This is a genomic window from Streptomyces sp. YGL11-2, from assembly GCF_050054615.1.
Taxonomy (GTDB): domain Bacteria; phylum Actinomycetota; class Actinomycetes; order Streptomycetales; family Streptomycetaceae; genus Streptomyces.
On record NZ_JBNHIN010000003.1, the window covers coordinates 147,666 to 205,001 of the forward strand.

Genomic DNA, 57,336 nt, shown 5'->3' on the forward strand with positions numbered 1-57,336 from the left:
ACTGCTGCTTGCCGCCCGGGAAGTAGCGGTAGACCAGCGGTCGGGAGACCTCGGCGGCGGTGGCGACGTCGTCCAGCGACACGTCCTCGGGCGCCCGCTGGGCGAACAGACCGAGCGCCGCGGCCAGCAGCTGGCTGCGGCGCTGCTCCACGCTCAGCCGGCGGTAGGCGGGTCGGGGTACTGCTGGGGCGGTGCCGCTGCCGTTCATGAACAGCAGCGTAACCGCAGAGGGTTTCGGATCGCACAGCTGCTCGGGACGTATGGGGGCAATCGGGCCCTTCACGCCAACAGGCCCGAGCTGCGCCACAACCGGCGGCCGGCGCCGCGCAGAACGCCGATCTCGTCGAGGAAGTCGGTCAGCCGCCGGGCGCCGTTCTGCATCACCTCGCGGCGGTGGCCGCTGGCCCTGACCTGGGCTATCGCCGCGCGCCGGTCCAGGCCGACGTTCGCGTAGACGTCCGGGTTGACGAAGGCGACCGAGAAGACCCGGGCCGCCTCGCCGGAGCTGATCCGGGTCAACTCCCGCTCCCAGCGCGGCGCGGTGACCATCTGGCGGCGCAGCTCCTCGCGGGCGTAGCGGACGTGCCGGGCCTCCTCGACGACATGGATTCGGGTCACCCCGCGCACCAGCGTCTGCACCCGCTCGTCCGGGAACGTCAGGCGCTGCATCCAGTCCAGGATCTCCTCGCCGAGCAGGGTGCAGGCGAACGAACCGGGCGTGGTGGAGACGGTCTTGAGGATCCGGGCGAGGTTGTGGTTGAGCCGGGTGACCGGGTACGTCGGCGCCCCGGCCTTCTGGATCATGCGGGCGAACATCTTGGAGTGCCGGCACTCGTCGGCGATCTCGGTGAGCGCGTAGCGGACATGGGCGCTGGTGACCGGCTTGTCGTAGATGTGCCGCACCAGCAGCTGCATCAGGATGATCTCGAACCAGATGCCCAGGGAGGCGAGCGAGGCGGCCTCGTGCCGGGAGAGGTCCTGCTGCTGCTCCGGCGACATCCGCTGCCACATCGGGGTGCCGTAGAGCGAGACCAGCTCCGGCGGCCAGAACCACTTGCCCTCTTCGAGGGGCGCGTCCCAGTCGAGTTCGGTGTCGGGGTCGAAGGAGTGCCGGGCGGAGGAGTCGAGCAGGCGCTCGGCGACCTGCTCCCGGTCCTTCAGTAGCCCGAGGGTGTCCCGCAGGACTTCGGTATCCGTCAGGGTCATGGGGGTGGGCGCACTCGTCATGGCTCCGGCTACACCTCGCTCGTGGGTTACCCGCGGTCACATGCGGTCGCCCCTTATGAGACTCCGTGTCAGCAAGGACGTCAATCCCTCCCGCGCGACTTATTGACCCATGGGTAAGAAGCGTGTGAGCCTGCCAACCATGCGCCCGTGACACGGTGTTCGGCGGGGTGGGAGGAGATCGCGGTGTCGAGCCGAGAGCTGTACACGCAGGACCCAGGAGACTCCCTGTGGAGCGTGCCCGCCGCCGGTGCGGCGCGGTTGAGCTGGGAGTACGACGAGGGCCGCGACCGGCTGCTCGCCCTGTACCAGAAGGGCAAGGACAAGCAGTGGGACGCCACCCTGCGGATCGACTGGGACCTGGAGGTCGACCCCAAGGATCCGCTCGGCACCCCCGACGAGGCCATGTCGCTGTACGGCACCAAGTACTGGGACCGGATGACGGAGAAGGACCGCGGCGATCTCCGCCAGCACTACACCGCCTGGCAGTTCAGCCAGTTCCTGCACGGCGAGCAGGGCGCGATGGTGTGCGCCGCGCGGATCGTGGAATCCGTCCCGGACCTCGACGCGAAGTTCTACTCCGCGACCCAGACCATGGACGAGGCCCGGCACGCCGAGATATACAGCCGCTTCCTCCACGAGAAGATCGGGATGCTCTACCCGATCAACGACAACCTCCAGGCACTGCTCGCCGACACCCTCGGGGACTCCCGCTGGGACATGCCCTACCTGGGCATGCAGGTACTGATCGAGGGGCTGGCGCTGGCCGCCTTCGGCGTGATCCGCGACACCACCGACAAACCGCTGCCGAAGCAGATCCTGGCCTACGTCATGCAGGACGAGGCGCGCCATGTCGCCTTCGGACGGATGGCGCTGCGCGACTACTACCGGCAGCTCACCGACGCCGAACTCCGCGAGCGCGAGGAATTCGTCATCGAGGGCTGCTACTTGATGCGCGACCGGCTGCGCGGTGTGGAGGTCCTGGAGAACTACGGCATCCCGCGCAAGGAGGCCGCCGAGTTCACCGAGCGCTCCGAATTCCTGCACCTCTTCCGGAAGCTGCTGTTCAGCCGCATCGTGCCGTGCGTCAAGGACATCGGCCTGTGGGGCGAACGCCTCCAGCGCGCGTACCTGGACATGGGCGTCTTCGAGATGGGCGACGCCAACCTCGATCTGCTGATGGCCCAGGACGAGGAGGTGGCGGAGAAGCTGGACGCGGAACGGTTCGCCGCCGAGGAGGCGGCCCGTAAGGCGGAGGTCGCGGACGCCATAGCCCAGGGCGCGTCCGCGATGGGGGTCCCCCCTGCTCCTTGAGAGCTGGGGGAGAGCCGGCGGCTCACTCCGCCAGGAAGCCGGTGACGAGGCGGCCGAGCTCCGCCACCTCGCTCTCCGGCATCGCGTGGTGCCCGACCCCCGCCAGGGTCTCGATCCGTGCGCCGGCCAGCGTCCGCTCCGCCTCCCCGGCGACCCGCAGCGGATCGTGCGCCCTGCTCCGTCCCGCCAGCAACACCAGCGCGGGCGGGGCGGCGCTGCCCAGCCGCGCCACGTCGGGACGCGGCCCGGTGACCGTCCTCGCGCGCCGGAAGTCCCGGGCGCCCAGCCCCATCAGCCGTACCAGCTCGGGCGCGAGAGGCCGGCCGCCCCGGGTCTCCCACGCCAGGAACCGCCGGGTGCTCGCCTCGCCGGGCCGCAGGAACAGCGGCGCGGCCCGCAGCAGATACGACGCCCGGTAGCCCGCGAAGCACCGCGTCGGGTCGAGCAGCACCAGCCGCGCCACCCGCTCCGGTGCGTGCACCGCGTACCGCAGCGCGATCCAGCCCCCGTACGAATGCCCCAGCAGCGCCGTGGCGTTGAGCCCGAGGCCGTCCAGCACGGTGTCCAGCCAGGCCGTCAGGTCGTCCGGGGTGCGCAGCGCCCGCCCCGCGGGCACGCTCAGCCCCGGCGCGCCCATCAGGTCCACGGCGTACACCCGGTGCGCCCGCCCGAAGCCGGCGGCATGCGCGTACCAGGCGGCCGAGGTGACGCCGCCGCCGGAGAGCAGCACCAGCGGCGGTGCGCCGGCCGGCCCGCAGGCGTTGACGCGGGTGGTGCCGAACTCCCCGGCCAGTTCCAGCCGTTCGACCGGGACCGGCCAGAGTGCCATGGCCTGCCCGTAGGCGGCACGGAACGCGGAAGTGGCGGTGGACGTCGCTGTCATTGGTGGCCCCCGTGGCGAGAAGAGAGAATGTGGTCGCGCCGGTAGGTATCCTGCCGGACCGCACCGGCGGCGCCACCGCAACCCCCTGGAATCCATGGGCCCTTCAACGGGGGCAGGGCCGAGAAGGTCCTAGGGGCTGTCCCATGGGGCAGGGCCGAGAAGGTCCTAGGGGCTGTCCCATGGGGCAGGGCCGAGAAGGTCCTGGTTCCGGCCCGACCGTGCCAGCCGGCGCCCCTCGTGCCGGGACACCTCGATCGGCCGCCCGAAGCAGGCCGTCATCCGCTCACCGGTCAGCACCTCCGCGACCGGGCCGCGCGCCTGCACCCGCCCCTCGCGCGGCAGTACGGCGCGGTCGATGGCGGGGCAGCTATCCGTGCGGGCTTCCGGTGGGTGGAATCCGGCCCCGACACCCCTTGGTGACCGCCGGCGGGTGACGTCCGGCGGCGGTTCACGCCAGGCCCAACAGGGCCCGTACCCGGGCGTACTTGGCGGTCAGCCGCTCCCGGGTCGGCGCGTCCAGGACGGCCAGCCGGGCCGGATCGGCGTTGTGGGCCAGATCGGCCTCTTTGACCAGCAGCGCGCCCGGCGTGGCCAGGATCCGGGCGGTGTACTCCTCGACCGGCTCGCCCGCCCGCTTGGTGACGGCCCGCACCATAGCCCTGGTCGCCGGGCTGAGCGCCGCCTGATCGAGCCACGCCTCGCTCAGCGCGGCGTCCTCGACCGCGTCGTGCAGCCAGGCCGCCGCGATCTGCTCGGCGCTGCCGCCGCGCTCCCGCACGCCCGCCGCGACCGCGGCCAGGTGCTCGGTGTACGGGCGGCCGGCCTTGTCGGTCTGCCCCGCGTGCGCGCGCCGGGCCACCGCCTCGACCTCGGCGAGCGACAGCGGCGGGTGCGCCGCGGGGGACGCGGACGGGATCTCCTGGGAAGCCATACGGCCATTGTGGCCGGGGAGCCGGGGAGCCGGGGAGCCGGGGAGCCGGGCAGTCGGGGAGTCGGGCGGCTGTACGTCCGGACTCCGGTCGTCGCCCCCACCGCCGCCCCTCACCGCAGCCCGGCCGCCATCACCGCCCGCGCGATCGGCCCGGCGCTGCCGCCCCCGCTGATGTCCTCGCGCTCGGCCTCCGCGTCCTCCACGACCACCGCGACCGCCGCCACCGGCTCGTGGTTGTCCTTGTTGCGCACCCACGAGACGAACCAGGCATACGGCATGCCCTCGTTGCGCTCCCCGTGCTGCGCGGTCCCCGTCTTGCCGCCCACCGTGAACCCGTCGATCGCCGCCGACCGGCCACTGCCGTGTGCCACGACCTCGGTCATCATCTCCTGTAGCTGTTCGGCGGTGGCCGGGTTCATCACCTCCTGGGTGGGGCGGCGCTCTCCGGGGGCGACCAGCACCCCGCCCGCGTCGGTCACCTTGTCGACGAGGTGCGGCGGCGTCAGCTGGCCGTCGTTGGCGACCGCCGCCGCGACCATCGCCATCTGGAGCGGGGTGGCGGCGGTGTCGTACTGCCCGATGGAGGAGAGCGCCAACTGCGCCGGATCCATCCGGGTGTCGAACGTGCTCCGCACCACCAGGGAAGGGATCCGCAGCCCGCGGTCGTTGAACCCGAACCGCTCCGCCGTGCCGGCCATCTCCCGCAGCCCGACGTCCACGCCCAGCCGCGCGAAGACGGTGTTGCAGGAGAGCCGGAACGCCTCCTTGAGGCTCGCGTGCTCGCAGCCCGGCGCCGGATTGCCGAGGGAGGTGCGGGTGCCCGGCAGGGTGTAGGGGTCGGGGAGGTCCAGCGGGGCGTCGATGTCCCGCACCCGGCCGCTCTCCAGCGCGGCCGTCGCGGTGACGACCTTGAAGACGGAGCCGGGCGGATAGGTCTGCCGCAGCGCCCTGTTGAGCATCGGCTGCCGTTCCGACCGGTTCAGCCGCCGCCAGGCGTCGGAGACCGAAGCCCCGTTGCCGGACAGCTCGTTGGGGTCGTACGAGGGGCTGCTCACCAGCGCCAGCACCCGCCCGGTCCGCGGCTCGACCGCCGCCACGGCGCCCTTCCTGCCGTCCAGCCCGCGGTACGCCGCGCGCTGCATCGCCGGGTTGATGGTGGTCTCGACCCGGCCGCCCGGCCGGAGCGCCCCGGTCAGCCGGCCCCACCCGGGAAAGAGCGCGAGCCGGCCGTCGGTGCCGGCGAGGATGCCGTCCTCGGCGTGCTCGATCAGCGAGGTGCCGTAGAGCTGCGAGGAGAAGCCGGTGACCGGCGCGTACAGCGGCCCCTCGGTGTAGGTGCGCTCGTACCGCAGCCGCCCGCCGCTGTCCCGGGAGCCGGTGACCGGGCTGCCGCCGACGTCCACGGTGCCCCGCGGCTGGGCGTAACGGACGATGCTGGCCCGCCGGTTGGCCGGGTTGGCGTTGTAGCCGGCCGCTTCGATGAGCTGCACCCGGACGGCGTTGACCAGCAGCGCCACCAGCAGCAGGAAGGAGAAGGCGGCGGTGTGCCGGATGGCGCGGGTCACCGGGCCCCTCCCGGGGCGGTGGGCGCCGCCGGGTCCGGGGCCGGCCGCGGTGCCCGCGCCCGGTCGCTGATCCGCACCAGCAGCGCGACGATGATCCAGTTGGTCACCACGGACGACCCGCCCTGCGCCAGGAACGGCAGCGCCATCCCCGTCAGCGGGATCAGCCCGGTCACCCCGCCCGCGATCACGAAGACCTGGAGGGCGGGCAGCGCCGCGAGCCCGACGGCCAGCAGACTGCCGAACGGATCGCGGAGCCCGTGCGCCGCCTGGTACCCGCGGCCCACCAGCAGCGCGTACAGCACCAGCAGCGCGGTGAGCCCGGCCAGTCCCAACTCCTCGCCCCAGGTCGCCAGGATGAAGTCCGACTTCTGCGCGAACCCGATCAGATACGAATGCCCCTGCCCGAGGCCGGTCCCGAACATCCCGCCCGCGGCGAACGCGAACAGCGACTGCGCCAGCTGCCCCGGCCCGCGGCCCGCCGCGATCCCGGCGAACGGATGCAGCCAGTCCTGTACGCGCCCGTGCACATGCGGCTCCAGCGTGCCGACGGCCGCCGAGCCCGCCGCGGCCAGCAGCACCCCGAACACGATCCACCCGGTCCGCCCGGTGGCGACGTACAGCAGCACCACGAAAATGCCGAAGAAAAGCAGCGAGGTGCCCAAATCCCGTTCCAGTACCAGCACCCCGACACTGATCAGCCAAATCGTGACCACCGGTCCCAGTACCTGCCCGGCCGGCAGCCGCAATCGCCCCACGGGCTGCCCGGTGTGCGCCAGCGCATTACGGTTCGCCGCGAGATATGCCGCGAAGAAAACCGTGATCAACACCTTGGCGAACTCGCCGGGCTGAATGGAAAATCCGGCGGCCCGGATCCAGATCCGGGCGCCGTTGACCGCGGGAAAGAAAATAGGCACCACCATCAGCAGCAGCGCCAGCGCCGCGCACCTGTCGGCGTACCGCTGGAGCGTGCGGTGGTCGCGCAGCAGCACCACCACCGCGATGAACAGCCCGACGCCGACGGTGGACCAGACGAGCTGCGCGGGCGCGGCCGGGTCGGCGGGCGTCTCCAGATCGAGCCGGAAGATCAGCACCAGGCCGAGTCCGTTGAGCAGGACGGCGGTCGGCAGCAGCAGCGGATCGGCGTACGGGGCGCGCAGCCGCACCGCCAGGTGTGCCAGTAGCGCCAGCCCGCCGAGCCCCGCCCCGTAGCCGGCCGCCCCACTCGGCACCGGATGCGCCCGGGCGAAGCCGACGACCACATATCCGCAGGCGCTGAGGAGTACGGCGCCCATGAGGAGGGCCAGTTCGATGCCCCGCCTTTTGGGGAGCAGTGGCGAGGGTGGGGGAGTGCCCTCGGGGTGTGCGCCGGCCGCCCTTTTCGCCGCGGGCGCCGTCATATCTGCCATATCCGGCAACGTAGCAAGCAGGAGCCCATATTTCCGTTATGTCGCATACGGCGTTCCGGGCGGAGGCCGGTGCGCGCACGGAACTCGGCCGGGGCGCGGAGCCGGGTGGGCAACCCGTCGCGCTCCGACCCGCGTCCCAGGGGGAGGGTCGGCGCCCCGCGGAGGTAACCCAGGGTTGTTCGGTGAACGAGGTCAATGGCAGTTTGTAAACTCGGTCGGAACGAATAGCAGAAGGCCGAGCTCGTCACGCTGACGCGGACGACCGAACGCACCGGTCGACGTCATGGACCTGCGCCATGGCGCCGCACGCGAGGGGCTATGGCGTATGTCACATCCGTGCACGCCGAGTGGAGGTCCCGCGCCGTTTCGGCCCCCGGGGGCGGCCGAGCGTGGGCGACCGTCCCCCGCGACGAAAGGCAGTATGAGCGTCATGACGACCCTCCGTTCCCGGATCATTGCCTGGGCCGGCCGTATGTATCTGGTGAGAACGAGGAAGAAGGGCTTCGACCTGTCTCGAATGTCTTTCTTGCCCGAATCTGTCCTGATGCCGTTGCGGCGCGAGGGCCTCGACCCGGTGAGCGAACTGGCGGCCGTCCGCGAAAAGGAGCCCATCAGCAAGCTCCCGGTGCCGATCGCCGCCAATGTCTGGCTCGTCACCGGCTATGACGAGGTCAAGGCCGTACTGGGCAAGGCCAATGCCTTCAGCTCCGACTTCACCAACCTCGTCGGCAGCGCCGGCGCCGGCGCCGAACAGAATCCCGGCGGCCTGGGATTCGCCGATCCGCCCGTCCACACCCGCCTCCGCCGCCTGCTCACCCCCGAATTCACCATGCGCCGGCTGAGCCGGCTCACCCCCCGTATCCACGAAATCGTCGAAGAACGCCTCGACGCCATGGAAGCGGCCGGCCGGGACGGCACACCGGTCGATATCGTCCACTCCTTCGCGCTGCCCATTCCCTCCCTGGTCATCTGCGAACTCCTCGGCGTCCCTTACGAGGACCGGGCCGATTTCGAGCGGCTGAGCGCCGCCCGTTTCGACCTCTTCAGCGGTGCGAACGCGTCATTCGGCGCCATATCCGAATCCCTTTCCTACTTCCGGGACATCGTCAAGAAGCAGCGCGAAAACCCCGGTGACGGACTGCTCGGCATGATCGTGAAGGAGCACGGCGACACGGTCTCCGACGAGGAACTGGCCGGCCTCGCCGACGGCGTGCTGACCGGCGGCTTCGAGACCACCGCCAGCATGCTGGCCCTCGGCGCCCTGGTCCTCCTCCAGGACCCGAAGCACTTCGCCGCCCTCAAGGACGGCGACGAGGCGGTCGACCGCTATGTCGAGGAACTCCTCCGCTACCTCACCGTCGTCCAGGTCGCCTTCCCCCGCTTCGCCCGCGAGGACATGGAGATCGGCGGCGTGCGGATCGCCACCGGCGACGTCGTCCTCTGCTCCCTCAGCGGCGCCGACCGGGACGGCGAACTCGGGCCCGAAATGGAGCAGTTCGACCCGGACCGCAACGTCCCCTCCCACCTCGCCTTCGGCTACGGGATCCACCGCTGCGTAGGCGCCGAACTCGCCCGCATGGAACTCCGCGCCGCCTACCCCGCCCTCGTCCGCCGCTTCCCCACCATGCGCCTCGCCGCCGCCCCCGAGGAACTCGCCTTCCGCAAGCTCTCCATCGTGTACGGCATCGAATCGCTGCCGGTGCGGCTCGACGGCTGATTCCGGCCCCACCGCCGGCGCCGTACGCACCTCCGCCGCCGGCTGGCACAATCCGCCCGTGACCATTCGCCTACTGATCGCCGATGACCAGGAGATGGTCCGCCGGGGCATGCGGCGCATCCTGGAGCACCAGCCCGACATGGAGGTCGTCGCCGAGGCGGCCGACGGTGTGGCCGCGGTGGACGCGGCACGGCGGCTGCTGCCGGACGTGGCGCTGGTGGACATCCGGATGCCGCGCCGGGACGGCCTGGAGGTGACCCGGCTGCTGGCCGGCCCCGAGGCGACGCATCCCGTGCGGGTGGTGGTCGTCACCACCTTCGACCTCGATGAATACGTCTATCCCGCACTGCGGTTCGGCGCCTCCGGCTTCCTGCTGAAGCGGTCGGGGCCGGCGCTGCTGGTCGAGGCGGTCCGGGCGGCGATGGCCGGCGACAGCCTGATCAGCCCGTCGATCACCGTCCGGCTGCTCCGGCACGTCACCGGGGACCCGGCCACAGCTCCGCGGCGCAACCGGCAGCGGCGGCGCGACGAGGTGCTGACGGAACGGGAGATCGAGATCGCCGGGAAGGTCGCGGAGGGCAGGACGAACGCCGATATCGCCGGTGAGCTGTTCATCTCTCCTGGCACGGTGAAGACCCATGTCGCCAGCATCCAGCGGAAGCTGGGCGTCCGTAACCGCGTCGGCATCGCGGTCCGGGCCTGGGAACTGGGGTACGCGACGGGGCGGATGCCCTAGGACGCCGACGCGGATGCGGATGCGGATGCTGACGCCGACCCGGCCCCCACCCATCGGCGAGGTCCTAGCCTCTTCCGTATGGATCACGGAGCTGCGTTACGGCGTCCGCGGCGCCGCCGGTGGTGGTGCGGTGCGGCCGCACTGTCGATGCTCGCCCCGGCCGTCGTGGCGCCGCCGGCCGGCTCGGTGCCCGCGGTCATGGCCGCGCTCGCCCTCGTCGCCGCGATCGCGGCCTGGCCGACGGGCCGGGTCTCGCTGGCGCAGGCGGCGGGCGGCACCGCACTCGCCTCCCTGGCCGCGGACCTGGCCTACGGGGGCACGCCGGGGCTGGTCCTCCTGTGGGCGCCCTTCGAGTCGGTCGCACTGCTCGTCCTCCTCTACCGGGCGATTCGGCGGCTGCCGCGTCCCCGGGCAGCCTTCCTCGTGGGGGCGGCGGCGGTCGCGCTCCCGCTGCGCTTCACCCTGCACGCGGCGCAGACCGGGCCGAAGGAATCGGTCGTCATGGCGGCACTGGCCCTCTTCCCCGCCGCGGGCGCGGCCGGCACCGGGCTCTATCTCCGGTCGCTGGACACCCGGCGTGCGCACGCCGTCGCGCTGGCCCGGCGTGAGCAGCGCCTGGAACTCGCCCGGGACCTCCATGACTTCGTCGCCCACGAGGTGACCGGGATCGTGCTGGAGGCGCAGGCGGCCAAACTGGACGGCGGCGACGCCGGTGGCGACCCCGCCCTCCTGGAACGGATCGAGCAGGCGGGGCAGCGGGCGCTCGATTCCATGGACCGCACCGTGCAGACCCTGCGCGCGGCCGGCGACCGCGCACCGCTGGAGCCGCCGCCCACCCGCCACCACGGCCTGGCCGACCTCCCCGAACTCGTCGCGCGGTTCGCCGCGATGACCCCGGCGCGGGTGGACGTGCGGATCGGGGCGAGGGAGGAGACGGAGCCGGCCGGCGACCTGTCGCGGGAGGCCGAGGACACCGCGTACCGGGTCGTCCTGGAGGCCCTGACCAATGTGCGGCGGCATGCGCCGGCGGCGACGCGGGTGGCGGTGACGGCGGGCCGCTCCCCGGACGGCGGGCTGCGGATCCGTGTGGTCGACAACGCCGTTGGACCGCACGGGACGCCCGCGGCCACCCGGGAGGGCGGCGGCACCGGCCTGGCCGCCCTGACCGAGCGCGTCACCGCCCTCGGCGGCGTACTGGAGGCGGGCCCGGTGGACGAGGAGGAGGGTGCAGGACCGGCACCAGGACCGGGACTGGGACTGGGACCGGGACTGGGACCAGGTCCGGGTCCGGGCTGGCGGGTGAGCTGCCTTCTGCCGCCGGCCGCACGCCGGTAGGCCGCCCTGGCATCGAACTGGTCGCGCGGTAGCCGAGGTCCCCAAGGAATTCCAGACCCCCCGAGGAGAACCGGACCCTCAGGAAACCGGACCCTCAGGAAACCGGACCCTCAGGAAACCGGACCCTCAGGGAAACCGGGGCCCAGGGAAACCGGGGCTCCAGGCAAACCGGGGCCCCCATATCTGCCGATCGGCAGATGTGCCCGCCACCCCCGCCCCGGAATCCTTTCCGGCGTCAGCCGCCGGGCGCCGCCGCGCCTGCCGACACCACGCTTCAGGAGACCCCGATGCCCCGCCCTTCCCGGCCCGCCCGCCGCCGCACCCGCCGCTCCACCGCCCTCGTCGTGGCGCTCGCCGCCGCGGCCGTCCTGCCGGCCACCGCCTGCTCCGTGGACGCCGCCAAGGCCACCCCCGTCACCAAGACCTTCCCCTCTACGGGCAGGACGCTGAAGCTCACCACCCACGAGGTCGCCACCCGGCTGATCGCCACCGACCGGCACGACATCAAGGTCACCCGCTGGTTCGACGCGGCGGCCGGCACCGAGCACCTCACCTGGGTACTGAAGGGCGACACCCTCGACATCGATGCCGGGTGCAGCGGTATCGCCCTCTGCGACGCCAGGTTCCAGGTCGAGGTCCCGCGCGGTATCGCCGTCACCAAGGACGGCAGGCCGACCTCCCTCACCGGCACCGCCGCTCCCACCGGGAAGCGCGGCTGACATGCTCGACCTCCGCGCCGTCACCAAGCGCTACAAAGGCCGCACACATCCCGCCGTCGATGACCTGACGCTCCGCCTCACGCCCGGCCTGTGCGGCCTCCTCGGCCCCAACGGGGCAGGAAAGTCCACCCTCTTGAGGATCGCCGCCACCGTCACCCGCCCGACCTCCGGCACCGTCCTCTTCCACGGCGCCGACGCGGTCACCCGGCCGCAGCCGCTGCGCCGGGCGCTCGGATACCTCCCGCAGGACTTCGGCGTCTACCCGAACCTCACCGCACGCGAGTTCCTGCGCTACCTGGCCGCCGCCAAGGGCGTACCGCGCGGGGTGGCCGCAGCCCGTATCGACGACCTCCTGGAACTCGTCAACCTCACCGACGCCGTCAGGCGCCCCCTCGGCACCTACTCGGGCGGCATGCTGCGCCGGATCGGCATCGCGCAAGTCCTGCTCGCCGACCCGCAGGTGATCGTCGTCGACGAGCCGACGGCCGGCCTCGACCCCGAGGAGCGGGTCCGGTTCCGCAACCTGCTCAGCGATCTGGCGGCGGAGCGGGTGGTGCTGCTCTCCACCCACATCGTCTCCGACATCGAGTCGGTCGCCACCGACATCGCGGTCCTCGCCGCCGGCCGCCTCCGGGCCCGCGGTACCCCCGAAGATCTGCTGCGTACAGTCGCCGGCCAGGTCTGGGAAGTCCTCGTCGACCCCGCCTCCGTCCCGGCGGTGCAGGCCCGCTACACCGTCAGCCGCCTGGCCCGCACCCCTGAGGGCGTGCGCATCCGCCTGCTGTCGCCGCACCGGCCGTACGAGGGCGCGGTGCAGCTACCCCCCGACCTGGAGGACGCCTACCTCTCCCTCGTCCACGGCACACCCGCCCCCCGCCCCGCCAAGGCAGCGTGACCCCAGTGCACCCCCAACCCTCGCTCTCCCCACGGGAATTGACGCGGGGCATCACCGCTCCCGCCCTCGCCGACTTCCGGGACCGGGTCCGCCGACCCGCCTACCTCGTCACCCTGGCCGCGGCGGTGCTGCTCGGCTACGTGGCCGTTCCCGACTCCGGCGCCCGCTGGGCGATCCTCCAGATCGGCGACTACCGGGGCCGTTACGACAGTGCCTACGTCGGCACGGCCACGGCCCTGGCCGGCGGCCTGTGGATCAGCCTCGGCGGCTTCTACCTCACCCGCAACTCCCTCGAACGCGACCGGAGTTCCGGTGTGGGCCGGCTGATCGCCGCGACCCCGCTCCGCACCCCCGCGTACCTGGCCGGCAAGTTCCTCGGCAACCTCCTGCTGCTCGCCTCCATGCTGGCCGTCCTCGCTGCCACCGCGCTCGTCATGCAACTCGCCCGAGGCGAGTCCACCACCGTCGACCTCCTCGCGCTCTGCCGCCCCCATGTCCTCATGGCGCTGCCCCTGGTCGCGCTGACCGCCGCCCTCGCGCTGCTCTTCGAGGCCCTGCCGCTGCTACGGACGGGCCTGGGCAACATCGTCTGGTTCGGCATCTGGCTGGCCCTGGCCACCGGCGGCCAGGGCCCCGGTCTGCCCCTCGGCGGCACCGGAGTCAACGCCGTGGCCGGGTCCCTGCGCGACGCGGCTATCGCCCAGCACCTCCGCCTCACAGGCGAGTTCAGCCTCGGGCTGACCTATCTCGACAAGCCGCTGACCCCGTTTCCCTGGCAAGGGTTCACCCCCACCCCCGCCTACACCCTCGGCCGCTTGGCCATGCTCCTCATCGCCCTCGCCCTCGCCGTCCTCCCCGCCCTCTGGTTCCCCCGCTTCGACCCGGCCCGCCAACAACCAGAACCGACCGGAGCGAATACCCACAGAACCCCACCTGCCCCCCAACCGCTCATGCCACGACCAACTTTGACGCTACGTCAGCAGTCACCGCACGGTCAGCGACGGCGGTGGCCCGGACCGTCGCCCCAGCCGCCGTCCGCAACCGGCCTCCCGCCGCTCCGCCGGCTCTACGAGGGTGAACTCCGCATCCTCCTCCAGGGAACCCCCTGGTGGTGGTACGCCGGTGCCGCCCTCATCGCCCTCGCCGGGTTCGCCGCACCGCTGCCCGGCACCCTGCGTGTGCTGCTCCCGCTGGCCTGGCTCTGGCCGATCCTGCTGTGGTCCCGGCTCGGCACCCAGGGCCACGAACACCGCGCGGACGCCCTGCTCGCCGCCTGCCCGGCCCCCGGCCTGCGGCTGCTCGCCGAGTGGGCCGCGGGCGCGACGCTCGCCGCCCTCACCGGCGCGGCCCCGCTCGTCCGCATGCTCGCCGCCGCCGACCTGCCCGGCGCCGCCGCCTGGACCGCCGGAGCCCTCTTCATCCCCTCCCTGGCCCTGGCGCTGGGCACGCTGAGCCGTACCCACCGCCTCTTCCAGGCGCTCTACCTGCCCCTCTGGTACACCGTCGCGACGGGCCTCCCCCTCTTCGACTACATGGGCGCGCTACACACCCCCACCCACTTCCCGGGCCCGCACCCGACCGCGACGCTCGCGGCCGCGGCAGCGCTGCTGGGGGTGGCGGCGGCGGTGCGCCGCCGACCGTAGCCACAGAGGTCCCAGAAGTCCCAGAAGTCCAGAAGTCCCAGAAGCCCCCGAAGCGGCCCACGGCCCTCACCCCTCACCCGCCAGCCCCCACCCCTCACCTACACCGAAGGGCCGGCCCCGGTCTCCCCGGGCCCGGCCCTTCTCTGCGAGCAGAGCAGCCTCAGCAAGGACTCCCACACCGCCTCACAAACTCACTCGGCGACTGACTCCATGACCCGGTTACCCGGTAACCACGAACACTCGGTCACTCGGTCACTCGGTCAAGAACTTCCTGAGTGTGAACCCCAGGGTGGCCACACCGATGAACGTGGCACCTCCCGCACCCAGCGACGTGTAGGCGGGTGCTCCCACGGTCCAGAGAATGACCGTGCCGAGCATCGCGGCGATGAGCGCACCGAGCATGATGACCGCTGCCCAGAGGCCCCGGAGTGATGGCTCGTAGGTGGACAATGCGCATCAATCCCCTCATCTGTGAATGCACAGCTCTGTCGAGACGGGCTGTCCGACGATGCTGCGTCCGACCGATCGCGATGCTGAAGGGGGGGCAAATCGCAGACCCAAAGGGGTAGTTATCGCTAGCACAACACACAATCCCTGCCGTTCCAGGAAACACTCCTTTGCACTGCACAGGCACTACGGTTCCGCTGTAATGCCCCAACCGCCGGACCGGAATCCCCGCAGGCACCAAGAACCCCCATATGCCCTACACCCCCGTACCCCGATCACCCTTTTCCCTCTTGAGCACGGCAAACCCAGGCTCCATTGCCGCGAGAGTGACGCCGGGTGAACGCCGCCGAAAGGCTCATCTCCGAGGCCCGGCACGGACGATCCGGTGAATTGCTCCCCGGCCTTCCGGGGAAACGCCCCGACGCACGGCCGGCGCCCGGGCGGCGCTCGTGACGATCCCTGGAAAACGACCGCGGCGGCGATGGGGATCCACTTCTGTTCGCCTGCGTAGCACCTCACCTCGTCGCTCCCGTCCGCGCCGGTGCCCGTTTCGAGCGAGGCAGACCCGTCTGCATCCCGAACCTCACGCCGCCTGAACTACCGTACAATTCGCGGACTTTGACTACTGCTGCCCTGCTCCCTCTGATGCGCCCCTGTCGCCACCCATGCGTGGATTCGCTGGCCTTTCTGGGATCGCCGGCCGCATGTGGCGATGTGGTGCGGGTTCGTGCTGTTCCCGCCTCGCTGGTCATGCCGACGCAATGAGCTGCGGCAGGCCATGAACCGGCGCGGCGAAGCGTTCGAGATCGAATCTGGCCTACCGGGGCGTCCAGGACCGACCGGTACCCATCCCGCCCGTCCTGGTCGGGATACTCCGGCCCCACCTGAAGGAGTTCGGGATGGCCGAGCAGGGGCGCGTGTTCGGCAACGAGCGCGGCGGAGTGGTCGGCTCATCCACCTACTGGCGTGTGCGGGAGGAGGCTCGGGGGTACTCCCTCCCGCCGCAACGCGTCGGCCCACTGTTGGCCGGACGCCCGTACGACCTCCGGCACGCGTGCATCACGCGGTGGCTGAACGCTGGGGGGTACCGATCGCGGAGGTGGCCCGTCAGGTCGGCAACTCCCCGGAGGCGATCCACCGCCGGTATCACGGCTGCATCGACGGCTGCATTGATGGCCACGAGGAAGCGGCCAACGCGAAGATCACCGAAGATCACCAAGGCGCTGGAGGAGGACGGCGACACGGCCTGACGAATGCGTCGAAGGTGCGTCCCGATCACAGAGACACAGTGAGCCCGACCACAGAGGCATAGTGAGTCCGCTCACAGAGACACGGTGAGCCCGATCACAGAGACGCAGCGAGAAAGAGCGGGAGTCGGTGAGACCGACTCCCGCTCTTTCAGGTTCGGAAATTACGCGCTCGGCATCGGACGGCATGGGACATGGTCCCGAATCGGACAACAGTGACAAGTCGCACATCAGTGAGAAGTCGCACAGGGGCAAGTGCTTGCTCTGCGAAGGGCCTCGGGGTGGGATTGCGGCAATTGTCGAGTGGGGGTCTTATCTTGCAAGGGGATTGATCATGCGCAGAGTTCGTGCGCGGCACCGCATCGTGGTCGCAGTGGCTGGAGTCGCAGCCCTCGCCAATGTCGCACTGATGTCACCCGTTATGTCTGATTCTGCGATTGCCGCCCCCGTGCATTCGGTGCAAGGGGCCAAAGCCGCGCCGGCAGGAGCCGGGCAGCAATCGGAGAACGCGGCCCACAGCTTGCTGACCACCAAGCAGTGCCAGGCGAAGTGGCAGATCTCCTGTTACACCCCGACCCAGTACCAGCAGGCGTACAACCTGAACCCGCTGTACCGGGCGGGAGTCACCGGCAAGGGGCGCACGATCGTGCTCGTGGATTCCTTCGGCTCGCCGACCATCCAGCATGACCTGGATGTCTACAGCTCCCGGTTCGGTATGAAGAGCGCCCACGTCGACGTGGTCAAGTGGGGTTCCGTCCCGTCCTTCGACGCCGCCAACCCCGCCCATAACTTCTGGGCCGGGGAGAGCACCCTTGACGTGGAGATGGCGCATGCCGTCGCCCCGGACGCGCACATCGTCCTGGTGGAGACCGGGGTCAACCAGAGCGGGGACGGCACCACCGGCCTGCGAGAGATGATGGACGCCGAGAAGTCGCTCATCGACCGCGGTGTGGGCGATGTGATCAGCCAGAGTTTCGGTGCGACGGAGAACACCTTCCCCGGCTTCCGCAGCGGTGATTTCTCCAGCATCCAGAACCTGCGGTACGCCTTCAAGGACGCGGCCAGGCACGGTGTGACCGTCCTCGCCGCCTCAGGCGACGACGGCGCCACCAGCCCCACCGCTAACGGCGAGGCCGCGTACCCGCACAGGGCCAACTCCTGGCCGTCCTCCGACCCGCTGGCCGTCTCGGTCGGCGGCACCCAACTGCACTTGGACGCCAAGGGCGACCGCATCGCGCCGGACAGTGTCTACCGCGACCACGGCGCGAGCGGCGGCGGCCTGTCCCCTGTCTTCGCCCGTCCCTCGTACCAGAACGGGGTTGGGCAGGTGGTCGGCGGCCGCCGCGGCACCCCCGACGTTTCGATGTCCGCCGCGATGAACGGCGGCGCATGGGTGTACTCCAGCTTCGACCCGAAGCGGGTCGGCTGGAATGTCTGCTACGGCACCAGCGCGGCCAGCCCGCTCTTTGCGGGCATCGTGGCCCTGGCCGACCAGGTCGCCGGGCACCGGCTGGGTGACATCCACCAGGCCCTCTACTCGCTGTCCGCGCAGTCCTCGCGGAACCCGTCCACCGGGATCGTGGATGTGAAGGACGGCACGAACAGCAACTACGCGGGAGTCACCGGCTACACCGCGGTGAAGGGCTACGACATGGCGACCGGCGTCGGCACGATCGACGCGGCCCGCTTCGTCCCGGCCCTTGCCAAGGAGGGCTGAAAGCATTCCCCGCCCCCGAGGGGCGGGCGCCTGCCGCAGACCGCCGCGCCCCGCGCCGACCGCTGTGTGATCGTGGACGGACCGACGCACCGCCGGTGTCACGGCTGCAGCGACGGCCACGAGGAAGCGGCCAACGCGAAGATCACCAAGGCGCTGGGGGAGGACCGCGACACGGCTTGAGGAGCGTGTCGGAGGTGTGTCGCGATCAGTGAGAGGCAGTAAGAAAGAGCGGGAGTCAGTGAAACTGACTCCCGCTCTTTCATGTCGGCACTCGTCCTGGTCAGATCCCGATTCTCGCTGACTGACTGGCGAGTGCCCCCCCGGCGGGGAAACCAGGACATGGCGACGGGGAGAGTCGCTGGCTGGGGGCGGGCAGCTGGTGATCCAGATGGTGGTCGAGCTGAAGCGATAGAGCGTTGGTGCGTGGCCGCAGTTTTGAGCCCTTGGGGGAGCCGCAGACCCGCGCCTGGTCGTGCTACACCCCATGTGACCTGCGGAGACTCGCTGATCGTGAAGGTGTCGGCGCATCTGGCCAGGACTCGTAAGGGGCGAGGGGGCGGCGCGTCTGCCCATCTTTCCGAACCGTGTAATCCGAGGAAAGCGAGCTGGCATCTAAGTAAGATTCATTCTACGTAATATCTAAACTGCGTTTGATGGATTGCTGGGAGTGCGTCGCGATGAAGTTCAAAGGGAGAGCGGCCGACCTTGACCTGTTGGCGCAGCAGCTGGGCCTGGTGGTCGACGGCGCGGGAGCCACCCGTGGGCGGGCCGTGATCATGACGGGCCGGCGCAGGGTGGGGAAGTCTCGCCTGGTCCAGGAGTTCTGTGACCGGTCCGGGCTTCCGTACGTGGTCTTTCAGGCGACCCGGGGACGCAATGCCGTGGCCGAGCGGGCGGACTTCACCGCGACGCTCGCGCAGTCCACTCTGTCCGGGGGAGAGCTGGTGGCCGGGCTGCAGGCCGCGGACTGGAACCAGGCGCTACGGTCCCTGGCCCTCGCGATTCCGGATGATGCCCCGAGCGTCGCTGTGATCGACGAAGTTCCGTGGCTGGTGGAGCAGGACGCGGAGTTCGAGGGAGCTTTGCAGACGGTGTGGGACCGACACCTGTCCGCCAAGCCTCTCCTACTGATCCTGGTTGGCAGCGACATGTCGGTGATGGAGGCGCTGCAGTCCCACGGTCGCCCGTTCTTCGGCCGGGCCGCGAAGATGACCGTGCAGCCGTTGCATCTGGCCGACGTGCAGGCGATGACCGGGCTGGATGCGGCGGACGCGGTGGATGCGCTGCTGATCACCGGGGGTTTCCCGGAGATCGTCCAGTCGTGGCGACCAGGAATGGGCCGCATGGACTTCCTGCGCGAAGCCGTGGCCAACCCTCTGTCGCCGTTGCTGGTGGCGGGCGAGTTGTCGCTGCTGGGGGAGTTCCCCGAGGCGTCGCACTCGCGTGCGGTGCTGGAGGCGGTCGGCAGCGGTGAGCGGACCTTCTCGGCCATCGCCGCACAGGCCGGGGGCTTGGGCGCGCTGCCCTCGGGCACGCTGTCCCCGCTGCTGAACACGTTGCAGGCCAAGCGGATCCTGACCGCCGACCTGCCGCTGTCTGTCAAAGCCGACACCAAGAACAAGCGCTATCGCATCGCCGACCCCTATCTTCGGTTCTGGTTGGCCTTCCTGCACCGGGGGATCCCGCTCATCGAGCGCGGCCGCGGAGATCTGGCCCTGGAGCGCATCGAGCGGTCCTGGACCACCTGGCGCGGGCGTTCCGTCGAGCCGGTCATCCGCGAGTCGTTGCTGCGCCTGCTGCCCGACGAGCGGTGGCCGGAGACGGAGGCGGTCGGCGGCTGGTGGAACCGGCAGAACAACCCCGAGATCGATCTGATCGGTGCTGATCGGGAACCGGTGGCGGGCGCGGTGCACTTCATCGGTTCGGTCAAGTGGCTGGAGTCCCAGCCGTTCGGGCGGCGTGAATACGACTCCCTGGCCCGGGACATGCTCGCGGTGCCCGGTGCCGAACCGGGCACCCCGCTTGTGGCTGTCTCGCGGTGCGGTGTGGCCGACGGTCTGCCACTTGCTGCGCACTGGGGGCCCGAGGACTTGGTCCGCGCATGGCAGTAACAGGGAGACCGGCTTGGTCCGTTTCAGGGGTTCAGGGCACCCAGTGCCGGTATGCCTCCACCCACGCCCATCCTTGAGGCGTTGGTTCGGGCAGTGGCAGGTCGAGGATGCCGATCGCCTGGCGGTGCCGGCCGCGTTTGCAGAGAGCGACGATGCCGCTGCCGGGCCGCAGTTGGACGGCGGTGACGGTGACCGTGGCACCCAGGACGGTGGCGTCGAACGGGAGGGCCAGGTGGTCGTCGATGACCGCGTGGAGTGCGGTGAGCTGTTCGTACTCGTCGTAGGCGTCGACGGTCGCTTCAGCGACCATGGCGTCGAGTTCGGCCGTGGTGAGTTTCTTCATGACGTGCTCGGCCTTCCTGCGCGGAGGAGTTCGGCGAGGCGGGTACCGACCGGGGCGATGCCGGGCAGGGGATGGTGCTCGTAGTGGCGCTTCTTGCGGCGGCGCAGCAGCGCTTCGCCGTCCTGTTCCGAGGTTAAGGCGGGTTTGCGCAGGAGCGTGCGGAAGACGGCATCGGCTCCGCAGGGGTTCCGTTGGACAAGGCGGCGGATGACCACGGGGGAGACCGAGTCGTCGTTCAGATACTCCCGTAGGCGTGCCAAGTACGCGCGGTCGCGGGCGAGGGCCGGATCGCCGAGCAGTGCATCGAGGCGACCGAAGCCGGCGTAGTAGCAGAGGCCCTCGATCTTGTCGTGGATCACGGCGACGGTTTCCGCGTCGATGAATTCCTCCGGCAGACCCAACTGGCTCCGCGCTGGCCTGCCTGTAGCTGAAGTAGCTCGGCGCGCCGGCAACTCCCCGGAGGTCATCCATCGTCGCTACGCGGGCTGTATCGACGACAGCGAGACGGAGAACAACCAGAGGATCGAGAGGGCTTTGGGTTGGGGAGGCGACAATGGCTGACTGCCTAGAGATGCTATGAACAGAACTGAGCGGGGAGGCCGCTCAGTTGTTCTGCGTCGACTCACGTCTCGCACTCTGCTGGATGGTTGTATCCGCCGCTGCAGAATTACCTCAGGATACTCGGCTGTGCAGCTCAACTTTCGCGGCTCGGACGAAATTTACTTCCGCCTCATCGAATTGCTGAGAAGCATCGAAGTACCTGCTGCTCAGCATTGGAGGACGGGGCGAGTGCCCCTCGACGAGCGCCGCGAACTCTTCGTAGTCGAGGGCGTTGGGCGGTAGTGCGCTCCCGGCCTCACGGACGGACCGCTCTGCGGCTCGGGTTTCCTGAGCCTCGTGTTCGTCCAGGTCGGCGGAATTGGAAGGGGACTCCGAGCGGAGACGGCGCAGATGAGAAAGCGCCTGCATGAGCCTTTCAGCAGTGGAGCTCACTGGTGGTGGCTGATCATCCAGCATTCTGTAGAGCTTTCCCAGTGCTCTCTCGAAGGTGGCCTGCTCACCTAGGTAGATCGCCATCGACCGGGCAGCATTGGTCATCCCTGCGGCGGGCGCAGCTACGTCATCGGGGCCCTCCAGCTCGACGATTGTTTGAGCTTCCTTGAGCGCCGCGAGAGCATCGTCAATAGCGCTCTTCCCGGCTCTGATGGTCTCCAGTGGGAGTTCCTCAGCGTTGTCCGCGATAAATCGCTCACCCACCTCCGCTACACGGTGCGCTGCAAGCAGAAAGGAGGCGTAAGCATCCCGCTGGATGCCACGACGCCATTGCATATGAGTGGCGTGTGTCTGGGCGCGGACAGCGTCCAATGCTGCACGGTAGGAGGACTCGGCTTGAGCCAAGCCCGCCTCACTGGTGACTTCCGCCGCGCGTAAGGCAGCTTTCATCTGCCATCGGCCTATGAGTACTGTGGCGGGTATCCCGATCAGCGCCACTACGGCCGCGGAGAGCGCCCCTATCCCCTGAAGGTTCATGCCCCTGATGGTGCCGTAACCCAGGGACGCAGCCCGACCGCGAGGCCTAGCCATGCAAGGCGCGGTCGTGTCCGCACACGCCACTCACACGCGATCAGTGCGCAATAACGAGAAAGAGCGGGATCCAGTGAAACTGGATCCCGCTCTCCGCAATAGGCATCTGCGCTGGTCAACCGCATCGTGCTGCTGGTTGAGGCGAAGTGCCCCCGGCAGGATTCGAACCTGCGCACACGGCTCCGGAGGCCGTTGCTCTATCCCCTGAGCTACGGGGGCGTTGCCGCTGTTCTTGCGGCGACGGGTAGAACCCTACCAGCTCTGATGGGGTGTTCATGAACAGGGTTTGGAGGGGTGCGGAAGGTGAGGGAAGGGTGCTTTTAGCGCATGGGGCGGGTGTGCCGGAGGTGCTCGTGGAAAGGTCCCCCGCATGGGGGCGGAAGTGGGCAAAACCGGGACGCAGCCGCAGGTGGGCCCCTAGTCTCATGGTGTGCCTGGCTTGTCCGGTCGGATCCTTGTCGTGGACGACAACAAGGTGATCCGGCAGTTGATCAGGGTCAACCTTGAGCTGGAGGGCTTCGAGGTCGTGACCGCGGCTGATGGTGCCGAATGTCTGGACGTCGTGCACCACGTAAGACCGGATGTGGTGACCCTCGACGTGGTGATGCCGCGGCTCAACGGTCTGAACACCGCCGCGCGACTGCGTTCCGACCCGCGGACCTGGGACATCCCGATCGCCATCGTCAGCGCGTGCACCCAGGGCGAGGTGGACAACGGTGAGTCGGTGGGGATCGATGCCTTTCTGGCGAAGCCGTTCGAGCCCACGGAGCTGGTGCGTACGGTCGGGCTGCTGGTCCGTGAGGGTCGGCAGCGGGAGCGCGGTGCCGAGGGCGGGGAGGCCGAGGGCGGGCGCGAGGCGGCGGGGGGCGGCATGACGGCCGCCGACGGTCCCCAGGGGAACGCCGTGGGGGACGGGGTCGAGAGCGCTGTGGAGAGCGGTGGGGAATCCGGGGCCGGGGGGCGTCCGGCGGGCTGAGGCGGCGGGGCGAGGGGCCGGGGCGGGGCCGGGTGGATGGTGCCGGGTGTCCACAGGGCGAAACCGGGTCGCATGGACGCCCCCCTTCTCCCATACGCTTGTCCTGTGACACCCGCCGAGCTCTCCCGTACCGTCCTGCGCTCCGTGCGCGGTGCCGTCGAGGAACGGGAGCTCTCCGTGGCCGTACCGGCGCGGATCGTGGTGCAGCCGCCGCCGCGGCCCGGGTGTGGGGACTACGCCTCCAACATCGCGTTGCAGCTGGCCGGGCCCGCGGGGCGGCCGGCCCGCGAGGTGGCCGAGATTCTGCGGAAGCGGCTGGCGGGCAGTGCGGGGATCGCCCGGGTCGATATCGCGGGACCCGGTTTCCTGAATTTCACGCTGGGGGACGGGGCGCTGGCCGGGCTCGTACGGGAAGTACTGGCGCGGGGGGCCGCGTACGGGGAGCCGAGTGTTTCCAGGGAGTTGAGTGTTTCCGGGAAGGCGAGCGATTCCGGGAAGGCGAGTGCTTCCGGGGGCGGGCAGGGGAGTGGGGCTTCGGGCCCTGTGGGCGCCTCGGTGGGCGGTGGCGCGCGCGGGCTGGTCGTGGCCGAGGTGCTGGCGCGGATCGGAGCGGGTGGCGGCGACCGCGCGGCCGGCCGCGGTGACCACGTCGCGTGCCTCGGTGACGGGCCGGGCGGTGAGGGTGCGGTTTTCGTCAACTGCCTTTCTGCTTCTGGTCCTTCTGGTTCCAGCTCGGAGTCGGCGGTTGCTGAGATCGCTGCGGTTGCCTCCGTTGCCTCCGGCGCCTCGGATTTCACCGTCGCGTTCGCCGACGTCCACGGCCACGCTCCCGTGGCCGTCTCACCTTCCGCTCCCGTCGCCGCCTCATCCTCTGCTTCCGCTTCCCCTTCCGCTTCCGTCTCGTCCTCCGCTTCCGCCTGTTCCGCCCGTGCCGAGCTGGCCGGGCTTGTGACGCGGCTCGGTTCGGACGAGGCGCGCTGGGTGCTGCTGCGGCCGGCGGCGCAGGATCCGGTGCGGGTGCCGGAGCGGCCGGTGCAGCGGGAGGAGAACCCGCGGTTCCGGGTGCAGTACGCGTACGCCCGGACCCGGGCGATGGTGCGGGGCGCGCGCGAGCTGGGGTTCGCGGGCGAGCCGGGCGAGGTGATGGCGGCCGGGGACGGCCCGGTGGAGTCCGGGCATCCGCTTGATCCGCATCATCTGCGTGATCCGCAGGGGCCCGCGGGCGGGCGGTCGTCGCGGACCCTTCAGGCCCTGCAGACGTGCCTGGCGACCTACCCGTCGGCCACGGAGAGCGCTCTGCGGCTGGGGGCGCCGGACCGGCTGGTGCGGCATCTGGAGGCGACCGCGGACGCCTGGCTCCGGTGCCGGGAGGAACTTCCGCCGCTGCCCGTCGGCGAGGAGAAACCCTTGGCCGTGCACCGTGCCCGACTGGCTCTTGCCGAGGCCGCGGGGACGGTGCTGGGGAACGGCCTGCGCCTGCTCGGCATCTCTGCTTCTGAATACGTCTGATGTGTGTGAGGCGCCTGATGGATCCGTCCCACTGCCTTCGCGCATCCCTGATGACTACCTCTGAAAGATTTTGAGGGGATCGTTCCGTTATGAGTCGTTCCGCGCATCCTGCTGGGCCCCGCCATGGCGACGTTCTGCCTGAAGGGCACTACGCCGGGCCGCCCGCCGACCTCAACACCCTTGACCCGCATGTCTGGTCCCGTACCGTCCGGCGCGACGCCGACGGTGTGGTCACCGTCGGCGGGCTGGCCGTGACCGCGCTCGCCGAGGAGTTCGGCACGCCGGCGTACTTCCTGGACGAGGAGGACTTCCGGGCGCGCTGCCGAGCCTGGAAGGACGCGTTCGGGGCGGACGCCGACGTGTTCTACGCGGGCAAGGCGTTCCTCTCCCGGGCCATCGTGCGATGGCTGAACGAAGAAGGGCTCAATCTCGACGTTTGCTCCGGCGGCGAGCTGGCCACGGCGCTGGCCGCCGGGATGCCCGCCGAGCGGATCGCGCTGCACGGCAACAACAAGAGCACCGAGGAGATCACCCGGGCCGTCGAGGCGGGGGTGGGCCGGATCGTGCTCGACTCCTTCCAGGAGATCGTGCGGGTCGCGCACATCGCCGAGAAGCTCGGCAAGCGGCAGCCGGTGCAGATCCGCGTCACCGTCGGCGTCGAGGCGCACACGCACGAGTTCATCGCCACCGCGCACGAGGACCAGAAGTTCGGCATCGCGCTCGCCGGCGGCCAGGCCGCCGAGGCGGTGCGGCGCGCGCTGAAGTTGGACGGCCTCGAACTCATCGGGATCCACAGCCACATCGGGTCCCAGATCTTCGACATGGCGGGCTTCGAGGTCTCCGCCCGCCGCGTCGTCCAGCTGCTCGCCGAGGTGCGCGACGAGCACGGCGTCGAGCTGCCGGAGATCGACCTCGGCGGCGGGCTCGGGATCGCGTACACCTCCGACGACGACCCCCGCGAGCCGCACGAGATCGCCAGGGCGCTGGGCGACATCGTGACCCGCGAGTGCGAGGCCGCCGGGCTGCGGGTGCCGCGGCTGTCGGTCGAGCCGGGGCGGGCGATCATCGGGCCGACGGCGTTCACGCTCTACGAGGTCGGCACGGTCAAGGAGCTCGAAGGGCTGCGGACGTATGTGTCCGTGGACGGCGGGATGTCCGACAACATCCGTACGGCGCTCTACGACGCGGAGTACAGCGTGGCGCTGGTGTCGCGCTCGTCGGACGCCGAGCCGATGCTGTCCCGGGTCGTCGGCAAGCACTGCGAGAGCGGCGACATCGTCGTCCGCGATGCCTTCCTGCCCGGTGACGTGGCGCCCGGGGACCTGCTTGCGGTGCCGGCCACGGGTGCGTACTGCCGCTCCATGGCGAGCAACTACAACCACGCGCTGCGGCCCCCGGTCGTGGCGGTCAAGGACGGTGCGGCGCGGGTGATCGTCCGGCGGGAGACGGAGGAAGATCTCCTGCGGCTGGACGTCGGGTAGGGGCGGATCGCCGGGACCGGGCCCCGGATGAAATAAATGTCTCGGTATCCGGACCAACGGCGGAAAGTGCCGTCCGGTGCGTGAGACTGGTGCATGACCAAGCATGAAAACCGCTGGATCGAAGAAAAGACGAGGTCGAATGATGCGTACGCGTCCGCTGAAGGTGGCGCTGCTGGGCTGTGGTGTGGTCGGCTCAGAGGTGGCGCGCATCATGACGACGCACGCCGACGACCTCACGGCCCGTATCGGTGCGCCCGTGGAGCTCGCCGGGATCGCCGTCCGCCGCCCCGAGAAGGTGCGCGACGGCATCCCGGCCGAGCTGATCACCACCGATGCGACCGCGCTCGTCAAGCGGGGCGACATCGACGTGGTCATCGAGGTGATCGGCGGGATCGAGCCCGCCCGCGGGCTGATCACCACCGCTTTCGAGCACGGCGCCAGTGTGGTTTCGGCCAACAAGGCGCTGGTGGCGGCCGATGGTGCCGCGCTGCACGCCACGGCCGAGAAGCACAACGCCGACCTGTACTACGAGGCGGCGGTCGCCGGTGCGATCCCGCTGGTGCGCCCGCTGCGCGAGTCGCTGGCCGGTGACAAGGTCAACCGCGTCCTCGGCATCGTCAACGGCACCACCAACTTCATCCTCGACAAGATGGATTCGACCGGCGCCGGCTACAGCGAGGCGCTGGACGAGGCGACCGCGCTGGGCTACGCCGAGGCCGACCCGACCGCCGACGTCGAGGGTTTCGACGCCGCCGCCAAGGCCGCGATCCTCGCCGGGATCGCCTTCCACACCCGCGTCACCATCGACGACGTGCACCGCGAGGGGCTGACCGAGGTCACCGCGGCCGACATCGCCTCCGCCAAGCGCATGGGCTGCACCGTCAAGCTGCTGGCCATCTGCGAGCGGGCGGCGGACGGCGGGTCGGTGACCGCGCGGGTGCACCCCGCGATGATCCCGCTGACGCATCCGCTGGCGTCCGTGCGCGAGGCGTACAACGCCGTGTTCGTGGAGGCTGACGCGGCCGGCCAGCTGATGTTCTACGGGCCGGGCGCGGGCGGTTCGCCGACCGCCTCCGCGGTCCTCGGCGACCTCGTCGCGGTCTGCCGCAACAAGCTCGCCGGTGCCACCGGGCCGGGGGAGTCCGCGTACACCGCGCTGCCGGTGAGCCCCATGGGCGAGGTCGTCACCCGTTACCACATCAGTCTCGACGTGGCCGACAAACCCGGCGTTCTGGCGCAGGTAGCGACGGTTTTCGCCGAACACGGCGTATCGATCGATACGGTCCGTCAGCAGGGTAAGGACGGCGAAGCGGACCTCGTCGTCGTCACCCACCGAGCGACCGACGCGGCCCTGTCGTCGACGGTCGCGGCACTGCGCGAGCTGGACACCGTCCGCGGCGTCGTCAGCATCATGCGGGTCGAAGGGGAGTAAAGGAACCCATGTCTGCCAATTCCACCGTGACCACCACCAGTCGTCAGTGGCGCGGAATCATCGAGGAATACCGCGACCGGCTTCCGGTCAGCGACACGACCGAGATCGTCACCCTCCGGGAGGGCGGCACGCCTCTCGTGCCGGCCCAGGTGCTGTCCGAGCGCACCGGCTGCGAGGTGCACCTCAAGGTCGAGGGCGCCAACCCCACGGGCTCGTTCAAGGACCGCGGGATGACGATGGCCATCACCCGCGCCAAGGAGGAGGGCGCCAAGGCGGTCATCTGCGCCTCCACCGGCAACACCTCCGCCTCGGCCGCCGCCTACGCGGTCCGGGCCGGCATGGTCTGTGCGGTGCTGGTCCCGCAGGGCAAGATCGCGCTCGGCAAGATGGGCCAGGCCCTCGTGCACGGCGCCAAGATCCTCCAGGTCGACGGAAATTTCGACGACTGCCTGACGCTGGCCCGGGGCCTCTCGGAGAAGTACCCGGTCGCACTTGTGAACTCCGTCAACCCGGTGCGCATCGAGGGCCAGAAGACCGCCGCCTTCGAGATCGTCGACATGCTCGACGACGCCCCGGACATCCATGTGCTGCCCGTCGGCAACGCCGGCAACATCACGGCCTACTGGAGGGGCTACCAGGAGTACGCGGCCGACGGCATCGCCTCGCACACCCCGCGGATGTGGGGCTTCCAGGCGTCCGGCAGCGCCCCGATCGTGCGCGGTGAGGTCGTCAAGGACCCGCACACCATCGCGACGGCGATCCGTATCGGCAACCCCGCCTCGTGGGAGTTCGCGGAGCGCGCCCGGGATGAGTCCGGCGGCCTCATCGAGGATGTGACGGACCGTCAAATCCTCGCGGCCTACCGCCTGTTGGCCGCGCAGGAGGGCGTCTTCGTGGAGCCCGCCTCGGCCGCCTCGGTCGCCGGTCTGCTCAAGGCCGCCGAAGAGGGCAGGGTCGACCCCGGCCAGCGGATCGTCTGCACGGTCACCGGCAACGGCCTCAAGGACCCGGACTGGGCGGTCGCCGGAGCGCCGCAGCCGGTCACCGTCCCGATCGACGCGGACGCCGCCGCCGAGCGGCTCGGACTCGGCTGACCGGACGTCCGTGACCTGCGCGTACGGCAGGGGGTGACGGGGCGGCCGGCCCCCGTCATCCGCCGTGCAGCAAATTGCGCAAAGCCTGCAAAGCCAGGCCAGGGGCACAGGAAGGCGCGCGACACGCATCGTGCGCCTCCTGTGCGCCCTATGTCGCGACAGAACCTTCCTTCGATAGGCTGGCACCCAACTCCCCTCCCCACGGCATAACGCAGTGGCGTGCAGGGCAGGTCAGAACAGACCCCACGAGCCGTCCGGGCACCTCGGTGCCGCGGTGCTGTGCTCGGGGGCAGTACCGCAGCATCAATCAAGGAGAGTCATCGAGCGATGGCCGGTCCCGCGTTCCGCGCCGCCGCCGTCCGGGTGCGCACCCCCGCTACCAGCGCCAATCTCGGTCCCGGCTTCGATGCCCTGGGTCTTTCCCTGGGCCTGTACGACGATGTCGTGGTACGTGTCGCCGACTCCGGGCTGCACGTCGACATCGCCGGTGAGGGGGCCGACACCCTTCCGCGCGACGAGAGTCACCTGCTGGTACGGTCCATGCGCACCGCCTTCGACCTGCTCGGCGGGCAGCCGCGCGGCCTGGAAATCGTCTGCGCCAACCGCATTCCGCACGGCCGCGGCCTCGGCTCCTCATCGGCCGCCATCTGCGCCGGAATCGTCGCCGCCCGCGCCGTGACCATAGGCGGCGAGCAGAAGCTCGACGACGCCGCGCTGCTGGAACTGGCCAACGAGATCGAGGGGCACCCCGACAACGTCGCCGCCTGCCTGCTCGGCGGCTTCACACTCGCCTGGATGGACACCGGAACCGCTCGCGCGATCCGGATGGATCCCGCCGATTCCATCGTTCCGGTGGTCTTCGTGCCCGGCAAGCCGGTGCTCACCGAGACCGCCCGTGGACTGCTGCCGCGCACCGTCCCGCACGTGGACGCCGCGGTGAACGCCGGCCGCGCCGCACTGCTCGTCGAGGCCCTGACCAGGCGCCCCGAGCTGCTGCTGGCCGCGACCGAGGACCGACTTCACCAGGACTACCGCGCCCCCGCGATGCCGGAGAGCGTGGCCCTGGTGAACCGACTGCGCGCGGACGGCGTCCCCGCAGTCATCTCCGGTGCGGGCCCGACGGTGCTCGCGCTGGTCGAGGACGCGGCGGCCGACAAGGTCGCGGCGCTGGCGGGAGAGGGGTGGGCGGCCAACCGGCTGACCCTCGACGCGGCCGGTACGTGTGTGCTGCCGCTCGCCGGGTGATCACGACCAGTGATCGACGATTGCCGGTCTTTGAGAGGGGGAATGTTTGTTGGATCCGGTAGTGTTAACCTCAAGTCAGTACTCGACGCCAGTGTGGCGCGGTGCTTCGTGTCCCCCTTCGGGACCACTTTCTTCCGGGAGCCTCCCAAACTGCTTGGAGCAATGGCCTGAGCAGAAGTGAGCACGCTCCGGAATCGGCGTGACGAACCAGAGCCACACCGCATATCTTCACGCCGGAGCCATGAACTGATCTTCCGCCGTATCCGGCGGGACCACCGCCCCGGCCCGGTCCGCAAGACCCGAGGACCCAGCCGGACAGCACAACCGGTCGCCGAGCCAGACAGGCCGACGCCCGCTCCAGGGAAGGACCCTTCGTGAGCGACACCACCGATCTGATGGGCGCGCGCACCGATGGCAGTGCCACCACGCCCGCCACGGACGCTCCCGCCGCGCCTGCTACCACGCGGCGCCGCCGTTCCGGCACCGGCCTTGACGGCATGGTCCTGGCAGAGCTGCAGCAGGTCGCCTCCGGCCTCGGTATCAAGGGCACCGCGCGGATGCGCAAGAGCCAGCTGATCGAGGTCATCAAGGAGAGGCAGGCCGGCGGCTCGGGATCCGCCGCCAAGGCCGACGCGCCCGCTGCCGACACCGAGACCAAGCCCAAGCGCCGTACGACCTCCAAGGCCCGCACGGGCGAGGACGGTGCCGAGTCGGACGCCAAGGCCGACAAGCCCGCCAAGACGGCCAAGGCCGCGGACAAGGGGGCGCAGCAGCAGATCGAGATCCCGGGCCAGCCGGTCAGCGACGAGCAGCCGGCCGGCGAGCGCCGCCGGCGCCGGGCCACCGCCGCCGCGGGCAGCCCGGAGACCCCCCCCGCGGGCGACGTCAAGACCGAGGTCAAGGCCGAGGTCAGGACCGAGACCGCGACGGCTCCGCAGGAGACCGGCGAGGGCCGGCCCGCCAAGAGTGGTGAGCGCCAGGACCGCGGCGACCGCCAGGAGCGCGGGCAGAAGGGCGACCGCCGCCAGCGCGACCGCGACCGCGGGGACCGCGGGGACCGCCGCAAGGGCGACGCCGGCGACGGCGGCCAGGGCGCTGGTGGCCGCCAGCGCGACCGCCGGCCCGACGAGGACGACGACTTCGAGGGCGGCCGGCGCGGCCGCCGCGGCCGGTACCGCGACCGCCGTGGCCGCCGTGGCCGCGAGGACTTCGCGCCTGAGCCGCAGGTGGCCGAGGACGACGTGCTCATCCCGGTCGCGGGCATCCTCGACATCCTCGACAACTACGCGTTCATCCGGACCTCGGGCTACCTGCCCGGCCCCAACGACGTGTACGTCTCGCTCGCCCAGGTCCGCAAGAACGGCCTGCGCAAGGGCGACCACGTCACCGGTGCGGTCCGCCAGCCCAAGGACGGCGAGCGGCGCGAGAAGTTCAACGCGCTGGTGCGGCTCGACACCGTCAACAGCATGGCGCCCGAACAGGGCCGCCAGCGGGCGGAGTTCGGCAAGCTGACGCCCCTTTACCCGCAGGAGCGGCTGCGCCTGGAGGGCGAGTCGGGCGGGCTGACGACCCGGATCATCGACCTGGTCACCCCGATCGGCAAGGGCCAGCGAGGGCTGATCGTGGCCCCGCCGAAGACCGGCAAGACCATGATCATGCAGGCGATCGCCAACTCGATCACCCGCAACAACCCCGAGTGCCACCTGATGGTCGTCCTCGTCGATGAGCGTCCCGAAGAGGTCACCGACATGCAGCGGTCGGTCAAGGGCGAGGTCATCTCCTCGACCTTCGACCGCCCGGCCGAGGACCACACCACCGTCGCCGAGCTGGCCATCGAGCGGGCCAAGCGGCTCGTCGAGCTCGGTCACGACGTGGTCGTCCTGCTGGACTCCATCACCCGCCTGGGCCGCGCGTACAACCTCGCGGCGCCCGCCTCCGGCCGCATCCTGTCCGGTGGTGTCGACTCGACCGCGCTCTACCCGCCGAAGCGCTTCTTCGGTGCCGCGCGCAACATCGAGGACGGCGGTTCGCTGACCATCCTGGCCACCGCGCTGGTCGAGACCGGCTCGCGGATGGACGAGGTGATCTTCGAGGAGTTCAAGGGCACCGGCAACCTGGAGCTCAAGCTCGACCGCAAGCTCTCCGACAAGCGCATCTTCCCGGCGGTGGACGTGGACGCGTCCAGCACCCGTAAGGAAGAGATCCTGATGGGCAGCGACGAGCTGGCCATCGTCTGGAAGCTGCGCCGGGTGCTGCACGCGCTGGACCAGCAGCAGGCCATCGAGCTGCTGCTGGACAAGATGAAGCAGACCAAGTCCAACGCGGAGTTCCTGCTGCAGATCCAGAAGACGACGCCGACCGCGGGCAACGGCAACGACTGACGCCCGCCGGACGTACGCGCCGCAAGCACGGTAGACACCGGCCCCCCTCGCCGCACCGGCGAGGGGGGCCGGTGTCTACGTGCTTGCGGCGCCCCGCGGTGCGGTGCGGCGGGTGAGCGGTGTCGGCGAGCTGTCCCCCTTGAGACCTTCCGCACAGGTTCGTACCGCGCACACAGTTCGGGCAAAGCCGGATCACAGGACGAAAGCGCAGGTGAGAGGGCGAAAGTCCGATGTCACACGGGGCGTACACGGCGTCTTTCTAAGAAAGCGCTCATAACGCGCCGTGCAACCCTTCCGGTCAACCTCCCGTCTGAATAGGCACTCACCCGTGACCACGGGATGACGGCGAGGGGCAGCCGAGGGAAAAAAGGACTGAGGAGCAGATGGCGGACAGCAACGGAAGCGCGCGGGCGGCCGAGGGCCGCGGCCGTGGCATACGTGCCACGGGCCGTCGGCGCAAGGGCCCGACCCGGCGCCGCCGGGCCCTGACGGTCACGCTGTGCGCGCTGGTCGGCGCGGTGCTGCTCGGCGGCGCCGGGCTGGGCTACGTCTACTTCAAGCTCAACGGCAACCTCAAGGGCGTCGACATCAACGCGGCCCTCGGCCAGGACCGGCCGAAGAACGTCGACAACGGCTCGATGGACATCCTGGTCATGGGCTCCGACTCCCGGGCCGGCAAGAACGGCGAGTACGGCAAGGACGAGGGCGGTGCCCGCTCGGACACCGCGATGGTCGTCCACGTCTTCAAGGGCCACAAGAAGGCCAGCGTCGTCAGCATCCCCCGCGACACCCTGGTCACCCGGCCCAACTGCACCAAGGACGGTAGGACCGTCCCCGCGGAGCGGCGGGCGATGTTCAACACCGCCTTCGAGGTCGGCGGACCGGCCTGCGCCGTCAAGACCGTCGAGTCGATGAGCGGGATCCGCATGGACCACTTCGTCGAGGTCGACTTCACCGGCTTCAAGAAGCTGATCGACGCGCTGGGCGGGGTGGACATCACCACCACCAAGCCCATCAACGACCGGTACAGCCATCTGCACCTGCAGCCCGGCAAGCACACCCTCAACGGCGAGGACGCGCTCGGACTCGTCCGGACCCGGCACGGCGTCCCCGGGGGCGACGGCAGCGACCTGGGCCGCATTCAGCTCCAGCAGACGTTCATCAAGGCGCTGATGAACCAGGTCCGGAACGTCGGCGTGCTCACCAACCCGGCCAAGCTCTACTCCATCGCCGACACCGCCACCAAGGCCGTCACCACCGACACCGACCTCAACTCGGTTCCGCAGCTCACCGGGCTCGCCAAGACCCTGGGCGGGATCACCTCGGACCACATCGAGATGGTGACGCTGCCGGTGGAGTACGACCCGGTCAACCCCTCCCGGGTGCTGCCGCTGACCAAGCAGGGCCGGCTGGTCTGGGACGCGCTGCGGAACGACCAGGACATCCCGAAGTCGGCGCTCAAGGGCTCGGCGGGTGACAAGGGCGGTACGGGCAGCTACGTGAAGTAGCCGTCCGGGTCGCGGCCCGGACGCCGGACCGCCGGGGGGAATAGTTGCGCCCGCACCCCGGTTTTGGGAGATACGGCTAGTCCTGGCAGACTGGACCGTCGGCCCCGGTTCACGTGACGCAATTCCGCGACACGACCCGGTGCACTCCCGAACCTAGGAGAATCCCTTGAAGCGCGACATCCACCCGGAGTACGTCGAGACCCAGGTCAGCTGCACCTGTGGCGCGTCGTTCACCACCCGTAGCACGGTCGCCGGCGGCAGCATCCGCGCCGACATCTGCTCCGAGTGCCACCCGTTCTACACGGGCAAGCAGAAGATCATGGACACGGGCGGCCGCGTGGCCCGCTTCGAGGCCCGCTTCGGCAAGTCCGCCGCGGCCGCCAAGAAGTAGCGACCCGCAAGGCGCCGGTCTCCGGTCGCCCCCGGACAGGGGGGACCGGACCGGCGTCTTTGTCGTCCGTAGCCTCCGCCGCCCCGGCGGAGAACGGTCCGCCGCGCAGCGGCAGCGGGGCGCACCGGCCCCGGGAAGCCACATCAGCAGTCAGCAGAGGAACACACGATGTTCGAGGCGGTCGAGGAACTGGTCGGCGAGCACGCCGATCTCGAAAAGCGACTGGCCGACCCGGCGGTCCACGCGGACCAGCGCGAGGCCATGCGGCTCAACAAGCGCTACTCCGAGCTGACCCCGATCATCACCGCGTACCGCTCCTGGAAGCAGACCGGCGACGACATCGAGACCGCCCGGGAACTGGCCGCGGACGACCCGGACTTCGCCGACGAGGCCAAGGAGCTGGACGTCCGCCGCGACGAGCTCACCGAGAAGCTGCGGCTGCTGCTCGTCCCGCGCGACCCCAGCGACGACAAGGACGTCATCCTGGAGGTCAAGGCCGGTGAGGGCGGCGAGGAGTCCGCGCTGTTCGCCGGCGACCTGCTGCGGATGTACCTGCGGTACGCGGAGCGGGTCGGCTGGAAGACCGAGATCCTGGACGCCAACGAGTCCGACCTCGGCGGCTACAAGGACGTCCAGGTCGCGGTGAAGACCAAGGGCGGCGGCGGTGCCACCGAGCCGGGGCAGGGTGTCTGGGCGCGGCTGAAGTACGAGGGCGGGGTGCACCGCGTCCAGCGGGTGCCGGCCACCGAGTCGCAGGGCCGGATCCACACCTCCGCGGCCGGTGTGCTGGTCACGCCCGAGGCCGAGGAGGTCGAGGTCGAGATCGTGGCCAACGACCTGCGGATCGACGTCTACCGCTCCTCCGGGCCCGGCGGCCAGTCCGTCAACACCACCGACTCCGCGGTCCGGATCACGCACCTGCCCACCGGCATCGTCGTCTCCTGCCAGAACGAGAAGAGCCAGCTCCAGAACAAGGAGCAGGCGATGCGCATCCTGCGGTCGCGGCTGCTGGCCGCGGCCCAGGAAGAGGCCGAGCGGGAGGCGTCGGACGCCCGCCGCAGCCAGGTGCGCACGGTCGACCGCTCGGAGCGCATTCGGACGTACAACTTCCCGGAGAACCGCATCTCGGACCACCGGGTGGGGTTCAAGGCGTACAACTTGGACCAGGTGCTCGACGGCGAGCTCGACCCGGTCATCCAGGCGTGCGTGGACGCCGACTCGGCGGCCAAGCTCGCCGCCGCCCAGTAAGACCGCAAGACCAGTACAGACCGGCTGGAGGACCAGTGCCGCACGATTCAGGGGGGCGCCCCCCGAGCTCCCGATCGTTGCTGCTCGCGGAGGTGGCCCAGGCCACCCAGCGGCTGGCCGACGCCGGTGTGCCCTCACCGCGCTTCGACGCCGAGGAACTGGCCGCGCATGTGCACGGCGTCAAGCGCAGCCAGCTGCACACGGTCCGCGACGCCGACTTCGACGCCCGTTACTGGGAGGCGATCGCCCGCCGCGAGGCGCGTGAACCGCTCCAGCACATCACCGGACGGGCCTTCTTCCGCTACCTCGAACTCAGCGTCGGACCGGGGGTGTTCGTCCCCCGCCCGGAGACCGAGTCGGTGGTCGGCTGGGCCATAGACGCGGTCCGCGCCATGGACGTCGTCGAGCCGCTGATCGTCGATCTGTGCACCGGCTCGGGCGCCATCGCCCTGGCCCTCGCGCAGGAGGTGCCGCGGTCGCGGGTGCACGCCGTGGAGCTGTCCGAGGAGGCGCTGCGCTACGCCCGCAAGAACGTCGAGGGGTCCCGCGTCGTTCTGCATCACGGCGACGCGCTGACCGCGCTTCCCGAACTGGACGGGCAGGTCGACCTGGTCGTCTCCAACCCGCCGTACATCCCGCTGACCGAGTGGGAGTACGTCGCGCCCGAGGCCCGCGACCACGACCCGGAGCTGGCGCTGTTCTCGGGCGAGGACGGCCTCGACACCATCCGCGGCATCGAGCGGACCGCCCACCGCCTGCTGCGGCCCGGCGGCGTGGTCGTCATCGAGCATGCCGACACCCAGGGCGGGCAGGTGCCGTGGATCTTCACCGAGGAGCGGGGCTGGGCCGACGCGGCCGACCACCCCGACCTCAACAACAGGCCCCGATTCGCCACCGCGCGCCGGGCGACGCCATGACGCGCCCCGTTCCCGCGCCCGATGCACGCGATGCATCCGAAGTATTCGTTCCGCACGAGGAGGTCCCGTAATGGCACGGCGATACGACTGCAGCGACGCGACCGACCGCGCGACCGGTCTGCGTGAGGCCGCCTCGGCCGTCCGCCGCGGTGAGCTGGTCGTGCTGCCGACCGACACCGTCTACGGCGTCGGCGCGGACGCCTTCAGCGCCGAGGCCGTCGGTGATCTGCTGGAGGCCAAGGGCCGCGGCCGCGGGATGCCCTCCCCGGTCCTGGTCGGGTCCCCCAACACCCTGCACGGGCTCGTCACCGAGTTCTCCGAGCAGGCGTGGGAGCTGGTCGACGCCTTCTGGCCGGGCGCGCTCACCCTCGTCGCCAAGCACCAGCCGTCGCTGACCTGGGACCTGGGCGAGACCCGCGGCACGGTCGCGGTGCGGATGCCGCTGCACCCCGTAGCGATCGAGCTGCTCAACGAGTTCGGCCCGATGGCGGTCTCCAGCGCCAATCTCACCGGCCACCCCTCCCCGCAGGACTGCGACGCCGCCCAGGAGATGCTGGGCGACTCGGTCTCCGTCTACCTCGACGGCGGCCCGACGCCCGCCGCCGTGCCGTCCTCGATCGTGGACGTCACCGGCCCGGTCCCGGTGCTGCTGCGCGCGGGCGCGATCAGCGCGGAGGAGCTGCGCAAGGTGGTACCCGAACTTGAGGTGGCGAATTGATGCCGCCCCTGGGGCGTGGGATAGCGGGACCAGGCGACGACACCTTCCCCTCCGCGGCCCTCTCGTCCCCTTCGCACGCCTCCGCCACCTTCCGGATCCTCCACGTCAGCACCGGCAACGTCTGCCGCTCGCCGATCACCGAGCGGCTGCACCGGCATGCCCTGGAGGAGCGGCTCGGCGACGCCAGGGCTTGCGGGCTGCTCGTGGAGAGCGCGGGCACCTGGGGCCATGAAGGCGCCCCCATGGAGGTGCACGCCGCCACCGTGCTCGCCGACTACGGCGCGGACCCGGCCGGCTTCATCGGCCGCGAACTGCTCGACGAGCACGTCATCCGGGCCGACCTGGTGCTGACCGCGACCCGCGACCACCGCGCCCAGGTCATCTCCATGGGCCACTCCGCCGGGCTGCGGACCTTCACGCTCAAGGAGTTCAACCGGCTGGTACGGGCCATAGACCCCGCCACACTCCCGGCGCCCGACCCGGAGCTCCCCGGCGGGGGGCTGGTCGAGCGCGCCCGCGCGCTGGTGGGCGCCGCCGCCGCGCTGCGCGGCTGGCTGCTGGCGCCCAACCCGGAGTCCGACGAGGTCTACGACCCCTACGGCGCGCCCGTCACCTTCTTCCGCTCCATCGGCGACGAGATCAACCAGGCCCTCGATCCGGTCGTCACCGCCCTCACCGGGGTCCCGGCACCCGCGTAGCGGCCGTCCGGTGGGCCGCGCACGGGCCCTGGAAGGGCCCTGGACGCCCCCTGACGGGCCCGGGACCGGGCCCGGGACCCCGATGGCCCGCACACCGCGCCCGATCGCTGAGCCGCGCCTACATTGGGATTAGGGCCTGCCCGGCGGATTGGGGCCGGACCGGCCCAGGGGCACGTGCAGCGTGCCCTGGTCCCGTACGAGGCCCGGAGCCAGCGATGCCCGCCACCACCGCGTCACCCCGCAGCCAGTCCCCGGTCGGCCGCGCGCGGGCCGCCGCACCGGCCGAGACCATCGAGGACCGGGCGCGGGCCGCGGCCCGCGACGACGTCACCCGGCCGCCCGGCTCGCCGGACTTCGCGGCGCTGCTGCGGCAGGACCCGGAGATCGCCGGCGTCCTGCTGGGGGAGAGCGCCCGGCAGCGCGACGGGCTCCAGCTGATCGCCGCGGAGAACTTCACCTCGCCCGCCGTACTCGCCGCCCTGGGCTCCCCGTTGGGCAACAAATACGCCGAGGGCTATCCGGGCGCCCGGCACCACGGCGGCTGCGAGATCGTCGACCTCGCCGAGCGGATCGCGGTGGAGCGCGCCAAGGCCCTGTTCGGCGCCGAACACGCCAACGTCCAGGCCCACTCCGGGTCTTCGGCCGTACTGGCCGCCTACGCCGCCCTGCTGCGCCCCGGAGACGCCGTCCTGGCGATGTCCCTGCCGCACGGCGGACACCTCACGCACGGATCGCCCGCCAACTTCTCCGGCCGGTGGTTCGACTTCACCGGTTACGGCGTCGACGAGGAGACCGGGCTGCTCGATTACGGCGCGATCCGCGCCCTGGCCCGCGAGCGGCGGCCCAAAGCCCTTGTCTGCGGCTCGATTTCCTACCCCCGGCACATCGACTACGCCGCCTTCCGCGACATCGCCGACGAGATCGGCGCGTATCTGATCGCCGATGTGGCGCATCCGATGGGGCTCGTCGCGGGCGGCGCGGCGCCCAGCCCGGTCCCGTACGCCGATGTGGTGTGCGCCACCACCCACAAGGTGCTGCGCGGGCCGCGCGGCGGGATGATCCTGTGCGGGGCGCGGCTGGCCGAGCGGATCGACCGCGCGGTGTTTCCGTTCACCCAAGGGGGCGCGCAGATGAACGCGGTCGCCGCCAAGGCCGTCGCCTTCGCCGAGGCCGCCACGCCCGCGTTCGGCACGTACGCGCATCAGGTGACCGCCAACGCCCGCACCCTCGCCGCCGCGCTGGCCGCACAGGGCCTGGCGATCACCACCGGCGGCACCGACACCCACCTGATCACCGCGGACTCCGTCCCGCTCGGGGTGGACGCGCGCACCGCCCGGGGCCGGCTGGCCGCCGCCGGGATCGTGCTGGACACCTGCGCGCTGCCGTGCGCCGGCGCGCCCGGCAAGCGCGGGGCGCGCCCGACCGGGATCCGGCTGGGCACGGCGGCGGTGACGACCCAGGGGATGGGCGAGGCCGAGATGCACCGGATCGCGGAGCTGATCGGGGCGGCGCTGCGGGAGGACCGGGAGGCCCGCGCCGAGACCGCCGCGCTGGTGCACCGCTTCCCGCCGTATCCGGATCAGGACTGACCCGGGAACCGTCCGCGGACCGGGTGCGTCTTCTCCTGTATTCACGGCCAGGGGGCTGACACGCATAAGGTGTGGGGCTGTGATGGCCAGCTATCTCTATGGGGCAGCCCGTGCGTGAATACCTGCTGACGCTGTGCGTCACGGCCGCGGTGACCTACCTGCTGACCGGGCCGGTACGGAAATTCGCGATCGCGGCCGGTGCGATGCCGGAGATCCGCGCGCGTGACGTGCACCGCGAGCCGACACCGCGGCTCGGCGGTATCGCGATGTTCGGCGGGCTGTGCGCGGGGCTGCTGGTCGCCGCGCATCTGACCAACCTCAAGAGCGTCTTCGAGACCAACGAGCCGCGGGCGCTGCTGTCGGGCGCGGCACTGATCTGGATCCTCGGCGTCCTGGACGACAAGTGGGGTGTGGACGCACTGGTCAAGCTCGGCGGCCAGATGATCGCCGCGGGCGTGATGGTCCTCCAGGGCCTGACGATCCTGTGGATCCCGATCCCCGGTATCGGCACCGTCTCGCTGACCCCGATGCAGGGCACGCTGCTGACCGTCGCGCTGGTCGTCATCACCATCAACGCGGTCAACTTCGTCGACGGCCTGGACGGCCTGGCGTCCGGCATGGTGTGCATCGCCGCCGCGGCGTTCTTCATGTACACCTACCGCCTGTGGTTCGGCTACGGCATCGAGGCCGCCGCCCCCGCCACGCTCTTCTCGGTCGTCCTGATGGGCATGTGCATCGGCTTCCTGCCGCACAACATGCACCCGGCGCGGATCTTCATGGGCGACTCCGGCTCGATGCTGATCGGCCTGGTGATGGCCGCCGGCGCGGTCTCGGTGACCGGCCAGGTTGACCCGGACCTGCTCAACCAGAAGGCGGGCGGTCTGCGTGAGGCGACCCACGCGATGGTGCCGGTCTACATCCCGCTGCTGCTTCCGCTGACGATCATCGCGGTGCCGGTAGCGGATCTGATTCTGGCCATTGTGCGGCGGACGTGGAAGGGCCAGTCGCCGTTCGCCGCGGACCGCGGGCATCTGCACCACCGGCTGCTGGAGATCGGTCATTCGCACAGCCGCGCGGTGCTGATCATGTACTTCTGGTCGGCGCTGATCGCGTTCGGCGCGGTGGCCTACTCGGCGAACGACGCCAGCATGTGGATCGTCCTGGGCATCGTGCTGCTCAGCGCCGTCGGCCTGGTGCTCCTCCTGCTGCCGCGCTTCACGCCGCGCGCCCCGCGCTGGGCGGAGCGGATGGTTCCGCCGCGCTACCGCCGGGTCGCGAGCGGGCCGGCGGCGGCCGGTGCGGAGTCCGCGGAGACGCCGCCGGGGGAGCGGCGGCCGGCGATTCCGCCGGGCATCCACGGCGCCACCGCGATCGGCGACCGGTCACGCTTCGTGGACCGCCGAAAGGCGGGGAGTCATCGCTGAGTGGTGTGCCGTCGCCCGAACGTGCCTCGGGAATCGGGGCGGTTGACCCCATACCAGACAATCCGCCGCCCGTCAGTGCACCAACGCGCAGGTTCACGCTCAGGTGTGACAGGGTCCACACGAACCAGGTAAAGACCTCATCAAATAGTTTGTGATACCGTTCACGAAACCCGGCGACAGAGCCGAAGGACCGTAGTGCGACGGCCCTTTGGCCTCAGGTTCTTCCTCAGGCCGGGTCTACGCTCGTCCCTGACGACACCACCCCACCCCTTGCCGGAGCGCCGCCATGCAGTCGAATGACGCCCGACTACTCCTCCACGCCGTTGTGCCCACCCTCGCCGCCGGCGCGATCGCCGCTGCCGTGAGCGGTGCGGTCGCGGGCGCGACCGGAGCGATCGGCGCCGTCGTCGGCACCGTGCTGGTGGTGCTGGTGATGGGCGCCGGGCTCGTCGTCCTGCAGCAGACCGCGAAGAAGCTTCCGCAGCTGTTCCAGATGATGGGCCTGCTGCTGTACACGGTGCAGATTCTGTTCGTGGCGGTGTTCCTCATCGCCTTCAAGGACACAACGCTCTTCGACACCAAGGCATTTGCGTTCACCCTGCTCGCAGCCACCCTCGTATGGATCGCGGCGCAGACCCGCGGCCATATGAAGGCGAAGATTCTGTACGTGGACCCCGACTCCGCAGACGCCAAGAAGGCGGAGACGGCGGGGTCGCCGACGTGACCCGTAGGGCCGAGATAAATGGCCTCATGCGGGCCTGCTATCGTCCGGTGCCAACTGCGGCGCAGATGGCGCAGGCGGCTGAGCTCCCAGATTCCACGCGATGGAACGGGCAGTTCTCGCGGCCGATGCCTGTGATCCGGTCCGGCCCCGCGCCGACCAGCCGCCCCCCAATCCGTAAGACCAGTCCAGTGCCGCTCCGTGGCTCAACGCCGCGCCGACACAACGAGGTTGCCGTACCCATGCGCCACGCTGAAGGAGCTCGCGGTGAGTGCTGAAACGATGCTCGCCTTCGAGACCGACTGCCACATCTTTTCCGGGTGCGGCTTTGATGCTCCCGGGCTTCATAACTTCGTCTTCGAGCCGCTCTTCACCATCGGCGGCTTCGAGTTCAACAAGCCGATGCTGCTGGCTCTGCTCAGCACGGTCGTTGTGGTGTGGTTCTTCTGGGCTGCATTCGGCCGGGCGAAGGTGGTCCCCGGAAAGCTTCAGATGATCGGCGAGGCGGGCTATGACTTCGTGCGCCGTGGGCTCGTTTACGACGCGCTGGGGAAGAAGGAGGGCGACAAGTACGTCCCGTTCATGGTCTCGCTGTTCTTCTTCGTGTGGATGATGAACATCTGGTCGATCATCCCCGTCGCCTCTTTCCCGGTGACGTCGGTGATCGCCTTCCCCGCCGGACTGGCGGCGATCGTCTACATCCTGTGGGTCTTCCTCACCTTCAAGAAGCACGGCTTCGTCGGCGCCTTCAAGAACTTCTCCGGCTACGACAAGTCGCTCGGCTGGGTCCTGCCGCTGCTGATGGTCATCGAGCTCTTCTCGAACCTGATCATCCGGCCCTTCACCCACGCGGTCCGGCTCTTCGCCAACATGTTCGCCGGCCACCTGCTGATCCTGATGTTCACCATCGCCAGCTGGTACCTGCTGAACGGCATCGGCTTCGTCTACGCCGGCGCCTCGTTCGTCATGACCCTCCTGATGACGGCCTTCGAGCTGTTCATCCAGGCCGTCCAGGCGTACGTCTTCGTCCTTCTGGCCTGCAACTACGTCCAGGGCGCGCTCGCCGAGCACCACTGAGCACCCCGCCTCCCACCCCAACAGCTGTCCGGTGGCCAACCCCCACCGGTATGTGAAACGAGAAGGAAGTAACGGCATGTCCGCTGCTCTCGAGATGGTCAACCACCTCGCCGCCGCCGGTGACAACGCCAAGACCACGGTCGTCGGCAACGTCGCCTCGATCGGTTACGGCCTCGCCGCCATCGGCCCCGGTGTCGGCGTCGGCATCATCTTCGGTAACGGCACCCAGGCCCTGGCCCGCCAGCCCGAGGCCGCCGGCCTGATCCGCACCAACCAGATCATGGGTTTCGCCTTCTGTGAGGCTCTCGCCCTGATCGGCATCGTCATGGGCTTCGTCTACAAGTAAGCCGAAGCCACATCGACTATCCATTCAGACGGAAGGCACTGATGTGAACGCCCTGAACTTGGCGGTGGAGGTTCCTGAGAACCCCCTTGTCCCGCCGATTCCAGAGCTGGTCATCGGCCTGATCGCTTTCTTCATCGTCTTCGGCTTCCTCGCCAAGAAGCTCCTCCCGAACATCAACAAGGTTCTGGACGAGCGCCGGGCGCAGATCGAGGGCCGTATCGAGGATGCCGAGGCGACTCAGGCCGAGGCCCAGCAGGTTCTCGCGGACTACCGGGCCCAGCTCGCCGACGCTCGTCACGAGGCCGCGCGCCTGCGCCAGGAGGCGCAGGAGCAGGGCGCGACGCTCATCGCCGAGATGCGCGCCGAGGGCCAGCGGCAGCGTGAGGAGATCATCGCCGCCGGTCACGCCCAGATCGAGGCGGACCGCAAGGCGGCGGCGCAGGCGCTGCGCCAGGACGTGGGCCAGCTCGCCACCGAACTGGCCGGCAAGCTCGTCGGGGAGTCCCTTGAGGAACACTCCCGCCAGAGCCGGACCATCGACCGCTTCCTCGACGAGCTCGAGGCGAAGGCGGCGTCGGACACGACGAAGGCTGAGGCCGGCCGATGAACGGAGCGAGCCGCGAGGCACTCGCCTCCGCACGCGAGCGGTTCAACGCGCTGACGGACCACACCTCCGTCGACGCGGTGAAGCTCGCCGAGGAGCTGGCTGCCGTCACCGCTCTGCTCGACCGCGAGGTGTCGCTGCGTCGGGTCCTCACCGACCCGGCGCAGGGCGGCGAGGCGCGCGCCCAGCTGGCCGAGCGACTGCTCGGCGGCCAGGTCGGCGAGGCGACTCTCGACCTGGTGACCGGCATGGTGCGCTCCCGCTGGTCGCGCTCGCGTGACCTGCCCGACGCGATCGAGGAACTGGCCTACAGCGCCGACCTCGTCGCGGCGCAGCGGGACGACCGGCTCGACGACGTCGAGGACGAGCTGTTCCGGTTCGGCCGCATCGTCGCGTCCAGCCCTGAGCTGCGCCGTGCGCTCACGGACCGCAACGCGTCAGCCGCTGCCAAGACGGAGCTGCTGCGCACGCTGCTGGGCGGCCGGGCCAACCCGGTCACCGAGCGCCTCGTGATCCGTCTTGTCGCACAGCCGCGGGGCCGTAGCCTGGAGGCAGGGCTCGAAGCCCTCTCCAAGCTGGCGGCGGCTCGCCGGGACCGGATGGTCGCGGTGGTCACCTCCGCGGTGCCGCTCAGCGAAGGGCAGCGGCAGCGTCTCGGCGCCGCACTGGCCGAGCTGTACGGACGGCAGATCCACCTGAACCTCGACGTGGACCCCGAGGTCCGCGGCGGCGTCCGGGTCCGGATCGGCGACGAGGTCATCAACGGGACCATCGCGGACCGCCTCGAAGAGGCAGCCCGGCGGATGGCCGGCTGATCCAGCCACCAACTCAAGAGCTGCACAACCGACGGCCAGGCACCGGACCGGCCGGCCGGACCGAAAGGTCCGGCTGCGGTCCGGAAGACGCCCCGGAAGAACAGCACAAGCATGACGGCGGCCCGAGTTGGGCCGTAAGCGGAAAGCCCCTGGGGGGACGAGCCCCCCGGACCCCGCAAGTAACTTCGGGCCCAACAAGGAGAGCAGGGAACCCAGATGGCGGAGCTCACGATCCGGCCGGAGGAGATCCGGGACGCGCTGGAGAACTTCGTCCAGGCGTACAAGCCGGACGCGGCCTCGCGCGAAGAGGTCGGCACGGTCAGCGATGCCGGTGACGGCATCGCGCACGTCGAGGGCCTGCCCTCGGCGATGGCGAACGAACTGCTGAAGTTCGAGGACGGCACGCTCGGTCTTGCGCTGAACCTGGAAGAGCGCGAGATCGGTGCGGTCATCCTCGGCGAGTTCAGCGGCATCGAGCAGGGCCAGCCGGTGCAGCGCACCGGCGAGGTGCTCTCGGTCGCCGTGGGCGAGGGCTACCTCGGCCGCGTCGTCGACCCGCTGGGCAACCCGATCGACGGCCTCGGCGAGATCGAGACCGAGGGCCGCCGCGCCCTGGAGCTCCAGGCTCCGGGCGTCATGGTCCGCAAGTCGGTGCACGAGCCCATGGAGACCGGCTACAAGGCCGTCGACTCGATGGTGCCGATCGGCCGCGGCCAGCGTCAGCTGATCATCGGTGACCGCCAGACCGGCAAGACCGCCCTGGCCGTCGACACGATCATCAACCAGCGCGACAACTGGCGCTCGGGCGACCCGAAGAAGCAGGTCCGCTGCATCTACGTCGCCATCGGCCAGAAGGGCTCCACCATCGCGTCCGTGCGCGGCGCGCTGGAGGAGGCCGGTGCCCTGGAGTACACCACCATCGTCGCCGCCCCGGCGTCCGACCCGGCGGGCTTCAAGTACCTGGCGCCCTACACCGGCTCGGCCATCGGCCAGCACTGGATGTACCAGGGCAAGCACGTCCTGATCATTTTCGACGACCTCTCGAAGCAGGCCGACGCCTACCGCGCCGTGTCCCTGCTGCTGCGCCGCCCGCCGGGCCGTGAGGCGTACCCGGGCGACGTCTTCTACCTGCACTCGCGTCTGCTGGAGCGCTGCGCCAAGCTCTCCGACGACATGGGCGCCGGCTCGATGACCGGTCTGCCGATCGTCGAGACCAAGGCCAACGACGTGTCGGCGTTCATCCCGACCAACGTCATCTCCATCACCGACGGCCAGTGCTTCCTGGAGTCGGACCTGTTCAACGCCAACCAGCGTCCGGCGCTGAACGTCGGTATCTCCGTCTCCCGTGTCGGTGGTTCCGCCCAGCACAAGGCCATGCGCCAGGTCTCCGGCCGGCTCCGCGTGGACCTCGCCCAGTACCGCGAGCTGGAGGCGTTCGCCGCCTTCGGTTCCGACCTGGACGCGGCCTCCAAGGCGCAGCTGGAGCGCGGTAAGCGCATGACCGAGCTGCTCAAGCAGGGCCAGTACGCCCCCTACGCGACCGAGGACCAGGTCGTCTCCATCTGGGCCGGCACCAACGGCAAGATGGACGACGTGCCGGTGGAGGACATCCGCCGGTTCGAGCGGGAGCTCCTGGACTACATGCACCGGGAGAAGAAGGACCTGCTGACCAGCATCCGCGAGGGCGCGAAGATGTCCGACGACACCATCGGTGCGATCTCCGAGGCCGTCGACGGCTTCAAGCGGCAGTTCGAGACTTCGGACGGCAAGCTGCTCGGCGACGACGCCCCGGCCGCCACGAGCAAGTGACGACGACGGAAGGGACCTGATCCATGGGAGCCAAGCTCCGGGTCTACAAGCGTCGCATCCGCTCCGTCTCCGCGACCAAGAAGATCACCAAGGCGATGGAGATGATCGCCGCCTCGCGCGTCGTCAAGGCGCAGCGCCAGGTGGCGGCGTCGACGCCGTACGCGAGTGAACTGACCCGTGCGGTGACAGCGGTTGCCACGGGCTCGAACACCCAGCACCCGCTGACGACCGAGGCGGAGAAGCCGACCCGGGCCGCGCTGCTGCTCATCACGAGCGACCGCGGTCTGGCCGGCGGATACTCCGCCAACGTCATCAAGGCCGCGGACCAGCTCACCGAGCGGCTGCGGGCCGAGGGCAAGGAAGTCGACGCCTACATCGTCGGGCGCAAGGGTGTGGCCTACTACAGCTTCCGCGAGCGCACGTTCGTGGAGTCGTGGACCGGCTTCACCGACAACCCGACGTACGCGGACGCGAAGAAGATCGGCGCACCGCTGATCGAGGCCGTCCAGAAGGGCACCGCCGAGGGCGGCGTGGACGAACTCCACATCGTCTACACCGAGTTCATCTCGATGATGACGCAGACCGCGCTCGGCGACCGGCTGCTGCCGCTGTCCCTCGACAAGGCCGCGGCCGAGTCGGACGGGCAGGCCAAGGGCGAGATCCTTCCGCTGTTCGACTTCGAGCCGTCGGCCGAGGACGTCCTCGACGCGCTGCTGCCGCGGTACGTCGAGTCGCGGATCTACAACGCACTCCTGCAGGCCGCCGCCTCCAAGCACGCCGCCACCCGGCGTGCGATGAAGTCGGCGACCGACAACGCAGAAGAGCTCATCAAGTCGCTCTCGCGGCTTGCCAACGCGGCCCGCCAGGCCGAAATCACCCAGGAAATCAGCGAGATCGTCGGTGGCAGTGCCGCACTGGCCGACGCGACCGCGGGGAGTGACTGACAACTATGACCACCACTGTTGAGACGGCCACGGCGACGGGCCGCGTCGCGCGGGTCATCGGCCCGGTCGTCGACGTGGAGTTCCCCGTCGACGCGATGCCGGACATCTACAACGCACTGACCGTCGAGGTCTCCGACCCGGCCGAGAAGGGCAAGCAGAAGACGCTGACCCTTGAGGTCGCGCAGCACCTGGGCGAGGGCCTGGTCCGGGCGATCTCCATGCAGCCCACCGACGGTCTGGTCCGTCAGGCCGCGGTGACCAACACCGGCGCCGGGATCTCCGTCCCGGTCGGCGACGTCACCAAGGGCAAGGTGTTCAACACCCTCGGTGAGATCCTGAACAAGCCGGAGGCCGAGTCCGAGATCACCGAGCGGTGGCCCATCCACCGCAAGGCGCCGAACTTCGACCAGCTTGAGTCGAAGACCGAGATGTTCGAGACCGGCATCAAGGTCATCGATCTGCTGACCCCGTACGTCAAGGGCGGCAAGATCGGTCTGTTCGGTGGTGCCGGTGTCGGCAAGACCGTTCTGATCCAGGAAATGATCTACCGCGTGGCCAACAACCACGACGGTGTGTCGGTGTTCGCCGGTGTCGGCGAGCGCACCCGTGAGGGCAACGACCTCATCGAGGAGATGACCGACTCCGGCGTCATCGACAAGACCGCGCTGGTCTTCGGTCAGATGGACGAGCCGCCGGGCACCCGTCTGCGCGTCGCGCTGGCCGGCCTGACCATGGCCGAGTACTTCCGCGACGTCCAGAAGCAGGACGTGCTGTTCTTCATCGACAACATCTTCCGCTTCACGCAGGCCGGTTCCGAGGTGTCGACCCTGCTCGGCCGGATGCCCTCCGCGGTGGGTTACCAGCCGAACCTGGCCGACGAGATGGGTCTCCTCCAGGAGCGCATCACCTCGACCCGTGGTCACTCGATCACCTCGATGCAGGCGATCTACGTCCCCGCGGACGACCTGACCGACCCGGCGCCGGCGACCACCTTCGCCCACCTGGACGCGACCACCGTTCTGTCGCGTCCGATCTCGGAGAAGGGCATCTACCCGGCGGTCGACCCGCTGGACTCGACGTCCCGGATCCTGGACCCCCGCTACATCTCGCAGGACCACTACGACTGCGCCTCGCGCGTCAAGACGATCCTGCAGAAGTACAAGGACCTCCAGGACATCATCTCCATCCTCGGTATGGACGAGCTCGGCGAGGAGGACCGGCTCACGGTCTACCGCGCCCGGCGTATCGAGCGGTTCCTGTCGCAGAACACCCACGTGGCGAAGCAGTTCACCGGTGTCGACGGCTCGGACGTGCCGCTGGACGAGACGGTCGCGGCCTTCAACGCGATCGCCGACGGCGAGTTCGACCACTTCCCGGAGCAGGCGTTCTTCATGTGCGGTGGCCTGGAGGACCTGAAGAACAACGCCAAGGAGCTTGGCGTTTCCTGACCCGTGCTCCCGGTCCGGGGGCGGCCCTGGCCGTCCCCGGACCGTACGACCACTAGTATTTGACCCAACATCTGCCACACCAGGCAGGTGGAGACCCGAGGAGCCATCGTGGCTGAGCTGCACGTCGAGTTGGTCGCCGCGGACCGGCAGGTCTGGTCCGGCAAGGCCAGCCTGGTCGTCGCGCGCACCTCGTCGGGCGACATCGGCGTCATGCCCGGACACCAGCCGCTGCTCGGCGTGCTGCAGTCGGGCCCGGTGACGATTCGTACGACGGGTGAGAGCGGGGACGGCACCGTCGTCGCCGCGGTGCACGGCGGCTTCATCTCGTTCGCCGACAACAAGCTGTCTCTGCTCGCGGAGATCGCCGAGCTGTCGGACGAGATCGATGTCCAGCGCGCGGAGCGGGCCCTGGAGCGGGCGAAGTCGGATGCTGACGCAGCCGCCGAGCGCCGCGCCGATGTCCGGCTGCGTGCGGTGACGGGCGTTCACTGAGCCCCGTCAGCGACGAGATCGATCCTCAGCCGCGGGCCGCCCGGAGTTCCGGAGCGGGCCGCGGCTGAGGCAATGCAGGTGCGATTCCCGAATACACAGCGAGGAGGTCGGTCGAGATGGTCCTCGCTCTGCTTGTGAGCGGCGCGGTCGTGGTGCTGGTGCTGGTGGGACTGTTCGTCTTCGGACTGAGGCGACGGCTCATCCAGCGGTCCGGAGGCACGTTCGACTGCAGCCTGCGCTGGAACGTGCCGGAGAACGAGCCCAGCGGCAAGGGCTGGATCTACGGCGTGGCGCGGTACAACGGCGACCGGATCGAGTGGTTCCGGGTCTTCTCGTACGCGCCCCGGCCCCGTCGCCTGCTGGAGCGCTCCGCCATCGAGGTGCTGGAGCGCCGTACCCCGCAGGGGGAGGAGGAGCTGGCACTGCTCTCCGACTCCATCGTGCTCGCGTGCCGGCACCGCGGTACCCGCGTCGAGCTGGCGATGAGCGAGGACGCGCTCACCGGCTTCCTGGCCTGGCTGGAGGCGGCACCCCCCGGACAACGAGTCAATGTCGCCTGAACAAGAGGTGTCTCGATGGGCGGGGGTCCCCGGACGGAGTCTGGGGGAGGGGCAACGTGGCGTACTGGACGTAGTGGCGTAGCGACGCGGCACGGGCGCAGTGCCGCGGCACGTGGCGTGGTGGCAAGGGCGCGTGGCGTGGTGGCGCGGGTGCGGCAGGTGTAGTGGCGCGGGGCGGCTTCGGCGCGGTCCGGTGCTGCGCTGCCGGGGCCCGGACCGCGGATCCACGGGAATATCCCCATCCCCCGCCCCGTTGTGGCCCCGTAGGGGGCGCTGCCTCCCCCTACGGGATGCGTTCGACCGCCCCCTACTGCGCGTCCGTGTCCTACGGCGCGTCCACCCCCCTACGGCGCGTCCACCCCCAACTCCTGTGCCAGCACGGCCGCTTGCACCCGGCTGCGCAGGTCCAGCTTGGCCAGCAGCCGGCTGACGTGGGTCTTCACGGTGGCCTCCGCCATCGCCAGTCGCAGTGCGATATCGGCGTTCGACAGCCCCTGGCCGAGACACCCCAGCACCTCGCGCTCGCGCGGCGTCAGTGCGTCCAGCACCGCCGGATCGGGCGTCTCGCGGCACCGCGGGGTTCGTACCGCCGCGCGGGGCCGGGCGAACTCGGCGATCAGCCGGCGGGTCACGGCCGGGGCGATCAGCCCCTCACCGGAGGCGACCGTGCGCACCGCGGTCAGCAGCGCCGCCGCGTCGCTGTCCTTGAGCAGGAAGCCCGCGGCGCCGGCGCGCAGGGCGCCGAAGACGTACTCGTCCAGGTCGAAGGTGGTCAGCACCAGGACGTCCGCCAGCTGTTCCGCGACCACCTGTCGGGTCGCCGAGACCCCGTCGAGCCGGGGCATCTGGATGTCCATCAGGACCAGGTCGGGGCGTAACGTGCGGGCCAGACGGACGGCCTCCTCGCCGTCCACCGCCTCCCCGACGACTTCGACGTCGGGCGCGGAACGCAGGATGAGGACCAGCCCGGCCCGTACGGCGGACTGGTCCTCGGCGACGAGGACCCGGATGGGCTGCGCGGCGGCGCCTGTCATGGTTGTTCTTCCTCCCCGGTGGCGGGCAGCGTCGCCCGCACCAGCCAGTCTCTTCCTTCCGGCCCGCTCTCGGGGCCGGCGTCGAACTCCCCGCCCAGCAGGGCGATCCGCTCGCGCATGCCGACGAGCCCGGCGCCGGAGCCCGGTGCGCGGGGACGCGGCCGGTCGGCGTACGGACTGCGTACGAGGACGACGAGCGCGCCCTCGCGGCCGTGGGCGATACGCACCCGGACCCGGCCGGGCGCGGCGTGCTTGAGGGCGTTGGTCAGTGATTCCTGGACGATGCGGTACGCGGCCAGCTCGACCGGTGCGGGCGGCTTCGGTTCCGCGTCCGGGCCGGTCAGCCGCCGGGCGTCGTCGAGGTCGAAGGTCAGGCCGCTGCCGGCGCCGTTCGTACGGGCCTGGTCGACCAGGGCCTCCAGTCCGTCGAGGGTGGGCGTGGCGGCCGGTTCGTCGCCGTGCCCGGTGGCCTTCGGATCCCGTAACAGCCCGATGAGGCGGCGCATTTCGGCCAGGCCCTGGACGCTGTTCTCCCGGATCACGCCCAGCGCCTCGCGGGTCGCGGCCGGGTCGTCGATGGTCTGCGCGGCGGTGGCGTGGATGGCGATGGCGGACAGGTGGTTGGCGACCAGGTCGTGCAGCTCGCGGGCCATCCGGGCGCGTTCGCCCGCCACCGCCTGGGCGCGGTCCATCTCGGCCAGCAGCGCGGTCTGTTCGGCCCGCAGCCGGGCCGTCTGCGCGGCGTCGCGGTGGTTGCGGATGATCACCCCGGTCCAGGCCGGGGCGGTGGTGATGAGCGCGATCCCGATGCTGATCAGCACGACCTGCGGGTCGCGCCAGACCGCCGTCAGCACGATCGTGGCCAGCACCGTCACCAGTACGGAATGCACCGGGATCCGGCGGGCCGCGGCGGGCGGCCCGTACAGCACCGCCGCATAGACCACGTCGGTGAACATCAGGACGGTGGCGACCAGTGTGCCGGTGGCGATGTCCAGCGCGAGGGCCGGTACCGCGACGGCCAGTGCGGCCATCGGGGCCGTACGGCGCATCAGTTCGGCCGCCGACATCGCGGTGAGCGCGAGCAGCGTCAGCGGTGCGGGCAGGCCGAGGACCGGCGGCCCGCCGTGCAGATCCAGCGTCCACAGCAGCAGCCCGACGAGCAGCCCGCCGCTCGCGATGATGACATCGAGGCGGTGTGGCCGGCCGGGCGCGGCGGGGGATCTTGCGGTCATCCCTCCATGAAACACGGCGCCGGGGCCGGGTGCCGCGCCTCCGGCTCATCCGGCTGTTCCCCGGGCTACATCGAAAGATGCAGCCCCGGATCATCGCCTGCGACGACGTACCGGGCGGTGGCGGCTGGAACGCTGGAGATGTTCGGTCCGAGCGGTCCTGGACTCGGAGCGGCCGGAGAGGAGACTGCCGTGGTCGTCACGCTGATCATCGCCTGCGAGGTCGGGTTCTGGGTGCTGCTGGCCCTGGGCCTGGCCCTGCGGTATCTCGCGCGGATGCCGCGTACGGGTGCGGCGGTGCTGCTGCTGGAGCCGCTGCTGGAGCTGGCGCTGCTGATCGTCACCGCGATCGACCTGAAGAACGGCGCCTCCGCGGACTGGAAGCACGGCCTGGCCGCCGTCTACATCGGCTACACGGTCGCCTACGGCCACTACACGATCAAGTGGGTCGACGGGCACGTCGCGCACCGCTTCGCGGGCGGCCCGCGCCCGGTCAAGCACTACGGCCTCGCCCGCTTCAAGCACGAGCTGAAGCTGGTGCTGCGGACGGTGCTGATGGTCGGCGTCGCGGTGGCGCTGCTCCAGGGCGCGATCTGGTACGTGGGCCACGACGGCGACACCGCGTCGCTGCAGCACTGGCAGATGATGAGCCTGCGCATCCTGATCATCCACGGCGTGATCGCGCTGACGTACCTGGTCTTCCCGAGCAAGGCGCCGCGCCGGGCCGCCTCGGGGGAGGCGGCCCGGCCCCAGGAGAAGTCGCTGCGCTAGGTGTGCTGTCCGGGCAACACGCCTGGCGGGTCGGCAGGTTCAGCGCTCGCCACCCGGTACCCAGAGCACGTCCCCGACCTCCTTGTTGGCCGTCCGGGCCAGGATGAACAGGAGGTCGGAGAGGCGGTTCAGGTACGTGGCGGTGAGCGGGTTCATGGTCTCGCCGTGCTGCTCGAAGGCCGCCCAGGTGGAGCGCTCGGCGCGGCGGACGACCGTGCACGCCTGGTGGAGCAGGGCGGCGCCGGGCGTGCCGCCGGGGAGGATGAAGCTGCGGAGCTTCTCCAGTCCGGCCAGGAAGCGGTCGCAGTCCGCCTCCAGCTTGTCGATGTAGGACTGCTCGACACGCAGCGGCGGGAACTCCGGGTTCTCCACCACGGGCGTCGACAGGTCGGCGCCGACGTCGAAGAGGTCGTTCTGCACCCGCAGCAGCACCGCGGCGACGTCCTCCGGCAGCGAGCCGAGCGCCAGCGCCACCCCGATCGCGGCGTTGGCCTCGTTGGCGTCCGCGTACGCGGCGATCCGCGCATCGGTCTTGGCGGTGCGGCTCATGTCGCCCAGGGCGGTGGTGCCCTTGTCGCCGGTGCGGGTGTAGATGCGGGTCAGATTCACCATGAGGCGAGCCTACGCCGCGGCCCCGCGGACGGCCCGGGGCGGAGCGACGTGGCGGCCGGAGCGCCGTGGTGCACCGGCCGGTACGGCGGCGGACGCGGACCCGGTAAGGGCCCGGGGTCGTGGCGTGCGCCGCACCGTCTGACGGCGGGTCAGACCCGCTGGGCGCACCAGGGCCTGAAGGCCCGCGGCGCCCACGAGGCGCTCCGCCGCCGCGGCCCTGCCGAGGGCGCCGGCGAGGCGCCGGACCTGCCCGGCGAGGCCGGGGGAACCGCCGATCGGGAAGGGGCTCAACTCCGCGGTGCGGGTGGCCGGATGACGGCCCTCAGGGGGTGCGGGGCGCGCCGCGCCGGTGTGATGTCCGTCATGGAGGCCGGGCTGCGGCCCGAATCGCCTCGTCACGGGGATTGGGGTCTCCCCTGCTCGAACGAAGTGGGGAGCTTGGGGAAGGCGGGTGACGGTGGCGAGTGACGCGCATCTCTTACCCACCAATCGATCGCCAACGACCGCTAACGTCACTGAGGACCGTCAAATGCACAGGGTGTGAGGGGACAGCAGTGGCAAAGAAGCTCGCCGTCATCGGCGCCGGACTCATGGGTTCCGGTATCGCGCAGGTCTCGGCTCAGGCGGGCTGGGACGTGGTGCTCCGCGACGTGACGGATGAGGCGCTGGCCCGCGGCAAGGGCGGCATCCAGGGCTCGTACGAGAAGTTCGTCGCCAAGGGCAGGCTGGACGCCTCGGCCGCCGAGCAGGCGCTGGCCCGCATCACCACCACGACCGACCTGGACGCGGTCGCCGACGCGGACATCGTCGTCGAGGCCGTCTTCGAGAGGATCGACGTCAAGCGGGAGATCTTCCAGGCGCTGGACAAGCTCGCCAAGGACGACGCGGTGCTGGCCTCCAACACCTCGGCCATCCCGATCACCAAGATCGCCGCGGCCACCTCCCGCCCCGAGCGGGTCGTGGGCACCCACTTCTTCTCGCCGGTGCCGATGATGCAGCTGTGCGAGCTGGTGCGCGGTTACAAGACCAGCGACGAAACCCTCGCCACGGCACGGGAGTTCGCCGAGTCCGTCGGCAAGACCTGTGTCGTCGTCAACCGCGACGTGGCCGGCTTCGTCACCACCCGGCTGATCTCGGCGCTGGTCGTCGAGGCCGCCAAGCTCTACGAATCGGGCGTCGCCAGCGCCGAGGACATCGACACCGCCTGCAAGCTCGGCTTCGGCCACGCGATGGGACCGCTGGCCACCGCGGACCTGACCGGCGTCGACATCCTGCTGCACGCCACCGAGAACATCTACACCGAGTCCCAGGACGAGAAGTTCGCGCCGCCGGAGATCATGCGGCGGATGGTCGACGCGGGCGATATCGGACGCAAGAGTGGGCAGGGCTTCTACGAGCACTGATGCCGCGTCAGAACTTGGGTCCGACAGTGTCACCCCGTGGGGTGAATTCGGTATCGGTTCGCTTACAGGCGGCAACTTCGCCGTATGAGAGGCAGTCAGATCTGTAGACGACAATGCACCACAACCCATGACATCGGGGAGCGCATATGCACATCAGGGGCGACCACGTCGAGTTGGTCGTCGGGGGCCGGCTCGACGTCCGCAGCGCTGCGGACGCCCGCACGGCCCTGCACGCCGCCGTCGACGCCGGCCGGGGCGATCTGGTGCTGGACCTGACCGAACTGGAGTCGTGGGACGCCACCGGCCTCGGCGTGATCATGGGCGCGCACCGGCGTGCGGGCCGGGTCAATCGCCGGCTGGTGCTGCGCGGAGTGCCGCCCCAGATGCAGCGCCTCCTGGTCGCCACCCGGCTCCACCGCATCCTCGCGATCGAGGGCGGCATCGAAGCGGAATCGCTTCCCCGGGTGTGACGCGCCGGCCGCGGTGACCGGCCGGGCCCGGAGCGGCCTGGACCGGCCCGGAGCTGCCGGGCCCAGCCTGGGAGGAATGTCGCAAACCGCACCTTGTCCCCCTAATCCGGGGTGTTCTCGTCAGGGTGCCACCCCGCCGTGCGCTCCCCGGGTGTCCGGGGCTAGGGTTCGGGTCCCCGCCGTATGCCATCAACCGCGGCGGGGCACCGGACCAGACGCGACGGCTGAAGAGATCCGCCGGAGCCGGGGGAGTGCGGACGGCCGGAAGCACCGACGGCACGCACATTCTGGGAGCTTGCAGCATGGACCCGAACACGCACCGGGGACCTGAGGAGTACGGCGGGCAGGACGCGCCCGACGCGCCGCCGGCCTCCGCGTCCGCCGCCGACCTGCAGGGCGGCTCCGGCGGGCTCGCCCGGGTCGTCCGGCTGGTCGCCGGCAACTACCTCGTCGCCGTCAACCCGGTCGACGGCAGCGAGATACAGCCGTGCCCGCCCGGCGACCGGCCCGCCCCGCCGGAGAAGCTCGACCAGCAGGAACGTGCCGAGGCGGCCCGCGCCGCGGCGCCCCCCGTGCCGTCCGGCCCGGTCTCCTTCGCCGGCCACGAGGTCCGCCTCGAAGAGCGCGACGAGGACGTCGAACGGCTGGTCCGGCTGCTCACCCGCGGCCGCTCCGTCCGCGTCACCGGCCCCTCCGGCTCGGGCCGCACCCGGCTGCTGGAGTCCGTCGCCGACGCGGTGGCGGACCTCGCCCCCGACGGCGTGGTCCGGCTCTCCGGCTACCACAGGGGCGTCACCGACGTCCTCCACGCCCTGTACGCGGCGGTCTACCGGGCCCCGCAGCACCGCCCCGACCGGGCCGAGCTGCTGCGGCTCCTCGGCGGCATCGGCGCGATCGTCGTCGTCGACGACCTGGAGTTCGGCGGCGCCGCGCTCGACGAGCTCCTCGACGCCACCCCCGAGTGCGCCTTCCTGCTCTCCGCGACCCCCGACGTCCCGGCCCCCAGCGCCGACTCGCACCTCGAAGAGGTCTTCGTCGGCGGGATCAGCCGCAACGCCGGCGTACGGCTGCTGGAGCGCGCCGTGGGCCGCCCGCTCACCGCCGACGAGGACACCTGGGCCGCCGACCTCTGGTTCGAGTCCGAGGGGCTGCCGCTGCGGTTCGTCCAGGCCGCCGCCCTGCTGCGGCACCGCGAGCGGGCACGCACCGCGCCCGGCGCCCTGGACGACGGCTACGGGCTGTTCCCCGAGGAGAGCCCGGCCGCGGCCAACGACCCCGGCGAGCGCCCCGAGACGCCGCTGCCGCCCCTCGGGGAGGCCGCCGCGCCCGCCTCGCTGCTCGCCGACCGGCTCGGCGCCGCCGCCCAGGAGACGCTCCGCTTCGCGGTCGCCCTCAACGGTGAACTCCCGCACCAGGCGCACCTGCCGGCCCTCACCCAGGACACCCACGCGGACGCCGCCCTCGGCGAACTGCTGGGCAGCGGCCTGATCAGCCCGGCCGGCACCCACTACCGGCTCGCCGGCTCCGTCCGGGACCAGCTGATCGCCGCCGGCTACGCGGAGGGCGCCGCCGGCCGCGCGCACACCGCGGCCCAGCACTACGCCTGGTGGGCCGGGCACCCCTCGGTCACCCCCGAGCGGGCCGCCGCCGAGTCCGACGCAGTGCTGGCCGCGATGGGCGTGCTGACCGGCAGCCGGGAGGGCGGTCACCCGGCCGCGGCCGTGCTGCTGGCCCGTACGGCGGCGCCCGCGTTCGCCGCGGCGCTGCACTGGAGCGCCTGGGAGCGCAGCCTGCGGCACGGCCAGGAGGCCGCCCGGCTGGCCGGTGAGGTCGCCGAAGAGGCGTACTTCCACCACGAGTTGGGCGTACTGGCGCTGTGCAGCGGCAACATCGACCGGGCGCGCGCCGAGCTGGAGGCGTCCATCGGGCTGCGCGGGGTGCTCTCCGACCGCGACGGCGCGGTCGCCGGGCGGCGGGCGCTGGCCCTGGTCATCGACCGCGCGCGGGCCGCCTCGGCGAACGCGGCCACGACCGTGCTGAAGTCGGTCGGCCCGGCGGCCGGCGCGGCGGCGGCCGTGGACGCCCCGGACGCCCGGGACACCGCGCGGACCCCGGCCACCGGGTCGCCCGACGCCGTCTCGACCGCCAAGCTCAACGCCGTTCGCCCCGCCGGCACCGGCCCGACGGTCGTCGCCCGCGGGGCCACGGCCGCCGCCGCGTCCGGCTCCGCCGGCGAGACCACCGCGCCCACCGCCGCGGTCCCGGCCGCCAAGGGCACCGCCGCCGGCACCGGGAGCGCCCGGCGCGGCATCCTGCGCGGCAGCCGCCGCAACCTCGTCGCCGCCGGCGCCGGGGTGCTGCTGGCCGCCGCGCTCGGCACCGCCGTCACCATCGGCGCGACCTCCGGCACCTCCACCACCCACGACCGCAACGTCACCACCGAGCAGACCTCGGGCGGCGACAGCGGCAGCCCGGACACGCCGGGGCAGGACCCCGCTACGGGCTCCGGCCTGCCGGGAGCTTCGGCAGGGGCGTCCGGTACCACCCGGCCCGGCACCCCCGGCCACAAGCCC

The 57,336-nt window shown here is 70.6% G+C and carries 51 protein-coding genes, 1 tRNA gene and 1 pseudogene (1 of these 53 cut by a window edge); 38 read left to right on the forward strand and 15 right to left on the reverse strand.

Features of this window, described 5'->3' with window-relative positions; all coding sequences use genetic code 11:
• Positions 1–208 (reverse strand): helix-turn-helix domain-containing protein (locus ACO1BR_RS05305; protein WP_426793830.1); only part of this gene is annotated, 208 nt, incomplete at its 3' end.
• Positions 209–279: 71 nt separating this feature from the next.
• On the reverse strand, positions 280–1,227 hold the full coding sequence (locus ACO1BR_RS05310; protein ID WP_426793831.1) for an AurF N-oxygenase family protein: 948 nt from the start codon (positions 1,225–1,227) through the stop codon (positions 280–282).
• A 183-nt stretch (positions 1,228–1,410) separates the two neighbouring features.
• Here ACO1BR_RS05310 and ACO1BR_RS05315 point away from each other — a divergent pair, with 183 nt between their 5' ends.
• On the forward strand, positions 1,411–2,538 hold the full coding sequence (locus ACO1BR_RS05315) for a ferritin-like domain-containing protein (RefSeq protein ID WP_426793832.1): 1,128 nt from the start codon (positions 1,411–1,413) through the stop codon (positions 2,536–2,538).
• Positions 2,539–2,560: 22 nt separating this feature from the next.
• Here the strand turns inward: ACO1BR_RS05315 and ACO1BR_RS05320 are convergent, their stop codons facing one another.
• From ACO1BR_RS05320 to ACO1BR_RS05340, 5 genes and pseudogenes are all read right to left on the reverse strand, one after another.
• The gene (locus ACO1BR_RS05320) at positions 2,561–3,421 is read right to left on the reverse strand and encodes an alpha/beta fold hydrolase (RefSeq protein WP_426793833.1); all 861 of its coding nucleotides are present in this window, start codon (positions 3,419–3,421) and stop codon (positions 2,561–2,563) included.
• Between the two features lie 165 nt (positions 3,422–3,586).
• Positions 3,587–3,784, reverse strand: a pseudogene (locus ACO1BR_RS05325) (hypothetical protein); the annotation flags it as partial.
• Between the two features lie 85 nt (positions 3,785–3,869).
• Positions 3,870–4,352, reverse strand: coding sequence for an HD domain-containing protein (locus ACO1BR_RS05330; RefSeq protein ID WP_426793834.1), 483 nt, complete (start codon positions 4,350–4,352; stop codon positions 3,870–3,872).
• A 110-nt stretch (positions 4,353–4,462) separates the two neighbouring features.
• On the reverse strand, positions 4,463–5,917 hold the full coding sequence (locus tag ACO1BR_RS05335) for a penicillin-binding transpeptidase domain-containing protein (RefSeq protein WP_426793835.1): 1,455 nt from the start codon (positions 5,915–5,917) through the stop codon (positions 4,463–4,465).
• Positions 5,914–7,314: an FtsW/RodA/SpoVE family cell cycle protein gene (locus ACO1BR_RS05340; RefSeq protein WP_426794006.1), complete on the reverse strand. Its 1,401-nt coding sequence runs from the start codon at positions 7,312–7,314 to the stop codon at positions 5,914–5,916. The genes ACO1BR_RS05335 and ACO1BR_RS05340 overlap by 4 nt, the downstream gene beginning before the upstream one ends.
• A gap of 430 nt (positions 7,315–7,744) precedes the next feature.
• Here ACO1BR_RS05340 and ACO1BR_RS05345 point away from each other — a divergent pair, with 430 nt between their 5' ends.
• The 6 genes from ACO1BR_RS05345 (at position 7,745) to ACO1BR_RS05370 (ending at position 14,368) form a co-directional block, all read left to right on the forward strand.
• A complete protein-coding gene (locus ACO1BR_RS05345; RefSeq protein ID WP_426793836.1) occupies positions 7,745–9,040 on the forward strand; it encodes a cytochrome P450 in 1,296 nt (431 codons plus the stop codon).
• 58 nt (positions 9,041–9,098) lie between these two features.
• Positions 9,099–9,776, forward strand: coding sequence for a response regulator (locus ACO1BR_RS05350; protein WP_426793837.1), 678 nt, complete (start codon positions 9,099–9,101; stop codon positions 9,774–9,776).
• A gap of 78 nt (positions 9,777–9,854) precedes the next feature.
• Positions 9,855–11,111: a sensor histidine kinase gene (locus tag ACO1BR_RS05355; protein ID WP_426793838.1), complete on the forward strand. Its 1,257-nt coding sequence runs from the start codon at positions 9,855–9,857 to the stop codon at positions 11,109–11,111.
• Between the two features lie 287 nt (positions 11,112–11,398).
• A complete protein-coding gene (locus ACO1BR_RS05360; protein ID WP_426793839.1) occupies positions 11,399–11,830 on the forward strand; it encodes a hypothetical protein in 432 nt (143 codons plus the stop codon).
• Between the two features lies 1 nt (position 11,831).
• A complete protein-coding gene (locus tag ACO1BR_RS05365; protein ID WP_426793840.1) occupies positions 11,832–12,725 on the forward strand; it encodes an ABC transporter ATP-binding protein in 894 nt (297 codons plus the stop codon).
• Positions 12,726–12,730: 5 nt separating this feature from the next.
• On the forward strand, positions 12,731–14,368 hold the full coding sequence (locus tag ACO1BR_RS05370; RefSeq protein ID WP_426793841.1) for an ABC transporter permease: 1,638 nt from the start codon (positions 12,731–12,733) through the stop codon (positions 14,366–14,368).
• Positions 14,369–14,620: 252 nt separating this feature from the next.
• Here ACO1BR_RS05370 and ACO1BR_RS05375 read toward each other — a convergent pair whose 3' ends face one another.
• Complete coding sequence (locus ACO1BR_RS05375) at positions 14,621–14,818, reverse strand: hypothetical protein (protein WP_426793842.1); 198 nt, start codon at positions 14,816–14,818, stop codon at positions 14,621–14,623.
• Between the two features lie 1,578 nt (positions 14,819–16,396).
• Between ACO1BR_RS05375 and ACO1BR_RS05380 the strand changes: the two genes are divergently transcribed.
• Positions 16,397–17,779 (forward strand): S53 family peptidase, encoded by a 1,383-nt coding sequence (locus ACO1BR_RS05380; protein WP_426793843.1) that lies wholly within the window; start codon positions 16,397–16,399, stop codon positions 17,777–17,779.
• A gap of 677 nt (positions 17,780–18,456) precedes the next feature.
• On the forward strand, positions 18,457–19,890 hold the full coding sequence (locus ACO1BR_RS05385; RefSeq protein WP_426794007.1) for an ATP-binding protein: 1,434 nt from the start codon (positions 18,457–18,459) through the stop codon (positions 19,888–19,890).
• A 31-nt stretch (positions 19,891–19,921) separates the two neighbouring features.
• Here the strand turns inward: ACO1BR_RS05385 and ACO1BR_RS05390 are convergent, their stop codons facing one another.
• The 4 genes from ACO1BR_RS05390 to ACO1BR_RS05405 all read right to left on the reverse strand — a co-directional run bounded on the left by ACO1BR_RS05390 (position 19,922) and on the right by ACO1BR_RS05405 (position 22,036).
• Entirely contained in the window at positions 19,922–20,233 is a 312-nt protein-coding gene (locus tag ACO1BR_RS05390) for a hypothetical protein (RefSeq protein WP_426793844.1), read from the reverse strand.
• On the reverse strand, positions 20,230–20,634 hold the full coding sequence (locus ACO1BR_RS05395) for a hypothetical protein (protein ID WP_426793845.1): 405 nt from the start codon (positions 20,632–20,634) through the stop codon (positions 20,230–20,232). Before ACO1BR_RS05395 ends, ACO1BR_RS05390 begins: the two co-directional genes overlap by 4 nt.
• A 271-nt stretch (positions 20,635–20,905) precedes the next feature.
• The gene (locus tag ACO1BR_RS05400) at positions 20,906–21,763 is read right to left on the reverse strand and encodes a hypothetical protein (protein WP_426793846.1); all 858 of its coding nucleotides are present in this window, start codon (positions 21,761–21,763) and stop codon (positions 20,906–20,908) included.
• Between the two features lie 201 nt (positions 21,764–21,964).
• Positions 21,965–22,036, reverse strand: a tRNA-Arg gene (locus tag ACO1BR_RS05405).
• 241 nt (positions 22,037–22,277) lie between these two features.
• On the opposite strand from ACO1BR_RS05405, the gene ACO1BR_RS05410 reads away from it, so the two are divergent.
• The 25 genes from ACO1BR_RS05410 to ACO1BR_RS05530 all read left to right on the forward strand — a co-directional run bounded on the left by ACO1BR_RS05410 (position 22,278) and on the right by ACO1BR_RS05530 (position 49,244).
• Complete coding sequence (locus tag ACO1BR_RS05410; RefSeq protein ID WP_426793847.1) at positions 22,278–22,793, forward strand: response regulator; 516 nt, start codon at positions 22,278–22,280, stop codon at positions 22,791–22,793.
• Between the two features lie 105 nt (positions 22,794–22,898).
• Positions 22,899–24,302, forward strand: a complete 1,404-nt coding sequence (gene nrtL, locus ACO1BR_RS05415) for an ArgS-related anticodon-binding protein NrtL (RefSeq protein ID WP_426793848.1) — start codon at positions 22,899–22,901, stop codon at positions 24,300–24,302.
• An 89-nt stretch (positions 24,303–24,391) separates the two neighbouring features.
• Positions 24,392–25,783 (forward strand): diaminopimelate decarboxylase, encoded by a 1,392-nt coding sequence (lysA, locus tag ACO1BR_RS05420; protein ID WP_426793849.1) that lies wholly within the window; start codon positions 24,392–24,394, stop codon positions 25,781–25,783.
• 139 nt (positions 25,784–25,922) lie between these two features.
• The gene (locus ACO1BR_RS05425; RefSeq protein WP_426793850.1) at positions 25,923–27,215 is read left to right on the forward strand and encodes a homoserine dehydrogenase; all 1,293 of its coding nucleotides are present in this window, start codon (positions 25,923–25,925) and stop codon (positions 27,213–27,215) included.
• Positions 27,216–27,223: 8 nt separating this feature from the next.
• A complete protein-coding gene (gene thrC / locus ACO1BR_RS05430; protein WP_426793851.1) occupies positions 27,224–28,309 on the forward strand; it encodes a threonine synthase in 1,086 nt (361 codons plus the stop codon).
• 327 nt (positions 28,310–28,636) lie between these two features.
• Positions 28,637–29,554, forward strand: a complete 918-nt coding sequence (gene thrB / locus ACO1BR_RS05435) for a homoserine kinase (RefSeq protein WP_426793852.1) — start codon at positions 28,637–28,639, stop codon at positions 29,552–29,554.
• Positions 29,555–29,928: 374 nt separating this feature from the next.
• Positions 29,929–31,935: a transcription termination factor Rho gene (gene rho / locus ACO1BR_RS05440; RefSeq protein WP_426793853.1), complete on the forward strand. Its 2,007-nt coding sequence runs from the start codon at positions 29,929–29,931 to the stop codon at positions 31,933–31,935.
• 383 nt (positions 31,936–32,318) lie between these two features.
• Entirely contained in the window at positions 32,319–33,443 is a 1,125-nt protein-coding gene (locus ACO1BR_RS05445) for an LCP family protein (RefSeq protein ID WP_426793854.1), read from the forward strand.
• Positions 33,444–33,609: 166 nt separating this feature from the next.
• Entirely contained in the window at positions 33,610–33,834 is a 225-nt protein-coding gene (rpmE, locus tag ACO1BR_RS05450) for a 50S ribosomal protein L31 (RefSeq protein WP_030065532.1), read from the forward strand.
• A 168-nt stretch (positions 33,835–34,002) separates the two neighbouring features.
• Positions 34,003–35,082: a peptide chain release factor 1 gene (gene prfA, locus ACO1BR_RS05455; protein ID WP_426793855.1), complete on the forward strand. Its 1,080-nt coding sequence runs from the start codon at positions 34,003–34,005 to the stop codon at positions 35,080–35,082.
• A 35-nt stretch (positions 35,083–35,117) separates the two neighbouring features.
• Positions 35,118–35,999 carry a peptide chain release factor N(5)-glutamine methyltransferase gene (gene prmC, locus ACO1BR_RS05460; RefSeq protein ID WP_426793856.1) on the forward strand — a complete coding sequence of 294 codons (882 nt, stop codon included), beginning with the start codon at positions 35,118–35,120 and terminating at the stop codon, positions 35,997–35,999.
• Between the two features lie 70 nt (positions 36,000–36,069).
• Positions 36,070–36,717 (forward strand): L-threonylcarbamoyladenylate synthase, encoded by a 648-nt coding sequence (locus tag ACO1BR_RS05465; RefSeq protein ID WP_159508052.1) that lies wholly within the window; start codon positions 36,070–36,072, stop codon positions 36,715–36,717.
• Positions 36,714–37,415 (forward strand): protein-tyrosine-phosphatase, encoded by a 702-nt coding sequence (locus ACO1BR_RS05470; RefSeq protein ID WP_426793857.1) that lies wholly within the window; start codon positions 36,714–36,716, stop codon positions 37,413–37,415. The genes ACO1BR_RS05465 and ACO1BR_RS05470 overlap by 4 nt, the downstream gene beginning before the upstream one ends.
• 215 nt (positions 37,416–37,630) lie before the next feature.
• Complete coding sequence (gene glyA, locus ACO1BR_RS05475; RefSeq protein ID WP_426793858.1) at positions 37,631–39,004, forward strand: serine hydroxymethyltransferase; 1,374 nt, start codon at positions 37,631–37,633, stop codon at positions 39,002–39,004.
• Positions 39,005–39,102: 98 nt separating this feature from the next.
• Positions 39,103–40,428: an MraY family glycosyltransferase gene (locus tag ACO1BR_RS05480; protein WP_426793859.1), complete on the forward strand. Its 1,326-nt coding sequence runs from the start codon at positions 39,103–39,105 to the stop codon at positions 40,426–40,428.
• A 286-nt stretch (positions 40,429–40,714) separates the two neighbouring features.
• Entirely contained in the window at positions 40,715–41,152 is a 438-nt protein-coding gene (locus tag ACO1BR_RS05485) for a hypothetical protein (RefSeq protein WP_426793860.1), read from the forward strand.
• Between the two features lie 279 nt (positions 41,153–41,431).
• The gene (gene atpB, locus ACO1BR_RS05490) at positions 41,432–42,226 is read left to right on the forward strand and encodes a F0F1 ATP synthase subunit A (RefSeq protein ID WP_426794008.1); all 795 of its coding nucleotides are present in this window, start codon (positions 41,432–41,434) and stop codon (positions 42,224–42,226) included.
• Between the two features lie 76 nt (positions 42,227–42,302).
• On the forward strand, positions 42,303–42,572 hold the full coding sequence (gene atpE / locus ACO1BR_RS05495; protein WP_189295580.1) for an ATP synthase F0 subunit C: 270 nt from the start codon (positions 42,303–42,305) through the stop codon (positions 42,570–42,572).
• A 43-nt stretch (positions 42,573–42,615) separates the two neighbouring features.
• Complete coding sequence (locus ACO1BR_RS05500; protein WP_426793861.1) at positions 42,616–43,179, forward strand: F0F1 ATP synthase subunit B; 564 nt, start codon at positions 42,616–42,618, stop codon at positions 43,177–43,179.
• Positions 43,176–43,991 (forward strand): F0F1 ATP synthase subunit delta, encoded by an 816-nt coding sequence (locus ACO1BR_RS05505; protein WP_426793862.1) that lies wholly within the window; start codon positions 43,176–43,178, stop codon positions 43,989–43,991. Before ACO1BR_RS05500 ends, ACO1BR_RS05505 begins: the two co-directional genes overlap by 4 nt.
• A 216-nt stretch (positions 43,992–44,207) precedes the next feature.
• On the forward strand, positions 44,208–45,800 hold the full coding sequence (atpA, locus tag ACO1BR_RS05510; protein WP_159508046.1) for a F0F1 ATP synthase subunit alpha: 1,593 nt from the start codon (positions 44,208–44,210) through the stop codon (positions 45,798–45,800).
• A 23-nt stretch (positions 45,801–45,823) separates the two neighbouring features.
• On the forward strand, positions 45,824–46,744 hold the full coding sequence (locus ACO1BR_RS05515) for a F0F1 ATP synthase subunit gamma (protein ID WP_426793863.1): 921 nt from the start codon (positions 45,824–45,826) through the stop codon (positions 46,742–46,744).
• A gap of 5 nt (positions 46,745–46,749) precedes the next feature.
• The gene (gene atpD / locus ACO1BR_RS05520; RefSeq protein WP_426793864.1) at positions 46,750–48,192 is read left to right on the forward strand and encodes a F0F1 ATP synthase subunit beta; all 1,443 of its coding nucleotides are present in this window, start codon (positions 46,750–46,752) and stop codon (positions 48,190–48,192) included.
• Between the two features lie 108 nt (positions 48,193–48,300).
• Positions 48,301–48,684, forward strand: coding sequence for a F0F1 ATP synthase subunit epsilon (locus ACO1BR_RS05525; protein ID WP_030065547.1), 384 nt, complete (start codon positions 48,301–48,303; stop codon positions 48,682–48,684).
• A gap of 116 nt (positions 48,685–48,800) precedes the next feature.
• Entirely contained in the window at positions 48,801–49,244 is a 444-nt protein-coding gene (locus ACO1BR_RS05530; RefSeq protein ID WP_159508043.1) for a DUF2550 domain-containing protein, read from the forward strand.
• Between the two features lie 344 nt (positions 49,245–49,588).
• Here ACO1BR_RS05530 and ACO1BR_RS05535 read toward each other — a convergent pair whose 3' ends face one another.
• Together ACO1BR_RS05535 and ACO1BR_RS05540 are read right to left on the reverse strand one after the other, a co-directional pair.
• Positions 49,589–50,278, reverse strand: coding sequence for a response regulator (locus tag ACO1BR_RS05535; RefSeq protein WP_426793865.1), 690 nt, complete (start codon positions 50,276–50,278; stop codon positions 49,589–49,591).
• Positions 50,275–51,510, reverse strand: coding sequence for a sensor histidine kinase (locus ACO1BR_RS05540; protein WP_426793866.1), 1,236 nt, complete (start codon positions 51,508–51,510; stop codon positions 50,275–50,277). The genes ACO1BR_RS05535 and ACO1BR_RS05540 overlap by 4 nt, the downstream gene beginning before the upstream one ends.
• Before the next feature lie 189 nt (positions 51,511–51,699).
• On the opposite strand from ACO1BR_RS05540, the gene ACO1BR_RS05545 reads away from it, so the two are divergent.
• A complete protein-coding gene (locus tag ACO1BR_RS05545; protein ID WP_426793867.1) occupies positions 51,700–52,278 on the forward strand; it encodes a hypothetical protein in 579 nt (192 codons plus the stop codon).
• Positions 52,279–52,317: 39 nt separating this feature from the next.
• Here the strand turns inward: ACO1BR_RS05545 and ACO1BR_RS05550 are convergent, their stop codons facing one another.
• Positions 52,318–52,890, reverse strand: a complete 573-nt coding sequence (locus ACO1BR_RS05550; RefSeq protein ID WP_426793868.1) for a cob(I)yrinic acid a,c-diamide adenosyltransferase — start codon at positions 52,888–52,890, stop codon at positions 52,318–52,320.
• Positions 52,891–53,444: 554 nt separating this feature from the next.
• Here ACO1BR_RS05550 and ACO1BR_RS05555 point away from each other — a divergent pair.
• The 3 genes from ACO1BR_RS05555 to ACO1BR_RS05565 all read left to right on the forward strand — a co-directional run.
• Positions 53,445–54,293, forward strand: a complete 849-nt coding sequence (locus ACO1BR_RS05555; protein ID WP_426793869.1) for a 3-hydroxyacyl-CoA dehydrogenase family protein — start codon at positions 53,445–53,447, stop codon at positions 54,291–54,293.
• 146 nt (positions 54,294–54,439) lie between these two features.
• Positions 54,440–54,763: an STAS domain-containing protein gene (locus ACO1BR_RS05560; protein WP_426793870.1), complete on the forward strand. Its 324-nt coding sequence runs from the start codon at positions 54,440–54,442 to the stop codon at positions 54,761–54,763.
• Between the two features lie 302 nt (positions 54,764–55,065).
• Positions 55,066–57,336, forward strand: the 5' portion of a protein-coding gene (locus tag ACO1BR_RS05565; RefSeq protein ID WP_426793871.1) for an ATP-binding protein. 360 nt of this gene lie beyond the right edge of the window; only the first 2,271 of its 2,631 coding nucleotides appear in the window; its start codon is at positions 55,066–55,068; its stop codon lies beyond the right edge, outside the window.

Bases quoted from the DNA above. Each gene is read 5' to 3' on its own strand.
- ACO1BR_RS05310 (WP_426793831.1), bottom strand. From the start codon at position 1,227: ATGACGAGTGCGCCCACCCCCATGACCCTGACGGATACCGAAGTCCTG.
- ACO1BR_RS05320 (WP_426793833.1), bottom strand. From the start codon at position 3,421: ATGACAGCGACGTCCACCGCCACTTCCGCGTTCCGTGCCGCCTACGGG.
- ACO1BR_RS05330 (WP_426793834.1), bottom strand. From the start codon at position 4,352: ATGGCTTCCCAGGAGATCCCGTCCGCGTCCCCCGCGGCGCACCCGCCG.
- ACO1BR_RS05340 (WP_426794006.1), bottom strand. From the start codon at position 7,314: ATGACGGCGCCCGCGGCGAAAAGGGCGGCCGGCGCACACCCCGAGGGC.
- ACO1BR_RS05345 (WP_426793836.1), top strand. From the start codon at position 7,745: ATGAGCGTCATGACGACCCTCCGTTCCCGGATCATTGCCTGGGCCGGC.
- ACO1BR_RS05355 (WP_426793838.1), top strand. From the start codon at position 9,855: ATGGATCACGGAGCTGCGTTACGGCGTCCGCGGCGCCGCCGGTGGTGG.
- ACO1BR_RS05360 (WP_426793839.1), top strand. From the start codon at position 11,399: ATGCCCCGCCCTTCCCGGCCCGCCCGCCGCCGCACCCGCCGCTCCACC.
- ACO1BR_RS05365 (WP_426793840.1), top strand. From the start codon at position 11,832: ATGCTCGACCTCCGCGCCGTCACCAAGCGCTACAAAGGCCGCACACAT.
- ACO1BR_RS05380 (WP_426793843.1), top strand. From the start codon at position 16,397: ATGCGCAGAGTTCGTGCGCGGCACCGCATCGTGGTCGCAGTGGCTGGA.
- ACO1BR_RS05385 (WP_426794007.1), top strand. From the start codon at position 18,457: ATGAAGTTCAAAGGGAGAGCGGCCGACCTTGACCTGTTGGCGCAGCAG.
- ACO1BR_RS05390 (WP_426793844.1), bottom strand. From the start codon at position 20,233: ATGAAGAAACTCACCACGGCCGAACTCGACGCCATGGTCGCTGAAGCG.
- ACO1BR_RS05400 (WP_426793846.1), bottom strand. From the start codon at position 21,763: ATGAACCTTCAGGGGATAGGGGCGCTCTCCGCGGCCGTAGTGGCGCTG.
- lysA (WP_426793849.1), top strand. From the start codon at position 24,392: ATGAGTCGTTCCGCGCATCCTGCTGGGCCCCGCCATGGCGACGTTCTG.
- ACO1BR_RS05425 (WP_426793850.1), top strand. From the start codon at position 25,923: ATGATGCGTACGCGTCCGCTGAAGGTGGCGCTGCTGGGCTGTGGTGTG.
- thrC (WP_426793851.1), top strand. From the start codon at position 27,224: ATGTCTGCCAATTCCACCGTGACCACCACCAGTCGTCAGTGGCGCGGA.
- thrB (WP_426793852.1), top strand. From the start codon at position 28,637: ATGGCCGGTCCCGCGTTCCGCGCCGCCGCCGTCCGGGTGCGCACCCCC.
- ACO1BR_RS05445 (WP_426793854.1), top strand. From the start codon at position 32,319: ATGGCGGACAGCAACGGAAGCGCGCGGGCGGCCGAGGGCCGCGGCCGT.
- prfA (WP_426793855.1), top strand. From the start codon at position 34,003: ATGTTCGAGGCGGTCGAGGAACTGGTCGGCGAGCACGCCGATCTCGAA.
- ACO1BR_RS05465 (WP_159508052.1), top strand. From the start codon at position 36,070: ATGGCACGGCGATACGACTGCAGCGACGCGACCGACCGCGCGACCGGT.
- glyA (WP_426793858.1), top strand. From the start codon at position 37,631: ATGCCCGCCACCACCGCGTCACCCCGCAGCCAGTCCCCGGTCGGCCGC.
- ACO1BR_RS05480 (WP_426793859.1), top strand. From the start codon at position 39,103: ATGGGGCAGCCCGTGCGTGAATACCTGCTGACGCTGTGCGTCACGGCC.
- ACO1BR_RS05485 (WP_426793860.1), top strand. From the start codon at position 40,715: ATGCAGTCGAATGACGCCCGACTACTCCTCCACGCCGTTGTGCCCACC.
- atpB (WP_426794008.1), top strand. From the start codon at position 41,432: ATGCTCGCCTTCGAGACCGACTGCCACATCTTTTCCGGGTGCGGCTTT.
- atpE (WP_189295580.1), top strand. From the start codon at position 42,303: ATGTCCGCTGCTCTCGAGATGGTCAACCACCTCGCCGCCGCCGGTGAC.
- ACO1BR_RS05505 (WP_426793862.1), top strand. From the start codon at position 43,176: ATGAACGGAGCGAGCCGCGAGGCACTCGCCTCCGCACGCGAGCGGTTC.
- atpA (WP_159508046.1), top strand. From the start codon at position 44,208: ATGGCGGAGCTCACGATCCGGCCGGAGGAGATCCGGGACGCGCTGGAG.
- ACO1BR_RS05515 (WP_426793863.1), top strand. From the start codon at position 45,824: ATGGGAGCCAAGCTCCGGGTCTACAAGCGTCGCATCCGCTCCGTCTCC.
- atpD (WP_426793864.1), top strand. From the start codon at position 46,750: ATGACCACCACTGTTGAGACGGCCACGGCGACGGGCCGCGTCGCGCGG.
- ACO1BR_RS05530 (WP_159508043.1), top strand. From the start codon at position 48,801: ATGGTCCTCGCTCTGCTTGTGAGCGGCGCGGTCGTGGTGCTGGTGCTG.
- ACO1BR_RS05535 (WP_426793865.1), bottom strand. From the start codon at position 50,278: ATGACAGGCGCCGCCGCGCAGCCCATCCGGGTCCTCGTCGCCGAGGAC.
- ACO1BR_RS05540 (WP_426793866.1), bottom strand. From the start codon at position 51,510: ATGACCGCAAGATCCCCCGCCGCGCCCGGCCGGCCACACCGCCTCGAT.
- ACO1BR_RS05550 (WP_426793868.1), bottom strand. From the start codon at position 52,890: ATGGTGAATCTGACCCGCATCTACACCCGCACCGGCGACAAGGGCACC.
- ACO1BR_RS05560 (WP_426793870.1), top strand. From the start codon at position 54,440: ATGCACATCAGGGGCGACCACGTCGAGTTGGTCGTCGGGGGCCGGCTC.